Here is a 57,671-nt window from a genome sequence, read left to right on the forward strand (position 1 = left end):
TTAATCACAGTTAAGATAGTAGATCCTAGACAGTCTGAACCTGACATATTTACATTATATCTAAACTCGATTGACGATGGGGCTGACAACGATACACCTACAATTCCAATAGACCACCCAGACCTAGAAGTCCTAGTTCCATTAGGAATCTCTCAAGTAGGTGGGTTAAAAAATCAACTAGAACAATCACATCTTTTAGTAACAATTGAAGATAAGAATGGTCACATTTTAGCGGACACAGACCTACTTCAAGATGGTTTAGTAGCAACACTAAATGGCGTAAAGAAAGACATAATTCTTGAACTAGATTTTTCTGCCCCAACAACAGTACAACAATTGAAAGGATTTCCACCTGTTGCAGCTTCAACCGTAGTGGTAAAAGACCTAAATAACTTGGATGTTACTGGAGTAGAACAAATCCAAGGAGGATTCAAAATAATTATAAATGGGGTAATGTTTATTGCTAAAGTAACACCTACAACTGGAGGCGGAGACACAACTACTCCACCAACTACAGACCCAGTGATAACCGCTTTAGATGCAGTAAACAATGCTACTACAAACCTTGAGATGAAAACAGCAATTGAGGATATGGCTTTAGGGTTAAATTTAACTGGTTATGTCACTTTACTATCATCAAGAGATGTTGACACAGTACTTGAATTTATAATAAACCATAAAGGTGTAGGTTATGCTGACATTAATGCTGTTCAACAAGCATTAAACAATGCAATCGCTAGTTTAACTTTACCACCTACAGGCGGAGACACAACTACTCCACCAACTGATGGAGGAACAGGCAGTGACACTGGTGGAACTTTACCAACGACAACACCGAGTCCAACACCAGTGCCGAGTCCTGTTGACCCAACTCCGACTGAGCAGGTAAAGGAAGAACCAGTTAAAGAAGAACCAAAGCAAGAGACCAAGAAACCTGAACCAACAAAGAAAGAATTAGACTCCTTTATTGTTACTGTTAATAAAAAGCAAAGAGAGGAATTAAAAGGAACTCTTGATAAGCAAAAAACAGTTTCACAAGTAGCAACAATCTCTCTAAAAAATCAAGCAGATTTAAAAGATGGTATTGCAAAGCTAAAAGAAGGAGAGCAACTAGCTAAATCCAAGGTTATCTTAGTATTAGGTACTACTAGTGCTGTTGCAGAAAGATATTCTGATCTAAAATCGAATAAAAATGCTGTTAAAGTAACTAAAAAAGTTATGAATAAACTTTATGGTAAGACTGAGGATTCTTATTTGACGGAGTACCTTATTGATATTGCTAAAAAAGATAAGAAGTTTGCCAATGAAGTTTTAAAAGCACTCAAAGTTGATGTAGATAACAATAAAGTTAAAACAAAGTTATCTAAGTCTTATTACAATAAATTAAGTAAAGCAGTCAAGAAAGTAAAGTAGTTATTATTAAACCCTTCTCGTAAAGAGAGGGGTTATTTCATTAGGATTTAGTATAGTAGTTAAAATACAAAAAATACAGATTTAACAATCCACTTATAAAACAGCAATTTTATCAGGAGAGTTAAAAAATGGTGGATATGAATAGGAATAAACTATAGCTCCTTGTTCAATCTGTCCAAGAGAAGCACATCACTTATAAAACAATAAAAATGTTAATGTCTATTAAAGAAGATAGGCATTTTTTATATATAAAAAAGGAACGTTTGTTCTATAATTTATTTAGGAGGGATACATATGACTATTAGAGATCGTGGAAAAATGAAGTGGCAAGGAGCTTTCTTTATGCATGAACATGTAAAGATGCTAAATGATTTTAATGTAGACTACTACAGACATAAGAAACAGGTATTGGATGTTGATGAACTAGAGGATATTGAGAACAAGATACATGAAGCAATGGAGTTCACTCAGGTAATTATTTACAACTTGGGAAGATGGCTATGAGTGGGAATACAAGGGGTTATTAAATAGGTTAGATTCGCTTACTAGGATGGTGTATTTAGAAAAGGAAGATGGATACATTGTTAGAATAAAATTTGAGGATATTGTTGAAGTAGAGATAGTTTAGATGCAAAACAAGTATGGTTTTATTTTTGCTTAGTCTATATACAAATAAACTTGGCTGATGGGTGGTTAATATGACCACTCATTTTATATTTAGGTTACTTGAGTTAGACAAGTAGAGTTCCCTCTTTTTTTAAAAATCAGCTTGTAGCATACTCCATTACACACACGAAAAAACATTTACATAATATTCTAAAAAATGACACAAACTTCACAGTTACTTCCAAAATAATTTGATACTATAAATTTATCAAATTTGGAGGTGTTTAATATGTTTAGGTTAATGTTCGTTAATGCCTTCACCCAAGAGCCTTTAAGGCACACAGATAATTATAGTGAGGAACAAATATTAGATGTGATTGATGGATTTTCAGTAGCAAAAGGGGAAGAGTGCTTTATTTTTGATTATGACTTAAATACATTAAGTGCAGAGTATGTAACTCATAATAAATTTTTAGAAGATGAAACTACCGTATACAAGTTGTTCTTTAAGACTGAGTTAGCAGATATTCAGTTACCACTAATATAGATTCATTGAGAGTACGGAAATTCCCCTACTCTTTTTTACTTTTATGGACAAAATTACCTATTATTATGATAAGATTTTACTAAGGATAGAATATTGGGGGAGTTACATCTTCTAAAATAACAACAGATCAGATAAAAAAATTAACGCTGAGAATTACAGTAAATAGGACAGATAAGACTATTATTGATGTAATTTTTGCGGATTTTCAGTTCCCTGAAAAAAATAATCTGGGTAAGTAAAAAGAGTGTTAGAGGAAATAAAGTATCTTCATAAATTAATTAGTGTCTTAATAAGACAGAACGATAGAGAGAGAATCTCAAACTCGTCAACTGCCGATTAATTAAAGAAACTAGCAGAATTAAAAAATAGGAGAATGCTTTCGGAAGAAAAATTTAATCAGCAAAAACATAAGTTACTATAAAGTTAAATGGGTACTAGAAATTAGGAGATGGGATAAATTTATTAATAGTGTATATTTAGAAAATAAAATGGAATCCAGCATAGGAGACGGTATAAAGTATGGCAGATAAGAATTTGACGGGTGTGACAGGAGAATATTTTGTCTGTGCCGAACTGGGGAAACAAGGAATATTAGCATTACTTACACCGAAAAATAATCCACTGTTTGATATTGTGGCTACTAGTCCAGAAACAGGTAGAACAGTCTGGATTCAAGTCAAAACTATGGCTTTAGAGAATAAACAAGGGTTTCTTTTAAATAAATCTGTATGTGAAAAGAAGAAAAATGATAATTTGTATACAGTTCTAGTTAATTTAAAAGTTGATAAGAATGAGTATTTTATTTATAAGTATGATGAACTCGCAGAACTCGTTAGTAATAATTATAAAAGGTATTTGAGTATTCCTAAGCGTGATGGAGATCCAAGGAAAGATACTCAAAGAAGGTGGCATGATTTTAGAGATTTTACACAAGAAGATTGGAATAGAAAGAATAATTGGAGTTTATTAGGGTTTTAGAAATATACTATAAAAATTACTGTTTTTATCTCTTGAACATCTTATTTACCTACCGAAACAAAAGATTGAAATAAGTAATATAGGTAGTTCAGTAAGTTTAAAAGGGGTTAAGTCAGGCGTCTATACTTTAACTACCAATAATGGTGGGAAGATTGTTCAAGGGATATTATAGTAAAAAGTTTATGGAAATGAGGATAATTTTACAAACCACTTTACAATTTAGGGAAACCACTTTACAATGATACTGTAATCTGGTAAATAAGAAGTGGTCTATCGGAGAAAATAATAGAGCCACCAATTGATATAGCAATGTTTAAATTTCTCTTCCTTGACAGGGAAGGGGTCGGGGGTTCGAATCCCTCTCAGATCATACTTTACGATGAGGCTCAAACCTTTGTGTATCAAGGGTTTGAGCCTTTTCTGTTGTTTTTAGATTATTCCATTTAATTCTACTTAAATATTCTATCTTTACAAAGAGATAAAATTTGATAGAATATTTAGAAAGACGAAACATTTGCAAAAAGTATAATAATTGGGGGAAAGTATCATGAGTTTAGAGCAATTTTTACAAGAACAAAATGAAATGCTACAAAAGTTACATATTAATAGAGCAGAGTCTTCTTGGATGTCATCTACAACGGGGGATGCTGATTGGAACAAAAAGACGGCTCAAGCTCAAACAGAAATGAGTGTTTATTTTTCTAACAAAGAGCGTTTTGAGCAAGTTAAGAACTTTTTAGCAGGAGAGATTGAAAATCCGTTACATAAACGTCAACTAGAATCACTGTATGCTAGTATGGTAAGAAATCAGTTACCAGAAGCTGATTTAAAGGAAATGGTAGAATTATCTACTGAGTTAGTTGGTGTGTTTAACACTTACCGTGCAACACTTGATGGTGACCAGGTTTCAGAAAATGATGTTCGTCAAATTTTAATCAAAAGTAATGACCTTGAACTAAGAGAAAGAGCTTGGCACGCAAGTAAACAAATTGGTAAAGAAGTCGAAGAAAAACTACTAACACTAGTGCGTAAACGTAATGAAACAGCGCGTACATTAGGTTATGAAGATTACCACCAAATGAGCTTTGAATTACAAGAGTTAGATAGAGAATATGTATTTAATACATTTACAGAGTTGAAAGAACTTTCTGATGAACCGTTTCGTTTATTAAAGAAAGAGATGGATGAAGAGTTAGCAGAGCGCTTTAACCTTCAGGTGGAAGATTTACGTCCATGGCATTATGCAGACCCATTCTTCCAAGAGGCACCACCGTCAAAGGATTTAGATTTAGATCCTTTTTATGAAGGGAAAAATCTTGAGGAATTAACAATTGAAACGTTCAAGAGTATGGGCATGGAAATTACAGACATGCTTGAGAAGAGTGATTTATATCCTCGTGAGAAGAAGAATCAACATGCATTCTGTACGGACATTAATCGTGAAGGGGATGTACGTGTCCTTTGTAATAATGTGGAATCAGACTACTGGTCTACTACTATGTTACATGAATTTGGACATGCGGTTTACTTCAAATATATTGACCGTGAATTACCGTTTATTTTAAGAAGCCCTGCGCACACTTTGACAACGGAAGCGATTGCCATGTTATATGGTCGTTTCGGTAAGAATCCAGCTTGGATTCAGCAATTTTTAGGTTTGGATCAAGAACAAGTTGATGCATTAAAACCATTAATTAATCAATCTTTAAGAAAACAAATGCTAATTTCAGCTCGTTGGATTATGACTTTTGCTTTCTTCGAGCGTGAATTATACAGAAATCCAGATCAGGATTTAAATACTCTATGGTGGAAAATTGTGAAAGAGGTACAATTCGTTAACCCACCAGAAAATCAAGATTACCCACATTGGGCAGCAAAAATTCACTTTACTCTTGTTCCGGTTTATTACCAAAACTACTTACTAGGTGAGTTAACCACTTCTCAACTTCAAAGATATATAGAGAAGAATATCTCTGAAGATTTGTTTACAACAAAAGTTGGGGAGTTCTTAGTTAACGATTTCTTTGTACCTGGTGCAAAAGACCATTGGAATACAAAAATTGAAAAAGCAACAGGTGAAAAGCTAAATCCTAAACATTTTGTGGAGCAGTTTGTTAGTGTAGAATAGAGAAATTACTAAAGAGCGATCTAATTGTGATCGCTCTTTGCTATTTGAATAAAACCTTTTTTAAAATTATTGAAACTATTTTAGTGTATGTTTCGACTAATAAGAAAATAAAAAAAGGGTTGGCTCAGAGCGGTTTAACCAACAAACAGAAGGGAAGATATTATCATGAAAAGAAATAGCACTGGTGATACAAAAATAGATAAAAAGAGAAAAGACATAACTAACAAAACAAATAAAAGAACTATTATTCAAACTGTAGGTATCTTACTGTTTGTTCCAATTTTAATGTTTCTAATCTTTTCATATGTAGAGTGGAAGTATTCAGTAAATACTAAGGCAGTTGAAATGAAACAACAAGTTGAGTTTAATAGTCTAGAAGATTTATTATATGTTTCCACTTTTGATGAATTAATAGCTGTACTTCCAAAGCCATCAAAGGTGGAGAAAATTAATGGACAAAGAGCATTGCATTATCCTGTTCATAAGAACCCAGGTCCGGGGGTGCTTGTAAATGTAAAGAATGAAGCTACGATTTCATCAATCGATTTTATTTTACAAAATGTTACTACTAAACAGTTTCCTATGTTACCAACTAATTTTGTTGAGATGGAATCCTTACTTGGAAAAAATTACGATAGTACAGAAGTAAGCTGTTTTGATGTAGCTAGTTGTGACCGATATATTTATAAATATAATAATAAAGCCATATCATTTACATTCGAACCTAATAGCAATAACATCCATGTTATTCAATTCAGCATGGAGTAAGGAAAATTAGTAATTTTTAATAATCCTTAGATCACCTAGACCACCTAGACCACCTAGACCACCTGCCTAGGGGTCTTTTGGATAGCAAAGACACTCATTATAAACCTAATTCATCTTTTATTAGCACACTTTCAAATTCAGTAGAAAGGCAGTCCATAAAAATAGTATCCCAATACTTACCGCCTAAAAAATGTGCTTGGCGTCTACGTCCACACTCTTTAAAACCGGCTTTTTCATAAGCATGAATAGCACCCTTGTTATATTCAAGTACTCTTAAAAAGATATTATGTAACCCTAGTATTTGAAAAGAGTAGTCCAAAACCAATTTAGTTACCTCTGTTCCATAACCTTTTCCTCTGACAGAATGGTCTCCTATTACAATATTAAATTCTGCTTTCCGATTTTTAAAATCAATATCCGATAAGTATGTATTGCCAATGGGGGTTAATGTTTCTTTTTCATAGATGGTAAAAAACAAATATTCTTTAGCATTCATAATCTGATCAAAGGCAAGAATTTCTTCCTCCAGTATGACAGGTCTCATGGAGGCGAGGGTACGAGTAGTTTGAAGATCATTATTCCATAGGTTATATAAAGGTAATAGCTTCCTATCTAATGGTCCAAGGCAAACCCCATTTCCTACCATATTAATAACTGGTTCTCTACTTTCCATCCTATTAGGTTGTGGCATTTTAACACTCCGTTCCAAGATCCTTTTTGATTATTATCTTACCTTTTGAACCGAATCAAATACTAGTTGTACCATGTCATCATTATATAACGAAGAGATTATCCACGACGATAGTTCTTGTGCAGCTAGACAACCAGCTGCTGTTGCAACGTTACCTTGAAGTACAAAACTTTCTTTCACAACATCAACTCCAAGTTCTTTTAGTTGATGTACAACGGTCGGATAGGTTGTAGCTTTTTTATTTTTGAGTAATCCTAATCCAGCTAGAATTAAGGCACCTGAACACATAGAACCAATCAATTGTCTTGAAGGGTCCAAGGAAAATTGGGCTAAATAATGCTCATTTTGATATAAATCTTGTACACCTTTCCCACTCGCAAATAGAACAGCATCCGCTTCATTAGCTTCTTTAATTGTTCCACTCATGGGAATCTCTAGGCCAGCCATAGAAACATGACTACTTTTTGTACCAATAAGCTTCACCTCTAAATCTGTTTTTCCACCTACTAATTTAACACGGTTTAGAATATCCCAAGGGAAGAATACATCTAAATCGGTGAATTCATCAAACGTTACAATTACTATTTTCATTTTGTATCTCCTTTAGAGTTAATATAAGGATGTTTATTTGTTATTTTTACATTTTTAGGTATATAATTCCAATATAAGTATTGTGTAAAAGGTATAACAAAAATGTTATAGGTGGCATTCTATGAATATAAAAAACTTAGAAACATTTTTAGTTGTTGCAAAGACAGGAAATATATCGGAAGCGGCCAAAACTTTATTTATCAGCCAGCCTTCCTTATCCATGAAAATGAAAAGATTAGAAGAACAGTTAGGTGTCCCTCTATTATCAACACATTCTAAAGGGATTAAGTTAACAGATGCAGGTGAAGTCTTTTTTAATTACGCGGAAAAAATTACTTTCATGCAGGATCAATTAATGAGGGAATTATCACAATTCCGCGAAGGTAAAAAGGGACATATCATTATAGGGGCTCCATATGAAATATATAGTTATATACTTCCAGAGCTAATCGCTGAATTTATAAAAAAACATCCTGGTATCGAAATTGAAAATAGGTTAGTAGAGGAAACAGATACGGAGAGTTTTGTGAAAAATGGAGAAATTGATTTAGCTTTTACTATCAACGAAGAAATCGATCACTATGCTTCTAGAGTATTTTTGTATCAAAAGGATGAGTGGGTGGAGGTAAGCACAAATTCACGTGTTCCTGTAAATCAAATGTACTGTACAAATAGAACTCATTTAGTTTTAAATAAACAAAGTATAAACAACAAAACAATCATAGTTGAAAATATAGATATTGTTAAACGAAATGTACTAGCTGGGCTAGGTAGTGGGATTGTTTTACGAGGGGTTGTAGAAAAAGAAATAAATGAATCCTCACTAACAGTCACAAGATCAATCCGGGAAGTAAATATATCCGTTATTACAAGGCCAGCAGAAAAGCTACAATATAGTTTAAGAAGATTTATAGAATTCTTAGTAAAAAAATAGAGGGAGTCGGAAGGATGGATTTACCATTTTTATTTAACGAAAAAGTGATTGAAACAAAGGAATTAAGTCCCGGGTATGAGGATCATGCAAGTGATGTTTGGTTAGTAAAAACAGATAAGAGAGAGGTAGTTGTACGTTCTTCAAGAATGGTTGAAGAGCCAAATAATGATTTTTGGTGGGGCTGTAAACATTTATTTGGAATCGATCCGAGGAGGGTGTATTCACTAGAAGCTGTTAATAATATATTAAGTGAGAAAACATCTATTCCCATTCCACGAGTATTAATCAAAGAAATCCAAGCTGGAAGAGAGTATATAGCAGTTGAAAAATTAGAGGGACAACTTGTAAAAAGCTTTGTCGGCCAACCTTCATCGGTTATGAGGAGTTTAGGAGTAGGGTTAGCTCAAATTCATTTACACCGAGAAATGTATGTTGGAAATCCAATGGGGAGCTTTCGGATAGAACTTAAAGATTTTCATCAACATTTGATAGAGGGTATGAGTGAGCTAGTAAAGAAATTCTATTCTAATTCAGAGAAAATAACTAACAAACTTCCAGAAATTATTGATTGTTTAAAAGAGTTAGAGGAACCGGTATATTCCACCTTTATTTTAGTTGATATGGACCCTACTCAGTTTTTATCAAATGGGAAGGTCATAACTGGTTTAGTAGATACAGAAGCTTATGTGATTGCACCCCGAGAATTTGATTTTATCGGTTTAGAATACATTTTAGATGAAAAGGCTGCAGCAGATTTTAAAGAGGGGTATGAAAGTGTATTAGAGATACCTGATTTAACTAACTGTAGGCTGCCTTATCGTTACTTATACCGTTTATTATCTGTTCAAGGTGGAGTGGATCTAGATAATTGGTTAGGTACTAGAAAATTATTCTAATAAAAGCTTGATTGGGCATATTTGGTTGCAAGATAGATAGGAATCCCGATTCTTATTTGGGTCGAATTTTTAATGAGGGTGATAAAGGATGATTGAACCGTTGATTCACGGGTTTATTCTCGCACTAGGGTTAATACTGCCTTTAGGGGTACAAAATGTGTTTGTATTTAATCAAGGCGTATTACAACCAAGGCTGGTGAAAGCATTACCGGTTGTTATTACGGCCTCCATCTGTGATACGATCTTAATTTTAGTATCTGTTTTAGGAGTTTCATTAATCATGTTAGGGTCTTTCTGGTTTAAGACGATTTTAATGGGTGGAGGATTTGTGTTCTTAATGTACATGGGCTGGAGTACATGGAAGAGTAAGCCCAACGTTGGTGGATCAGAAGTTGCAGAGAAATTTACGTTTAAAAAACAAATCATATTTGCAGCATCTGTTTCGTTGCTCAATCCACATGCCATTATGGATACGGTAGGGGTTATCGGACCGAGTTCCTTAAAATACGATGGAGAAGAAAAAATCATTTTTGCTGCCTCTTGTATATTGGTTTCATGGCTTTGGTTTTTTTGTCTCTCTTTAGTTGGTAGGATGAGCGGAAAATTAGATAAGTCAGGGCGCTTTGTTTTGATATTAAATAAGATTTCAGCTATTGTCATGTGGATAGCTGCCCTTTACTTAGGTTGGTCATTTTTCAAATAACTCCGAGGTCCTAGCTGCTTTGCTAGGGCTTTTTCGTGTAAATAATAATTAGTTGTTCAGAATTTGGACTACTTTGAATATAAATAAAATGACTAGAGTATCCAAATTCATACATAAAGGTGGTATAAACAACATGAGAATAGAAGACTCGTTTTTATTACATGCATCAAAAGAAGACATTTGGAACTTGTTTATGAATGTTGAGAAGCTTGGGAGTTGCGTTCCAGGGTGTGAAAACGTTAAGGCACTTAGTCCAACAGAGTACACGGCAAAAATGGAAGTAAAAGTTCAATTTATGAAATTTAATTATGAAGCTAAAGGGAAAATGAAGAATATTGTTGAAAACGAGAGTATTGAGGTTGAAATGAATGGTAAGCCATTATCTTCTTTAGCGGGTCCTTTTCAAAATAACATTTTAATCAAACTAGAGGAAGTGGAACCGAGGAAAGTTAAAATCCATTATATTATGGATGCCCAAGCAGAAGGAAAACTTGCCTCCTTAGGGGATGTTCTAATGAAAGGCTCCATCCAAAAAACCGCCGACCAGTTTTCAGAGAATGTACAGAAGTTGTTTGTTGGGGAAAATGTTTAAGAGAATGAGTAGCCAGTTATCCTTATTGAAGGTAACTGGCTATTTGGTTACGAAAAAGGATTGTAAAATCGATCTCCATTTTGAAAAGTGACAAATAAGGAGAGGATGAGTAAAACTCCTACAAAAAATAAAGCGATATAATCTTTACGATTGAAAGGACGCTCGCTGTACCATGTTCGCTTTTTGTTTTTCCCAAAACCACGTAACTCCATGACATTACTTATCACTTCAATTCGATCTAAACTAGACAGAATTAGTGGCAGTATTATTGAAGAAGCATTTTTAATTCTCGTCGGTAACTTTTCTTTCTTAGACATGTCAAGTCCACGTGCCTGTTGGGCTAGAGCAATATTACGATAATCTCTTTGAATGTCAGGGATGTACCGTAATGCTAAAGAAACAGAAAAAGCAATTCGATAACTTACTCCAATTTTATTCAAAGATGCAGCAAACTCACTTGGATGTGTGGTAACTATAAAAAGAAGTGCGGCGGGAATAACCGTAAAGTATTTTAATGTCACATTCATTTGATAAAAGAGCTGCTCTAACGTAATGTTATACCTTTCTGTGAAGCTAAATAAAATATGCTCAGATCCATATATTTTAACTCCTTCTTGAGGAGAGAATAAATAGATAGCGATATTATTTATAAGTAGAAAGATTAATATAAATAATAGAACAAATGAAACATCTCTGAGCTTAATTTTTGATACGACAAATATAGTTACACTTAACATAAATAATAATAAGAGAATACGAGTGTCATAGGTTAACATTGCGGCAAATGACCACATGATGAAACAGAGTAGTTTAGTAGCTCCAGTTAAACTATGTATAGGGGATTTCTTATCGATATAAGATAACATTTCTACTCCCATTTACGTCCTACCCCCTTTTCGTAGGAAATAAAACGATGCACAAAATCTCTAGGGTTCTTCACTCCAGCGCGTATGGCTAATTCAAATAAGGAGGTTTCCTTTAAATTAGCTTGCTCAATGATTGTGTAATCCGTAAGTATGTCAGCTGACAGTGCGTCTGCTATTTTCTTCCCATCGGCAATGACAATGGCACGTGGAGTATATTCCAACATTAAGTGCATGTCATGAGTGATCATGATAATCGTCATACCTAAGTTGTTTAGCTTGACTAAAAACTCCATGATTTCTGTATAATGTCGGAAATCTTGACCTGCTGTTGGTTCATCCAGAATTAATACTTGCGGTTTTAATACTAGGATGGAAGCAATAGTTACTCGCTTCTTTTGACCAAAACTTAATGCTGAAATGGGCCAGTTGCGATAGGGTAGGAGCCCGCATATTCTCAATGCTTCTTCTACACGTTGTTTAATTTCTTCATCAGGTAACCCACGTACAACAAGCCCTAGAGCTACTTCGTCATAAATCATATGTTTAGATATCATATGATTTGGATTTTGCATAACCATCCCTATTGTTAAGGAGCGTTCCTTAATCGTATCATTCGTTAAATCACGACCTTCTAAAAGAATTCTCCCAGAGGTGGGCTGCTCAAACCCACATATTACTTTTGTTAGAGTGGATTTTCCTGCACCATTCTTTCCAACAATACTGACCATTTCTCCCTTTTCAATGGAAAAAGATATGTTATGTAAAATAGGACGATTCGGTTGATATCCAAAATCAATATTTTCTAATTGAAGAACAGGTGCAGAAATAGGTGCTTGGACTCTCTCATTTGTAGATTCATACCAATGTAATAGCTTGTCTTTATATAGATCAAGTTTCATTTTATTAATATGTTCAGGATTGGTATCAGGCGAAATTTTACAGCCAGCAAACTTTAAAGCGCGAATATAGAGCGGTTCACGGATGGAGCAATCTTCTAAAATACTAGATGCTAAAAGTTCATTCGGTATGCTGTCACCTACAATTAGTCCATCTCTAACCACAATAATTCGGTCTACATGGCGGTGTAACACATCTTCTAACCTATGCTCGATGATGACAATGGTCTTATTCCATTCTTGATGAATCTGATCAATGAGTTCAATAGCATGTTTGCCAGTGGCGGGGTCAAGGTTTGCTAGTGGTTCATCAAAGAGGAGGATATCAACGTCATCTACCATGACACCTCCAAGTGATACACGCTGTTTCTGTCCACCAGAAAGTTGATGAAGAGAGTGACTTAAATAATTATCCATATCAACCATTTTAGCTACTTCATCCACTCGAGCCCTCATATCAGGTTGTGAAACACAATCATTTTCTAATGTAAAAGCGATATCTTCCCCAACAGATAAGCCGATAAATTGACCATCTGGGTCTTGTAGGACCGTTCCCACCATTTTAGAAAGTGCAAAAATTCCTTCGTTTCTTGTGTCTTTGCCATTAATTTTTAAACTTCCTGATATGTCCCCACGATAGGAAAAGGGAACTAAACCATTAATACAATGACCAATGGTACTTTTACCAGAACCAGAGGCACCAACAATGAGAATTTTCTCACCTTCATAGATTGTTAGATTGATCTGGTTAAGAGTTGGTTTTGCTTGGCTTCTATATTTAAAAGTAAAATCAGTAAACTCAATGATTGGTTTTTTCATAAGTGACTCCTAAACGTTCATATGTTTCTATATTATACCAAATAAATCCATAAAGTAGAGAGGCCTAACTCCAATTTAGAGTTAGACCATAAGAGTGTTCCTTATAGAGTTTCTTCCTTCTCTAAACTTCCTGCTTTACTACGTGTTTTTGCGTAAGCTACTAATAAAATGGTACCTAGGACACCTACTGTTACAATGTTTGAGGCACCAGCAACTAAACCTTGTACGTATACTTTATTTGCTGGTTCTGCATAAATGAGTATGTCTAGTGATGGTGCAATCAGGAACCATCCTATTGCCTGAACAATTGCCTGTGAAAGGTTAAAAGTGAGGATTTGTTTTCCGCCAAACTCTCCATCTAATAGGTTAATTTTTCTAGTAGCTAGGCCAATGAATAATCCAACGAAACCTGAAACTAACACCCAGCTCCACCATGGTGAACCGTAGAAAATTAAATCTTTTAATCCGTGACCAATTAAGCCGATTAATCCACCAGCTAGAGGTCCAAATAACACGGACATTAATGCCAAGAAGGCATAAGAAGTTTCAATATTAGTATTTGGAATACCTGAAGGGATGGAGGCAAACCTTCCTAATATCACGAATACAGCTGTTCCTATTCCTATTGCTACGATTGTTTTTGTCGATAACTTACTTCCTTGCATGAGACTCGTCTCCTTGAATATATTTTTTTTGCTGCTTTTTTTATGGTTAATGTCCAATTGTTACCAGTACCTACTTTGTAAATACTCGCAAATGAACCTTGGTTAATGGCGATACCTAAATTATCTAATGAATTTACATAGACAATCGGCTCACCAATTCCACTGGCAGCAAAGGAACGACCGAATATCATGGTGTTTTTATATACTTGCTGAGTTCCTTTTTCAATGGTTACTTCCAACATGTCGCCATATTGAATATCTAATTTTTTTAGTAATTGACGATTAATATTAGTCCACAAATTCCCAAATCTAATATCTAAAATTTCAATGATACCAGTTAAACTTGAATCTTTAATATAGGCACTTGTCACTGGCAATTTAACAACTGTATCTACTTCTACAGAAGGTCCTACTTCCCCAAAGCTTATGACACCAGAAGCTAGTCGAGCCCCCGTATAGGCATAAATATCTCTCCCATGAAAGGTATAAGATTCGCCTGAATTCGGTAATCGATTAACATTTTCGTCAATGATCCTTGCTTCTACTATTCCGCTTAATTCAGCGATATGTGTTAGAGTACCGTTATCTGGAGTAATAATGAACTTACCATCAGATGTTTTGACAACAATACTTCTTCGCTCAGATCCTACTCCAGGATCGACAACGGAAACAAATACCGTTCCTTCTGGCCAGTATGATACGGTTTGTAAGAGACGAAAAGAGGCTTCCCATATGTTGAATGGGGGAATATCATGTGTTAAGTCAAATATTCGGATATGGGGATTGACTGAATTTGCCACCCCGTACATAGCACTTACTGCACCATCACTAATCCCAAAATCTGATTGTAAAACTAACAGGTTACTAATAATTCCCACCCTTTCATATGTAGATTGTTATTGTTTGCATCTTTCGCTTTTACGTAACTTACGGTTATTTAAAACCGTAGTTCTCCTTCTAAAATCACATTAAAAAAGAGAAAATGCCAAGTTCCTTTTCCACCTCCAAAATTCTATTTTTAAATATATGAATTGGCTCAATCTATTGATGTCTATTTTATTTACTAAGCCAATAAAAAACACCACGCCTTATCAAATGATAAGGACATGATGTTATACACTTGAACTTTTTAAAAAATATGAAAATATTTAGTGCAATAGTACAGTAAAGCGTTAGTATTTTCAATACATTTTTGTAAAAAAATTCATTTTTTGGATTAATTAAGAGTTATAGATTTTCGTTATTTCTGTTAACATTTCAGAAGTCAATTGTTTATTAAGCCTTTTTACATTTTCCTCCACCTGTTTTGGAGAGGAGGCACCCATAAGAGCACTAGCGATATTGTTTTTCCGTAAGACCCATGAAAGTGCCAATTCAGTAAGGGATAAATCAAATTCTCCAGCTAAATTTTCTAACTGTTGTGCTTTCCTAAGAGATTCCTTAGTAAAGAGACTTGTAAAAAACTTATTAATGTTCGGATTAGTTGCCCTACTTAGTTCAGGAATTTGTTTATTATACTTTCCTGTTAAAATCCCCTGAGCTAGCGGGCTAAAGACAATTTGTGATAAGCCCAGTTTTTCTGAGTCAGGGATAATAGTATCCTCAATATCCGGTTTAAGTAAGCTGTATTCACACTGATTTACGATTATTCGATTGAATAGGAACTTATCGGAAATCTGAATAGCCTCTTGTAATTGTTCTGAGTTCCAGTTGCTCACTCCTACGTACAAAATTTTACCCTGTTTTATTAAATCGTCTAACGTTCGCAACGTTTCTTCAACCGGAGTTTCATAATCATAGCTATGACAGTAAAAAATGTCTACATAATCTAGCTTCATCCTTTTTAAGCTTTGATGTACCTGTTCAACAAGATGTTTTCTAGATAGTCCTCTACTATTTGGACCTTTGCTTGTTGCCCAAAAAGCTTTTGTAGCTATAACATAGTCATCTCTAGCAAAAGATTTTAAAGCTTTAGCTAAAATTCTTTCTGCTTCACCTTGTTGATACACATTGGCCGTATCAAAGGAGTTGATACCTAAATCAAAAGCTTTATGTATGGTTCTTACCGAATCCGATTCATTGACTCTTTCTCCAAAAGTTAAATAGCTACCTAAACTTATTTCACTTACCTTTAACCCTGATTGCCCTAGTTTGTTATACTGCAAGAACTAAACCCCCTTAATACAAGCAATTAGCCAGCTACAAAAGCTGGCTTTAATCTTTACATTAATTTATTTAAATAAGGAATTTTTCTCCAGACAAAATGGCTAATGAAAAAGCTTAGAATAATCCCTAAGATAGCACTAAGTAAAAATTTTGCTAATACTGAGACACGTAAATCTGATAATGTGTACTGCAAAAAAACTACTACCGGTACATGGATAAAATAGACGACGAAAACATGTGAAGAAAGTATTTTAGCTAAACGATTCGTCTTGTTGAGTTTTTCTCTAAACAGTGTAATTAAACCAATAACAAGTGCAAAACAAAGAACTGTCTCAATCAATGACCGAGTAAATGAACCAAAATTCGCTCCTCCTTTTAAGAGGTATGGATATAATGAATTTCCTCCAAGATACAATGCCCCTGCAATGCCTACACCAATCGCTAGCCAAATATAGCCTGTTCGTTTATCTAATGTTAGAAGCCAATTTCTACGATAAGCCATAATCCCTAATACGAAGAAACTAATATACTGTGGCACATGAGCATACTCCGTTTGTATAAAGCCAAGAAAACCTGTCCATTCATCGATAGGATACCAGATTCTAACGATGTAAGTGGATAGTGTCACTACTAGTAAGAAGATAAAAATTTGAGTTCCCTTTATTGGATAATAGCTATCCCGACTGGATTCATGCTTTGAAAAATAAGTCCAGGCGGATAAAACAACTGCATACACAAGTAAATGCTGCAAAAACCATAAATGGCCAAATTGCATATCAGGCCAAGAAGGACCTGTCCAATTCGTCGGCTCATCACTTAAACCGAAAAAAATATTTGGATAATATGATAAAAAAGAGATAGGTTCATAAGGTCTAAAATTTATATAGTACAGATACATAAGGATTGGAATCATAACTAAAAAACCTAAAATTAATGGTACACCTATTCGAATGAAACGTTCCTTTAAGAATCTCCATTCGCCTTTGCGTTCAATAGACTTTGGAAGGAAATAAGCAGACAAAAAGAAAAATAAACTCATAAAAAAAGCTGCATTAACAGCAAAAAACCTTCTCAACCAATCAATCGATTCTCCCTCTTGAAAGTACCACCATCCCCCAGGACCATATGCCTGCCCCGCATGATGAGCAACTACTAACATAATGAGAGTAATTTTTAAGTGATCAAGGAAATATAAGTGGGTAGTTTGTTGTTGTTTCAAAAAATAAAACCTCTTCCTAGAAAATCGTTATTCTAGAGAAATATTAACATATTATTGGGTATTTTAGGAAGAAAATACAAAAGAGAATAAGTATTTACAGGAGTAAAGACTTAAAACTACTATTTTAAAATAATATGATTATATTGTTATTTGATTATCCAATCCTGGTAGTAATATAGTAGGCCATAATACAAAAATAGCCCTTTTTAGGAAGATTGGTGTCCTAAAAATACTCAGTGAATATATTAAAAACTGTATATAGGTAAAAATAATTATAGGCTGTCTGATAGTTTTTGTGTCTCTAAAGACAAACTTTTATCGGAATTAAAAAAAGAAGGCTTTTAGAACAGTAGAGCAAGTCATTTAGGTTACAGTGTTATAAAATCGTTCTCTATCAAGCTTAAATAAATGCTGTTAAAAGAACGAGTGGTGATGTCTCCTAGCCATTATCAAAGGGAGGTACTCGGTCATGCTGTGGGTTAAAAAACCTTAGACGCAAGTCGTCGGTAGTGTGATGTGAGGTAGGGTTAGATGCCCAATATTTTTAGTGTTTTTATGGGAGTGTTTTTTGCAAAGAACATTACCATAAATACATTAATGTTTCCGAGAATGTATTAACTAGTTAAGGAGGTAATTAGAGTTGAAATGACCTACCAACAAAGAATCTCTTTGTTAATCATATTAGATACTTTTATCATTCTAACTTCCATCTTCATTAGCAGTTTGATATTAAACAACGTAGTTCAATTTCCCATATTGATAAGTACTCTATCGGTAATAATCTTCCATCATCTATTCTCAATTGTTTTAAAACTATATAAGAAAGCTTGGGAATATGCAAGCATAGGAGAATTAGTTATTATTTTAAAGGCCATTACCTTCTCCATAATCTGCACAGCCTTTTTACAAATTATTTTACTACAAGACACATATATTCGATTCTTAATGATCACTTGGATGATCAATGTTTTATTCATTAGTGGCTCCAGGCTCGCTTGGAGATTACTCCGTGATTCATTAATAAAAAAATACAAAAATCGAAAAAGAACATTAATTATTGGGGCTGGAGCAGCAGGGACGATGATAGCCAGGCAACTTCTTTATAATATTAAATCAGAACTCCTCCCTGTGGCGTTCATTGATGACAATAGTACGAAACAAAAACTAGATATACTTGGTATCCCAGTTTACGGGGGAGTAAAAGATATCGAGAAAGCGGTAATGGATTTAAATATCGAAAACATAATTATAGCCATTCCATCTTTAAGCAAGAAAGATCTAAACACTATATTTGAAGAATGTGTTAAAACATCAGCTAAAACAAAGATAGTACCAATGTTAGAGGATATTGTTACTGGCAAGGTTTCTGTAAGTCAATTCAGAGATGTCCAGGTAGAAGATTTATTGGGGAGGGAGCCAAATGAGTTAGATATAGAGAGTATATCTGAATATATAACTAATAAGGTAGTTTTGGTAACTGGTGCTGGTGGATCAATTGGTTCTGAGATTTGCCGCCAAGTATCAAAATTTAATCCAAAAAAACTCGTTTTATTAGGTCATGGCGAAAACAGTATTTATAACATTGAGATGGAACTTAGAGAATCATTTAAAAACAGTAAAATTCAGTTTATAACTGAGATAGCTGACATACAGGATTTTAATAAATTAATGATTTTGATGAAAGCTTATCGTCCTAATGTGGTTTATCATGCCGCTGCTCACAAACATGTTCCACTCATGGAACATAATCCCGAAGAAGCGGTAAAGAACAATATTATAGGAACATTAAATATCGCAAAAGTGGCATGTGTGAATAGTGTAGAGCGGTTTGTCATGATTTCTACAGATAAAGCCGTTAATCCAACTAATGTCATGGGTGCGACTAAAAGACTAGCAGAGATGATGATCCAGCATATGGATAAGAACAGTAAAACTAAGTTTGTTGCTGTTCGTTTTGGAAATGTATTAGGCAGTCGCGGTAGTGTCTTACCACTATTTAAGAAACAAATTGAAAAAGGAGGGCCAGTAACGGTCACCCATCCAGATATGGTGAGATATTTTATGACCATTCCTGAAGCTTCGAGATTAGTTATTCAAGCAGGTGCACTAGCTAAAGGTGGGGAAATTTTTGTTTTGGATATGGGTGAGCCTGTAAAAATAGTTGATTTAGCAAAAAATTTGATTAGACTGTCAGGAAATTCATTAGATGAAATAGGGATCGAATTTACAGGGATAAGACCAGGTGAGAAACTTTATGAAGAATTACTAATGGAAGAGGAAGTACATGAAAAACAAGTATACCCGAAAATTTATATAGGAAAAACAACAGAATTATTTATCGAAGAAATTGATGAAATTATATCAAGCTTTCAAGACATGGATAGAGAGATGCTAAAGCAAAAACTGATAGCTTTAGCAAATAGAAAGTCCACGAAGTAAATAAATTTATCTTAATTTAAATAAGTCTTGGACAAGGGAAGTGATTTAATGATTCTAAAAAGAACTTTTGACTTTTTCATATCCACAATGGCAGTTGTATTATTGCTCCCTTTATTCCTCTTATTAGCTTGTCTAGTTAAATATAAATTAGGCTCTCCTATTTTTTTTAAACAACAACGTCCAGGGTTACATGGAAAGCCTTTTCATCTATATAAATTTCGTAGTATGAGCGATAAAAGAGATCGTGATGGTAAGTTATTACCAGATCTTCAGCGGTATACGCCATTTGGAAACTTCCTTAGAAGATACAGTTTAGATGAACTCCCCCAATTGTTCAATGTGATAAAGGGAGATTTAAGTTTAGTCGGACCCCGTCCATTATTAATGGAATATCTTCCTCTATATAATCAGGAACAAGCTAGGAGGCATTTAGTTAGGCCAGGAATAACTGGTTGGGCACAAGTGAATGGTCGGAACGCTATTTCTTGGAAAGAAAAGTTTAAATATGATGTTTGGTATGTTGATCACCAATCATTCATTTTAGATTTAAAGATTATATTAATGACTATAAATAAAGTCATTCATTCAGATGGAATTAATCAACCCGGCCATGACTCGATGCCGGATTTTAAAGGTAGCAAGGAGAATGATAGGTAACGTTAGTATAAAGAGTTGTCCTCAGTGAAAGAGAGGTGAAGATAATGTATGAGGTAATATCCATAAATGAGGAATTGAGATGGGACAACAAATTAAAGCTTCTCTCCAATTCAGACCCTTTTTATTTTAATAAATATTGTAAATTATATATGGAGTTTGGTGATGGAGATCCTTATTTATTCATCTATCATGCCAAAGATGGAAATAATATTTACTATGTGTTTTTCAAAAGATTGATTAATTCTTTAGAATTTATAGAGAACAATGATTATGAAAAATGGTATGACATTATTACTCCACCATATGGTTACGGTGGACCTCTATATGAAAAAACAAATGAAAAAACCATTGAGGGATTTAGAAAAGATTTTGAAACCTATTGTCAGGATGAAAACATAGTTACAGAGTTTGTTAGATTTCATCCATTATACAAGAATGCTAAGTATTTAGATAAATGTATGGATGTTTTCTACGATAGAGAAACCATTTATATTGATCTGCTAAAAACTGAAGAAGAAATCTTTAATAATTATCATAATAATCATAAAAGGAACGTGAGAAGAGGGTCTAATAATGGATTGGAATTTAGGGTTTTAAAAAGAGATGAGGCCTTACTCGAAGTTCATACTTTTTATCTTTTATATAAAGAAACGATGGATAAGTTAGGTGCTTTAAGTTATTCTTATTTTTCTGAATCATATATAAGGAACCTTCTTTCTGATTTGGATAACAATTCGGTTATAGGAGCTGTATTCTTCGAAGGAAAAATGGTTGCAGCAGCTATATGTTTGTATGAAAGTGGTTGTCTGCATTATCATCTTGGTTGTTCTAAACAAGAATTTTTACATTTAGGAATTAATATATTTCTTTTTCATCACTTGGCTTTATGGGCTAAGAAATTGGGATTTCAAAAATTTCATTTAGGTGGAGGACATGTAGGAAGAGATTCTCTTTTTCAATTTAAACAACGTTTTAATAAAGAAGGCGTTCTAAAGTTTTATATTGGTAAAAAGATTCATAATGAATCCATATATAAATCATTATTAAATCAATGGGAACGATACTATTCACAAAAGGTGGATGGGCACTATTTTCCACTCTATAGAAAGGCTTATTCAAATTAGGGTTTTAAATTTAATAAAAAGATTTTTAAAAATAAAATCTTTTGGAGAGTGAGATATGAACCACACTAGAATTCATCTTTCCATACCACATATGAGTGGGAAAGAACAAAAATATATTAAAGAGGCATTTGAAACAAATTGGATTGCTCCTTTAGGCCCTAATGTTGAAATGTTTGAAAAAGGTATTGCATCATATGTTGGAGTTGAAGATGCTGTAGCTGTAAGTTCTGGAACTGCTGCTATCCACTTAGCTCTAGAGTTACTGAATGTTAAAAGAGGAGATAAAGTATTTTGCTCAACACTTACCTTTGTAGCGAGTGCTAATCCAATTCTTTATCAAGGGGCAGAACCGGTGTTTATTGATTCAGAGTCTGATACTTGGAATATGTCTCCAATAGCTTTGGAACGAGCCTTGGAAAACGCAGTTAAAGAGGGGGTCCTACCTAAAGCAATCATAGTTGTACACTTGTATGGCCAAAGTGCAAAGATGGAAGAGATTATGGCGATATGTAATAAATATAAAATACCTATTATAGAAGATTCTGCAGAGTCGCTAGGTTCTTTATATAAAGGTAAGCCTAGTGGAACGTTAGGAGAGTTTGGAATCTATTCTTTTAACGGAAATAAAATAATCACTACTTCAGGTGGAGGAATGATTGTATCTAACAACAAAGATGCACTAAAAAAAGCACGTTTTCTTGCTACACAAGCAAGAGATTCCGCTCCCCATTATCAGCATAGCTCCATGGGTTACAACTATCGTTTGAGCAATATCCTAGCTGGTGTCGGGAGAGGTCAGCTAGAAGTATTAGATAAGAGAATAAGTGCAAGAAGAAAAATATTTAATATATATAAGGAAGAGTTATCAGGTTTACCCGGTGTATCTTTTATGAAGGAATTAGAAAATACATTTTCTAATCGTTGGTTAACAACATTTACTATTGACCCCGAATTCACTCCACTAACCAGCCAAGACTTAATCAAATCTTTAGACAATGAAAACATTGAAGCTAGACCGGTCTGGAAGCCACTACACTTACAACCACTTTTTCAACAATGTAATTACTTCCCTCATAACGATAAAGAAAGTATATCTGATAAGCTTTTTAATGCGGGAGTTTGCCTTCCATCTAGTTCAAATTTGGATTATGAAAGTCAAAAAAGAGTAATTCAGTGTATAAAAAATAAATTTAAGCTAAGGAAATGATACTGGAGGTCTATATGATGAACACAATCAGTATAAATGAAGTGTGTATTATCCTCCTGAAACGGTGGAAGTTAATAGCCCTATGTACTTTAATCTCGGCATTCATTAGCATCATTCTATCCAATTATGTCATTGCTCCAAAATATCAGGCTTCCACACAAATACTCGTTTATCAAAAAGATTCAAATAATCAATTTGATATTTCTCAAATTAGAAATAATGTTGAGTTAATTAATACTTATAGTGTAATAATCAAGAGCCCAGTTATTTTAGAGAAGGTCATTGAAGAGCTAGATCTTCCTGAAAGTATAAAACAACTTAACGAAAGCATAACTGTTAGTAGTCAAGAGAATTCTCAAATTATTACGATATCAGTTAGAGCAGAAAATGCTAAAAAGGCAATAGAAATAGTAAATGCCCTTTCTGAAACTTTTCAGAAAGAAGTTAAAGAGATTATGAAAATTGATAACGTAAGTATTCTTGCTAAAGCAAAATTAAATGAATCGGAAGTACCTGTTAGTCCCAAACCTACAATAAACTTAATTATTGCAATTTTTATCGGATTTATACTCGGGCTGCTTTTCGTTTTAATAATGGACTTTTTTGATAATACATTAAAAGAGAGTAAGGATATTGAGAGATATCTTGGTTTTCCTGTATTAGGGAGTGTTAAAAATATCATAAACGATACAGATAAAAATGCTGGAAAAAATAAAAATGATAAAGGTAGGTTCGTAGGAAGGATAAGTAAAATTAAGAATGAAGCACAGTTATATGCTCACAATAACCCCAAGGACGCTGCAACAGAACAATATCGTCTAATTAGAACCAATATTTTATTCTCTTCAGTGGATAATGATATTAAAACGATCATGGTTACATCACCAGAACCTTCTGATGGTAAATCAACTACTGCATCTAATTTAGCGATTGTTTTTGCACAGATGGGAAAGAAGGTATTACTCGTGGATACTGATTTACGGAGACCTTCCCAACATTACGGATATAAAAGAAACAATTTTCAAGGTTTAACAAGTGTTTTTACTAAAAAAGTTCCATTAAATGACGTTATTAAGAAAACCCACATCCCCAATTTAGAACTTCTAACTAGTGGTCGAACACCACCAAATCCTTCTGAACTTCTTAATTCAAAGGCAATGGAAAGAGTATTAGAACAATTAAAGTCAATGTTTGACTATATTATTTTTGATACCCCTCCTATCCTTGCAGTTACTGATTCTCAAATACTAGCAAATAAAACCGATGGTGTAATATTGGTCATCTCGAGTGGGAAGACAAAGAGAGAAATAGCGTTAAAATCAAAAGAATTACTAGAAAAAGCTAATCCAAGAATTCTCGGTGTTGTAATAAATGGAGGAGACTCAGATGTAGAGCAATATAACTATTACTATGAATGAGTAAATAGGTTGTTGAAGTGAAAATGAAGGAGAGGTTATATGATTGACATACACAGTCATGTTTTACCGTTCCTTGATGATGGGCCAGATAGTTACGAACATTTTAAAGAGTTGGCAAGGCAAGCTGTGAGTTCCGGAGTTACCCACTTAGTTGCAACCCCACATCATAACAGAAGATATGAAAATCCAAAAGATAAGATAATCAAACATATCTCCCACTGCAATCAATATTTAAAAATGAAAAATATCAATCTTACCATTTATCCAGGACAGGAATATAGGATTCATAGAGAAATATTAAATCCACAAAAAGAAAATGAAATACTCACGATAAATCAAGGTAACTACTTATTATTAGAGCTACCCCCACATGAAGTACCCGATTATACAAATGAAGTAATCTATGAATTATTGTTAAAAAGTATTACCCCCATTATCGTGCATCCAGAAAGAAATAAAGAGCTACAAAATAATCCAAGTATGATTTATGAATTTGTTCAGGAAGGGGCATTAATACAATTAACAGCAGGGAGTGTCATTGGAAAGTTTGGAGGAAATGTAAAAAAACTTGCTAGTAGACTGATTGATCATCAGCTTGTACATGTACTTGCGTCTGATGCTCATAATATTCATACAAGAGGGTTTTGTTTAGATGAAGCTTATAAAGAAATATCAAAATCATTTGGACATCAGTGTACAACATATTTTCAAAAAAATGCTAAAAATATATTAGAAAATAAAGAATTTCAAATTGAATCCCCTCGTCATATTAAAAAAAGGTTTTTTAAATTTTTCTAATTTAGTATTCATGCTTTATAGAAGGATAACTCACACGTAAAAAAGTTAGCCAATTGGCTAACTTTTTTTGTTTAAAAGAAGGGAGGGCCGATAAAAATGAAAATTGCACACGTGTGTACTAGTAGTTATAGTCACAAAATCTTAATGGATAAATTAAGCCTATTAGTTCAAAGTGGCTATGAGGTTCATATAGTTTCTTCAAATGATGGCTACGACCAACATCTATTAGAAAAGTTTAATATTAAACCTCACTTTATTAAAATGAACCGAAAAATTAACATAAAGGATGATATTATTTCGATTTTTGAAATGATTAAATTCTTTCGAAAAATGAGATTTGACGTTGTTCATACACATACAGCTAAAGCAGGTATCATCGGTAGAATTGCGGCTAAGCTCACTAAAACCCCGGTCATTATTCATACTTCCCATGGATTACCGTTTTTTAGAGATCAAAACCCGTTCACATATAGGATGTATAAGACTTTTGAAAAAATAGGAAGTTTCTTTTGCGATGCTATTTGTTCCCAAAACGAAGAAGATATGAAAGCTCTAAAAGAAATGGCTCCAAACAAACTGGTTTTTTATGAAGGCAACGGGGTTGATTTAAATAAATTAGATCGTAGGTTAACGAGTATTACTGCAGAAGATATTGAGCAGTTAAGAATGTCTCTTGAAATAGAACAGAGCAGAAAAATTATTTTAGTTGGTGCAAGGTTTGAGCCAGTAAAAGACCATGACTTTTTGCTAAAGGGATTAAATATTTTGAAAGAAAACTATCAAAATTTCACATGTATTCTTGCGGGTGATGGACCCTTAAAAAGTGAAATTATTGAAAAGGTCCAAACGTATAATCTTGAAAAACATATAAAGCTAGTAGGTTATCAAAAGGATATCTATCCTTTAATTAAGTTGGCGGATATTGTTTCTTTAACTTCAATAAAAGAAGGTATTCCTAGAATTCTTATGGAGTCAATGGCCTGCTCGAAGCCAATCGTAGCTACAAATGTTCTTGGTACAAGAGAATTAGTATTAGACCAGTATACAGGTTTATTAGTGAATAACAGAGATGAGAATGCTTTAGCAAATAGCCTGAAGTATTTATTAGAAACTCCTTTAATGGCAATAAACTTTGGAGAGAACGGGAGAAAAGTAATTGAAGAGAAGTATACAGAAGAGATGGTAGTAAACCGATTAATAAATATTTATAACGATTTAATGAAAATAAATACTAAAGTAAATGAGGGGGAAAATTAAAGCATTAGCTACTTTTAGAGATTTTTATTTTAAAAGTGTTATAAATAGGTGGGAGAAACCAATGATCAATATTCTTTTTCTAATTACCGGTTTAAATGTAGGTGGAGCTGAAATGCAGGTTTACCAATTAATTAAAAAGCTGAAAACAGATGAAAGATACAATCCGATAGTTGTTTCAATGCTTGAACCTGGACCTATCGGTGAAAAGTTACTGGAAGCTAATGTAAAAGTGTACACCTTAAACATGCAGAGAGGGAAGGTGAATATTTCCTCCATTATAAGGTTAATAAAATTCATTAAAAATGAACATATCCAAATCATACATTCCCACTTATTTCATGCAAATATATTAGCTAGAATGATAAAAATAATTAATCCTTCTCTGAAAGTAGTAACAACTATTCACAATATAAATATAGGAGGAAGGTTAAGGGAACTTTCCCTTAAATTCACCAACTTCTTTTCAGATATAAATACAGTCATAAGTGAGAAAGCAAGAAATTATTTTGTTAATGCTAGGATTTTCTCTGAAAAAAATTTAAAACATATTCCTAATGGTGTTAATTTAAATGAGTTCCATCTTAATAGCGATCTTAGAGCTGATACAAAAGAAAAACTTGGAATTAGAGATGATTTTACGTTTTTGGCAGTAGGAAGACTTGAACAACAGAAGAACTATCCTAGTCTTTTAAAAGCCTTTTCAATCGTCTTAGAAACTAACCCAAAAAGTAGATTACTAATAGCAGGTACTGGTCCTTTGGAATATGAGTTGAGGGGGATAGCGGATGAACTAGGAATTTCCAATCATATAACATTCCTTGGATTTAGACGTGATATTCAAGCCTTAATGAACGCATCCGATGCATATGTGATGTCATCAAGTTGGGAGGGGATGCCGATCGTATTACTGGAGGCTTCAGCGGTAGGCTTGCCCATTGTATGTACGGATGTTGGAGGGAATAGTGAGGTTGTTGTTAATGGCTATACAGGCTTTCTAGTAAAACCAGACTGTCCTATTTCTCTAGCAAACATGTTGAAAGAATTAATAAAGCTACCGGAGGAAGAGAGAAGGAAAATAGGGGAAAAAGCGAAAACACATATAAAAGACAACTATGAATTGGATGTAATAGTTGATAAGTGGAAAGCCGAATATAATAGAGTTTTGAAACAAGAGGTTAGTAATTAAATATACGTAATTTAAATCATAAGAAAATCGGGTGGATATAGTGTTTCAGTTAATCAAAAATAATGCCTTCATCAGAAACGTTACCATACTAATCTCGGGGACAACAATTGCTCAAGGGTTAATGATTTTAAGCGCTCCGCTCCTTTCTCGTTTATATGAACCTGAAGTATTTGGCGTTTTTGCGTTATATTCTTCAATCATTGGAATTTTATCGGTAATGATGTCGTGGCATTATGAACTCGTGATTGTTTTACCTAAACAAAACGAGGATAGTATAAATGTAGTTGCTTTATCTTTATTTTTAGTAGCTTTAATGACTGGAATGGTTTCAGTCATTATTTTTTTTGCAAAAGATTTAATTGTTAGTTTGTCAGGAACTCCTGACTTAAATTCACTGTTGTGGTGGATTCCAATTAGTATTTTTTCCCTCGGGATATACCAGATTTTTAACTACTGGAGTATTAGAATGAAAATGTTTAAACAGCTTTCACTTTCACAACTTTTTCGAGGGGGATCCGTTGCATCCACTCAAGTTAGTGCTGGGTTTTTAGGAATGGGGAGTGCAGGTTTAATAGGAGGTCAGGTTGTCGGTCAAGTGACAGCTAGCATGATTTTAGGTTACCAAGTATTTAGGAACTTTAGTAAAGAAATATTAAGTCATATCAATTTTACAACAATCAAGAAAGTAGCAATAGAATATAAAAGGTTTCCTATGTATAGTGCTCCCCAGTCCTTGACTAATGCCATTTCTAGAAATATCCCACCTATTTTGTTAGCTGTTTTTTATGGCCCTGCAATGGTAGGATTTTATGCCATGGCTTTGAAATTAATTCAAATGCCAGTAAATGTGATTGGTGAGTCTATTAGAAGTGTACTTTTTCAACGGGTCTCTGAAAATTACAATAACAATGGTAATGTATTTTCCTTACTTGTGAAATCAACTATAAATCTTGTGAAAATTGCAATAATACCTTCAGTCATATTGTTTTTATTTAGTCCAAAGCTCTTTTACTGGGTATTAGGGGCGGATTGGTATACTGCAGGAGTATATGCAAGATGGATGACTGTATGGTTATTCTTTGGATTTATTAATATTCCTGCCTTTGTAACTGCACAAACCGTTGGATTACAAAAATATTTGCTTATTTATGAAATTTTTTTATTAATTTTTAGAAGTGCAGCATTATATGTTGGACTAAAATTTTTCAGTGCTTTTATTGGGATTTTATTATTTTGCTTAATTGCTAGTCTATTTAATTTGCTGCTAATTTTAGGTGTTGCTCTCTTTACAATGAAAATGCAAAAACGAGAACTCAACCAAAGGGGTTAATGTTGTTATGAAGGATAAGTTAGTAAAGCTCCGGTTAAATACCTCAGGAAAAATACTTAAAAATTTATCAACACTCCAAGATACAGAATGGTTAAACAAGAATCAAGTCAAATCAATCCAACAAAGGCGTTTAACAGACCTCGTGAAGTATGCACACGAAAACGTTCCATATTATCGAGAAAATCTTCCTTTTCATTCAATTATCAATAATGATGGACTTATTGATTTTAGCCAATTATCCAAAATTCCGATACTAACAAAATCGATCATTAGAAACCATTTCGAGGAATTAAAGTCAGAAAAACTAGACGCAATGAATTGGTATCAAAATACATCAGGAGGTTCTACTGGTGAACCAATTTTATTTATACAGCATAAAGAAGTTAAAGAATGGGAACAGTCGGTTAAGTTACTATTTGATGAATGGTCTGGAAAATCAATTGGGGAAAAACAAATAAGATTATGGGGTTCACAAAGAGATTTACTTGTTGGTAACGAGAACTTAAGATCAAAGTTTGGAAAATGGATGAGAAATGAAGTCTGGTTAAATGCGTTCTCACTTTCAGATGAACGAATGTTAGATTATGTTGACCAGATTAATTCAATAAAACCAGTTCAAATATTAGCTTATGCTGAGAGCATTTATGAACTCTCAGTATTTATTGAGGAACATAAACTCAAAGTCCACTCACCAAAATCAATAATGACTTCAGCTGGAACACTTTATCCTCATATGAGAGAAGTGATTGAAAGAGTGTTTAAGACAAAGGTTTTTAACCGTTACGGTTCAAGAGAAGTTGGAGATATCGCGTGTGAATGTAATCACCATAACGGTCTGCATATTTCTTCTTTAACTCACTATGTAGAAATTTTAAAAAGTGATCATTCACCTGCTGATAAAGGTGAAATGGGAGAAATCATCGTTACACCTTTAATGAACTTTGGCATGCCTTTAATCCGATATAAAATCGGAGATATGGGTAAATGGGCCGAAGAAGAATGTTCTTGCGGGAGAGGCTTACCCTTACTTAAAGAAGTTTCTGGTAGGGTGACGGATACTTTTATTACTAAAGAGAAAAAGCCAATATACGGAGCTTATTTTGCCATGTTATTTTATCACAAGGATTGGATTAAGAAATTTCAAATTATTCAAGAAGACTATGAATTAATTAAACTCTCACTTGTGTTAAAGAATCAATACGTAATGAATCCATTTGAAGTATACAGTGAAGAAATAAGCAAAATTACAAAAGACATAAAGGACGTTATGGGGCCAAATTGTGATGTTAGCTTTGATTTTTTACAAAAAATCGAGAGTTCACCTTCTGGAAAACATCGTGCTTTAATTTCAAAGGTTAAAAGAGATTAACACATATTTTTACAAAAGGAGGCAGAAATGAGAAGGAAAATTATGTTTATTGTTCCCTCACTAAGAGGAGGTGGAGCGGAGAAGGTAATGGTCACTTTATTGAAACATATTAATAGACAGAAATTTGAGGTCTTACTTGTACTCTTAACAATAGAGGGAGAATACATGAATCAGGTGCCTCCTGATGTTAGAATAATAGATTTAGGTACAAATAGGGTAAGACATTCACTTTTTTCATTGTATAAAATCATTGGTAAAGAAAAGCCAGATATTGTTTTTTCAACACAAGGTCACTTAAACTTAGGCGTTATTGCATTAAAGCCCTTTATTGGAAAAGACATAAAAATCGTTGTAAGAGAGGCTAATACACTTTCAGAACTTATAAAATACAGTTCAAAAAGGTGGATGTGGATATTTATATATAAGAATCTTTACAAAAAGGCTGATTTAGTCATCTGCCAATCAAACTATATGCTACAGGATTTAATTAAACATTTTAAACTTCCCACTCAAAAACTTGTGCAGGTCTATAATCCAGTTGATTTTGAAAACATTTGTTACTTTGCCAACAGAGATGAAAATCCATTCAAAGGTAAAGAAACTTTAAATATTGTTTCAATTGGGAGATTATCACACCAAAAGGGATATGACCGACTAATTAGATCTTTCCCACAGTTGTTGGAACTAAAACCAGAAGCAACGTTGTGGATCATTGGTAAAGGTCCATTAAACGAGGAGTTAGTACAAATTCGGGATGAGCTTGGCTTAACAGATAAGGTGTATTTTAAAGACTTTCAAGAAAATCCTTATAAGTGGTTAAAACATGCTGATCTTTTTGTTCTTTCCTCGTATTATGAAGGTTTACCAAATATACTACTTGAAGCTATTGCTTGCAGCTGCCCAGTTATTGCTCTTCATCACCCTGGGGGTACTCATGAAATCATGGAGATAACAAACCAGTTAGAACGATATATTCCTGATTTTGACTGGAAGGAAAGTTGGTTTAATCGTCCCGATGTAGATTGTAAGGAATTACTGTTTGAAGAGTTTAATGTGGAAAGAGTAGTTAACAAATATGAAAAGATATTTGAGAATTTATAAAAAAATAAAGTTAAAATTTCTTATTTTAAAAGGTTACTAATCGAGGTCAGGCAAACTTAGATATATAGGAGGAGGTAAAGATGATGTTAACCTTTAACTATAAAAACCGTTTCCTAAATTTTCTTGAGGGGACCGGCTCCGTAAACATCAATTCTTATCATAATAGCCCCTTGGATGTGCTAACAAAATATGAGCTTAAACTTGAATCTGAAGAACCTATGGTTAAGAAAGGTGAATATAAGAACTCGATTGAATTAGTTATCCCAAATTTCTTAATAGATTTAAAACCTGAAGAAGAAATTATTTTCAGAAGGATTCAAAAAAGCACAAGAGCTGATATTAGAAAGGCTATTGATGTGGATAAATGTTGTTTCTACGAAATTGAGAATCCTAATAATGAGCAAATAAAAACTTTTTCTTCTCTTTATAATTCGTTTGCAAAAGAAAAAAAGATAGCAATCTGTAACATAGAAAAATTAATAGCAATTAGGGATAAAAATTCGCTGATTATGACATATGTTACTGATATCGATAAGAACATTCTTTGTACAAGTATGTTAGTAGTCGATCGAGATTCAAGTCAGTTGTATGGTCTATACGGTTTATCCACTCATTTTATGAAAAGTAATCCAGATGAAAAAAGAAAAATAGGAAGGGCTAATAAGTACCTTCAATGGAGAGAAATTCTTTTAGCTAAAAGCAAAGGACTAAATTGGTATAATTTCGGGGGAGAAGTTAACCAAGAAGGAAGTCTCGGTGTGAATGATTTTAAAAGGAGGTTTGGCACCATAAGAGGATATGATCATAGACTGTATATACCAGTAAGTTTTTTAGGTAAAATATATGTTTATTTAATCAATCTAAAATGGAAGCGGTGCTTACGAACAAAATAATGAAGTAATTCTACTTTTGCTGTTAAATCTAATATTTGTTAGTAGGGATTGTATGGGTTACTATTCGGTTGTTTTCTCATTAATTAGTGCATCTGGAGTATTAATATTTGAAATTTTTAGACCAAAAAATCGTATTATAGACTTTTTAACGGGTGTAAATTTTGTATATTGGATGACATTTGGTATTGTCCCACTATATATATTTCTTTTTTATGAATATACGACTTGGAGTACTATTAGAAAGTTGGAATTAACTTCAGTCTCTTATTTATTGGCCTCTATATATAGCCTAGTTGGTTATCTTTGTATCATTTTTTCTTATTATTACGCTAGTAGATTTTCTATAAATGTATCGATTACGACTTACTCGATGAAAAAATTCAATAACATTAGAAGCATTCACATATTTAAAGTAGCATTAATCCTTTTTGTCCTTGGATTTACCTCATTGGTGGCTTATATTAGGCTTTTGGGTGGTCTAGAAAGCTATTTAAATTCAGGGCTAATAATCAGAAGTGGATTTAACACCACTTTTACTTCCCCCTTTATGTTTTTGAAGAATCTCGTCCCTCTACTTTACATTTCATCTTACTATTTCTATTGCTTAATGATTGAAAAAAGAGAAAATCTAACGTTGAATGTCATCCTTTTCTTAACTGCATTCATAAGTTCTCTTATGCATTTGTATCATGGGGCAGGAAGAATGACTTTTTTTATTTATTTAATCTCCTTCCCTTTAGGGCATATCGTATTAAAGAACAGGATTAACTTTCGTTTTATCATTGTTTCGATTTGGTTATTTTTTGTTATGGTAGTTTTGGGAGATCATCTATTAAGTCCTTATTCGACCCAATCTATTTGGGAAGTATTTAAAAAGGCTCTGTTAAATTTAGGTGGAACAGTTGGGGGAATTATTGAAGAATTCTCATCTCCATTTGTTAATCTAGCAAATAATATTGAACAACTTTCCATTCATTATCATTTTAGATACGGATTTAAAGATTTTATTATTGGGCTAAATGGTATTTTACCAAGCAGATTTCTTCCCTTTGAATATATGAAACAACCTAATATAGATGAATTAAATACATTATACTTTCAATCAGCCGGATCCATACCGGTAGACCTCATAACGTTTGGTTATATTACATTCGGTTTAGCTGGTGTAATAATAATCACTTTAATATTTGGAGTTCTTATTAGGTTCATAGAAGGTTTGCTATCTAATACAAATAACATCATGATGTCTATAACTTATTCTTCATGGATGATATTCATTGCTTTTAGAGTCATGTATGCAGAACCAGGTTTAGTTTATAATACAGTTTTTAAGCTTGTATTAGCACTATTCTTATTACTCTATTTCATAAGAAATAATGAGAATGAAAGAAATTAAGTTAATCAAAAAAATGATAATTAGTAATATATAAACTAATTGACACCTCTCATTTTTATACTATATTTATTTTTTTTTTGTCTTTTTTTTGATTGAAAAAAAGGTGGAGAAAAACATGTATCAAATCATTCCTTTGGAAAATAAGCATGAATGGGATTCAATAATCGATAATCTTGAGAGTAAAGATATTTATTTTTATCAAGCTTATAGTTCACTTTATAGCAAGCTTGAAAGTGGGCAGCCCTTCCTATTCGTGTTTCACAATAAGTCTGGAAATACCATTTGTTATCCATTCATTAAAAGATCGCTTAACACACTTGACTTTTTAAAAGCAGATTCTTCTTTTGAACAAGTTTACGATATAACGACCCCATACGGATACGGAGGACCACTCTATGATGTAATGGACGAGGAATCTATAAATAAATTTAGGGGAGAATTTCAAGAGTATTGTAGGGAAGAGAACATTGTAAGCGAGTTTATTAGATTCCATCCTATGTTGAAAAATCATGAACACTTATCTAACTCGCTTGAAGTATTAGCAGTTAATCAAACTATTTTTATTGATTTAACTCAAAATGAAGAGGATATATTCAATCATTATCATAAAAATCACCAAAGAAATATTAGGAAGGCTTTTGGAAATAAGCTTGAATTTAAGATATTTAAAAATAATGCGATAGACTACCTTGAGGATTTTTACCAATTATATATAAAAACGATGGATAAAGTAAATGCCCGCTCCTATTATTATTTTTCGAGGGACTATGTTAGACAATTAATCACAGGACTAAAAAACAACGTGATTATTGCGGCGGTTTTCTTTGAGGGCAAAATGATAGCCGCAGCATTATGTATGTTTAATGACAATTATTTACATTATCATCTAGGTTGCTCTAAACAAGAGACTTTAAGATTGGGAACAAATCCGTTTTTGTTCCATCACATTGCAATGTGGGGAAAAAAGAACGGCTTCCAACGATTTCATTTAGGTGGTGGGCATTCAGGAAAGGATACATTATATACTTTTAAAAATAGATTTAATCCTAAAGGTGTCTTAGATTTTTATATAGGAAAAAAAGTGCACAATGAAGATTTATATAACGAACTTGTTAGAAAATGGGGAAACTACTATGAACAACATGCTGACCATAGTTATTTTCCTGCCTATAGATATCCAATGCTTTAGGATATTTAGATTTTTACTGAATCCGTATAAAAACTAGTCTCTAATAGGAAAGAGACTAGTTTTTTCTAAATCATTTTTACTACTACTTGCACAACCAAACTAAAAATAATAAACACTAACAACTTCTTGGCCAACTCTAAAGGGATCCTCTCCGCATACTTCATCCCTAGCTGTGACCCAATAATGGAACCAGTAGCCAAGCTTAGTGCATAAAACCAATTGATGTACCCCGTACTTAAGAATACAACAAATGCCCCAAAACAACTTCCAAAAATAAGAACTCTCGTATAATGAACCGATTTTATGTATTCAACTTTCTGTGTCAGATAATAGATAATGGAGAATGTTGAAGAACCAGGACCGAATCCTCCGTCGTAAACTCCAATAAATAAAGGAATAACCTTAAATCCCTTTGAATTCAGAGCATCCTTTTTCTGATTAAAATATTGAATCCAGCTTTTGCTTTTGACGGTGACTGCTAGTGCAAAAAGTAATAGGATTAGTGCGACCATATTTATGCTTGCTTCGCTTATGTGAGAAGTGATTAACGCCCCAAGCATTCCTCCAAGAATGGTCAACATTAAGCTAGAGTTTAATATTTTAATTGAGATTTCTTTTCTTCTTAAAAGAAAAAAGATGTTGACTAATGCCGAGATTCCTGTTGAAAATTTATTTGTAGCAATTCCCATTTGAATGGGTATACCGGTTAATGCCATGATTGGTAGGGAAATGAGCCCTCCTCCACCTGCTAGTGTCCCAACAAAGGCTGAAAAAACTCCTATTATGAATAATGTTCCTAGTTCCAATGAATTCACTTCCTAATTTTATCTATCATTTATCATAAATGTTATATAATGATAAATAAAATATATATAAATTATAGATACATAAATAATATTTATAGATAGGGGATTAGTAGTGAACCTATATGCACTAAAAGTATTTGTAACGGTTGTCAAACAAGGGAGTGTTTCTGGAGCGGCGCAACGTCTCCATATTAGTCAGCCCGCTGTTACGATCCAAATTAGAAACTTGGAACGAGAACTAGGTTTTTCAGTATTTAAGAAAAAAGGTAGAGGAATTGAATTAAATGAACCAGGAACTTATGTGTACAATGAGGCTGTAAGATTATTTGCTTTAGAAAATGAGATTGAAAATAAAATTAAGTTGTACATGGAGGGACAAAATGGGTCACTAACTATCTTTTCTACTAATTTTCCTGCCACCCATTTCATGCCTCATTGGATATCACAATTTAAAAAGATTTATCCTGACATTAAAATACATATCCAATCAGGAAATACGACGACTGCCCTTGAAAAATTAAGCAACGGGGAAGTTGATTTAGCTATTATTGCTAGTTTTCATATCCCGAACGAACATGAACATTTAGAAATTATAAAGATTTTAGAGGACGAGCAATGTTTTATCGTCCCGAAAGGTCATCCTTTTGGGTCGAGGACGGTAAATCTTCAGCAAATTGTAGAAGAAGGATTTGTGTTAAGAGAAAAGGGAAGCTCAACAAGAGAGCTGATTTTCTCCCTTTTTCAAATACATCAGCTGCCTACGCCTATTATTCATGTAGAGGTAAATCGGATTGAAGAAGCGATTATGACGGTAGCTGGAGGATATGGAATGACCCTAGCGCCTAAAAAGGCAGTCATACCTTATATCGAAATGGATCTTGTTGAAGTGGTCGATGTGAGAGGAGTAAATTTAAAAAGACATATCAACTTATGTACTTTAAAAAGTAGTTCGCCTTCTCCTAGTGCAAAAAACTTTATGAGTTTGTTGTGTAATCAAAGATAACGATGAGAGGAAGGGATTAATTTGGAAGTTATAAAAGGGTTTAAAGATAATGAGAAATTAAGAAAAAGTTTTAACGAACTATCAACTACTACTTTCGGAATTAATTTTGAAAGTTGGTATCAGAAAGGATATTGGACGGAGAAGTACGAGCCTTTTTCTATTGTTGACGGAAATCAGGTTGTTGCCAATGTATCGGTCAATCACATTGACTTAATCATTGCTGGTGAGATATTACGAGGGTTACAAATAGGAACTGTCATGACTCATCCTGATTTTAGAAATAAAGGACTCTCTAGAAAACTAATGAATCATGTGTTAGAGGAATTTGAGGGGCAGTATGATGTCATGTATTTATTTGCCAATCAAACGGTGTTAGACTTTTACCCGAAATTTGGGTTTAAAGCTTTACCTGAATATCAGTATTCTATGGATTTACCTTTGGATAGTCTAGTTTATTCGAATGTAAGAAAGCTGGATGATTTGAATAAAATCTATGATTTTAGTAAAAATAGGATTCCTGTTTCGAAGGTTTTGGGGACGGAAAATACTCAAGAACTACTGATGTTTTATTGTATGTATGTTTTTACTGAAGATATTTATTACATAGAAGAGTTAGATACAATCGTGATATATAGAGCTAATGATGAGGAGCTTCATTTATTTGATGTTATGAGTCAGAGCAAGGCTGAAATCACAGAAGTATTAAAAAGAATTGTGAACGAGGAAACTAGGAGAGTAGTGTTTCATTATACACCTGACAAGGAGAATATTAATCTTAAACGTGAACAGGTAGTAGACGGTGATGTATTGTTTGTAAAAACTAAAGATGGAATTAGTTTTCCGGAATTTTTTAAGCATCCAATTACTGCGCAAGCTTAGTAGATGGTTTTGTAACTAACTTGGGTTCGCGGATAAAAGAAAAATAACGCGGATAAATTAAGTTTTTCGCGGATAAAACAAAAATAACGCGGATAAATTAAGTTTCGCGGATAAAAGAAAAATAACGCGGATAAATTAAGTTTTTCGCGGATAAAACAAAAATAACGCGGATATATATTTTTTTCCGCGGATAAAACAAAATAAACGTCGATATAACTATTTTTCAGCGAGTAAAACAACCAAACTTCTAAAAAGTTAATCAAGATAGTTAGTCTAACTTAGTAGGTTTCGCTCTTACATAACAAAAAAATAGCTGTCACTCAAAAGTGACAGCTATTTCTCTAAATAGGCATTAAAACTATCCACTAACTCCTCCATCCCAAGCGGACGATAGACGAAGGCTTCACTACAGCATTCACTTGTATGATAGGCACTTATTAATCCGGCTGTGCGGAGTAACATAATGTGATGGTGAACGGTACTTTTAGAAATATTAAAGTGCTGCAAAATCTCCGTGAATGTTTTCGGACCCTCTTTCACGAGCTTCAAAATACGAAGGCGGTTGTCGTCTCCTAGTGCTTTGGATAATCGCAGTAGTTTTTTTGAAGGTTGATCCGCCGCTGTTTCTGGTGCATCTACAGGATATTGTATATGCACAATATTTTTAAATTTCCTTGTCGTTATTAGCGGACTTGTGTGATAGGTTGGCGTCATAATTATTTGTTGCAAACCTTCGTAAGGCTCCACTTTTAATCCACCTGATACTTTTTCTACAAATACTACAGGGTCTTCCTCGTGTTCTCTTTTGTCATCCCATTCCATAACGGATTCTCTTAAAATATCCAAAATGTCTAAATCAAATGCTGAAAAATATACTTCTTCCCAAACCTTTAGTAGCTTCACATACTGATTACGTATTTTTTCTAAATCAGCAGGTAATGGATCAGAAACATAGGAAAATAATTTTTCATACAGGTTTCCTGGTTGAAGGGTTTGGAGCCAATGTAAAAATTTATTTATATCCTCTTTTTCTGGTGATTGCCAAATCAATAAATATAGATAATTGAAGCAAGGTATTGCCTTTGCATCTCCTAGCTCAACGCTGGCTGCATCTAGGTTTTCTTGCACTTTCTTTACCCAATCTACACCTAAATCAACATTTTTAATTCCTCGCTTATGAACAAACAGTTCAAGACTATTTACTAGCTCATAAATTGGTGAAAACTCAAACTCTACTTGATAACTCATCTGCACGAACCTCACGAAATACATTTTATAATCATTCTAACATGATAGAAAAAAATAATAAATGTGGAAAAATGTTGCATTTATTTTATGGTGTAATATAATGAACTTATAAATTTGTTCTATTTTTATAGAACAAAATAAAATCGGAAATGAGGCAACCAAAATGAACGTATTAATTGTTTTTTCTCATCCTTCACCCACATCGTATAACGCAGCTTTAAAAGATGCAGCTGTTGAGTCTCTAATAAGTCGGGGGGCATCTGTTAAAATTTCTGATTTATATGATATGAAGTTTAATCCTGTAGCAAGTCTTACTGATGTATCCGTCCCGAAAAATAAAGAAGACGTCCCAGAGGATCTAATACTTGAACGTGAAAAAGTGGCTTGGGCAGACTATATTATATTCCAATTTCCAATGTGGTGGACATCCATGCCTGCTATTTTAAAAGGTTGGTTTGATCGAGTATTTGCAGCTGGTTTTGCTTATGGTCCTGGTGTCTATAATCATGGTAATCTAACTGGTAAAAAAGGAATGCTGTCTTTTACAACAGGAGGTAAAGATTTTTCAAGTTATGGACTGGATCGAATCAAAGGGTCCATGGATGAAAGAATTTTTAATATCCAGCATGAAATTTTATATTTTTCAGGTTTGACGGTCTTAGAGCCTTTTATGGTTCCTTCTGGTGCAAGTGGAGAGGAAAGAAAGAGCTACATTGAAGAATTGAAAAATCGAATGGAAAGGCTTGAGGAACTTCCTGTAATCTCTTACCGTACGATTGAAGATTATAAGAAAGTACTAGTATAGAGTGGAGGTTTTATTCATGATGAAAGCAATAACAATAAACCGTTATGGCCCTTTATCTGAAATGCATGTTCACAAGCTACCCATTCCAGACGTAGGAGAAAATGATGTACTAATTGAAGTACATGCAGCTGCAGTAAATCCAGTTGACATTGCCATACGAAATGGCTGGCTTCAACAGAGGATTCCTCACCAATTTCCACTTGTATTAGGATGGGATGTCGCGGGAGTAGTAAAAGCTGTTGGTTCATCCGTTTCATCTCTTCAAGTAGGGGATGAAGTATACAGTTATCCTGACTTAGCCAGGAACGGGACTTACGCTGACTACATAGCTGTTAATCATAGATTCGTTTCGCATAAACCGAAAAATATAACTTTTGAAGAGGCTGCTTCTATCCCGCTCGTTGGAACTTGTGCTTTTCGTTCATTAGTGGAAGTAGGAAACATTCAAGAAGGGCAACGTGTTCTAATTCTGGGAGGTTCTGGCGGAGTGGGAAGCTTTGCTATACAACTAGCGAAAAGCTATGGTACTCATGTTGTTACAACTACTAGTACAAAAAATATTGAGTTTGTTAAACAACTAGGGGCAGATGAGGTCATTGATTACACTAATACCGAGCTTTCATCCTATGGAGGTTTATTTGATATCGTATTTGATGCCGCTGATAGAAAGCCCTTTGAACAAAGCTTTGATTTAGTAAAGAAAGGTGGCAAAATCATTTCTGTTGCCACTTTTCCTAATGAAGAGGACCTGAGAAGAGCAGCTGAAAAAGAGATATCGGTCCAATTTTTAATTAGTAATCCTAGTACGGATATACTACCTAAAATTAGCAGTCTGATAGAATCTAACAAAATAAAACCAGTTATCGGGTCTGTATTTTCAATGGATGAAGCTCAAAAAGCACATGAACTAAGTGAGACCAATCACGCTAGAGGAAAGATTGTTTTAAAAATGAAATAGGGTAAAAATAGAGCCGGCTTAAAGGGACCTGCTCTATTTTTACCTATTAAAATCAAGGCTTATGTTTTTACAATGTGTTAGGCAGCATATGCTTCCTTTTTAACAGACCTTTGAGTTGTCTTCAAGGCAATTTCATTTTTATAATAACTAATCACTTTTGCGGTAACAAAAATGGATAAAATAGAGCAAAGTCCTCTTATTAAACCTACAGAGTAAATACTTGAAACCACAACAATTAAGTCAAATATAAAATTAATTTGCCCAGGGTTAACGTTATATCTCTTTTGAAGGAATAGAGCAAGTATGTTAGCTCCGCCAAGGGAAGAACCATTTATAAATACAATGGAAAGCCCAATTCCTATCAATAATCCTCCTAAAACTGCACCCACTAGCATCGGTATAGAAAAGTTAGGCAACCATTGGTCCACTGCAGTCATTAAAGACAGAATGGAAACAGCCCCTATTGTTGATATTGTAAAATTCCAGCCCATTCTTAAAACGGAAAATACATAAAAGGGAAGGTTAATTAGAAAGAAAATAAGGGCAAATGGTAGGTGAGTTAAGTATGTAATACTTAAGGATAGTCCAGCGGTTCCACCAGTTACAATATTCGAATGCTTTAAAATAATCACTCCAATGGTGGTTATTAAACAACCTAGCAAGATTAACGATATTTTTTTCATGTTGCATTCACCTTCTTTAAATCTAGTAACTTTTTTTGACTTATTTAAATATAAAAGATAAAACTAGCGATTTACATATCTTAATGAAGGTATTAATATGTATTTAGTTTCATTTTGAACTATTTTTTCAAGATTTCATTACATAATGAAAGGAAACGTTTACATGGATAAAATAGACATCCAACTATTGGAACTTTTGCAAAAGAATTCTCGCATCTCAATCAGCGATTTATCAAATGAATTAGCCCTAAGTCGACCAAGTATATCTGAGCGCCTTCATCGTTTACAAGAGAAAGGAATTATTGAAGAATTTACAACGAGAGTCTCCTTAGCAGCGGTGGGTAGGGAGATACTATTAATTATTCAAGTTGGTGCTTTAAAAGTTTCCGTCACAGAGTTTGAGGAAATGATTAAAAAGGAAGAAGAGGTAATCGAGTGTCATCGTGTGACAGGGGAGGTAAGCTATATTATTAAGGCAGCTGTTTCAAATATGAATAATATGAGGATCCTCATTGATAGATTAATTCCTTACGGGCAAATAAACACCTCAACCGTACTAGCCTCTCCTGTTTCAAAGCGCTATATCCTACCGATTACAGAAAAAGAGTGAGATGGCAATCCAACTCACTCTTAATTAGACGATATAAAAGGATTTCAGGTGCTATTCATCCAACTAAGAAAAACAATTTTTCTGGAGGTAAGTACACATTAAGTTTTTTTGCCAATATCCTACTGATATCATTGTTTGAAACAGCTGTATGTAACAGTATTGAACCTACTCGAATCGTTACCGAAGACTGTTTTAACCCTGTTACTGTATGTATCACTTCAAATGGAAAGGTATTAGGTTCATTTTCTTCGTTTACAAACCTGATATCCTCATCATGGATTCCAATATGGGTGACCAGCCTACCTTTAAGTGACTGTGGATTCAACCAAATCCTCGTATTTTGAACAAGGCACTCAATCCCGTTGTCCCATTCCTTTAACGAATCAATCTTTAGAATATTTTTACACCCGATAATTTTAGCTGCTGCTACATTTTCAGGGCGTCTAAAAACAGCATTCTTCTGTCCAAATTGAACAACTTGTCCTTCATGTAAAAGAAGGAGGTCGTCACATAACCGGTAAGCCTCCTCCATATTGTGAGTGACTAATAAAACGACACCCGTAAAATTCTCCTTAATGATGTGGAGCAATTCTTGTTCAAGTAAATCTTTCACATGATAATCTAACGCGGAAAAAGGTTCATCTAGTAAAAGTAAATCTGGTTCTGTAATAAGTGTTCTGGCTAGTGCAACACGCTGTTGCTGGCCGCCAGATAACTCATATGGATAACGTTTTTCATAACCTTTTAGTAAAACTTTTTCGAGCATTTGTGAGACTTTATCTTTGATATCTTGTTTGTCCATTCCCTTTAGACCGAAAGCGATGTTTTGTTCAACATTTAAATGAGGGAATAGAGCATAATGTTGAAAAACATAGCCTATGTTTCGATGTCTCGTTTTGATATTCGTTTTGCTATTAGAATCATAAAACACTTTTTCCTCTATCATAATCTTCCCTTTATCGGGTGTGACAAGGCCAGCGATACATTGTAAGGTCAAACTCTTCCCACAGCCAGAAGGTCCAATGATACCCGTGATCCCATTTCTAGCTGTAAAAGAGGTATGTAGTTCGAAATCGTGTAATTTCTTTTCAATCTTTACTGACAACATCATGGTTTGTTCACCTGCTCTTTAAAGACGTTTTCTTGTCTAAGCGATTGATCATATAGAGAATTATGAGGGATACGGTTGTCATAATGATAACAAGTAGATTGGCGAGTTCCCTGTTTCCTGCTAGTAAAGCATCATATATGGCAATAGGCATCGTCATTGTTTGGTTAGGTATACTCCCAGCTACCATTAGAGTAGCACCAAAGTCCCCAAGTGCTCTCGCAAAAGCAAGTGTAATACCAGAAGCAATCCCTCTCCAGGCTAAGGGAATCATAATCGTAAAAAAAATGTTCCATTCCGAACGCCCTAATATCCTTGCCGCCTGAATAACGGAAGGGTCAATGGTTGAAAAGGCAGACCTAGCTGATTTAATTAAAAAGGGAATTGAGACGACTAAAGCCGCAATAACCGCACCCTTTGGAGTAAAAACAATCGTTATATGAAAGTGCTTTTCAAGTAGTACTCCTATCGAGCTTTGCCGACCTAATAATACTAATAAATAATAGCCAAGTACCGTCGGAGGTAAAACAACTGGTAAGGTGATGATGGTATCAATCATATCAGATGTTCTTCCATTTGAACGATTTAAGTAATAAGCAATCGGTAAACCAATGAGAATGGCAAAAAGAGTTGCTGTGAATGCAACCCTTAAAGAAAGAAATAGTGGAAATAAGTTTAAATCTGCCATTATTCATTCTCCTTAGGAAGGGAAAAACCGTACCTTTCCATAACTGGTTGACCGGTTGGACCTAAGATAAACTTAATAAATTCTTTCGCAGTTCTTTCCTGTTCCGTCCCATTTATAACTGCAATGGACTGTTTAATCGGCTCATGTAACTGGCTTTCAATTAAACTAAAATGAACATCTTCTTCTTTTACTAGTGACAAGGCGATAATACCTGCCTCAACATTGCCTGTTTCAATAAAGGTAAGGGTATCTGAAATATTTCTTCCATATACTAATTTAGTCTCTATTTCATCCCATATTCCTACGGCTTGAAAAGCTTGCTTTGCCGCTAGACCATAGGGTGCATGGTCAGGATTAGCAATCGCTATTTTTTTAACTTCTGGTTTTAATAAATCTTCAAGATTTGTAACTTTCAGAGAAGAATCCTTTACGGTTGCAATACCGATTCTTCCTAATGCGTACATTTTTTGTGAATCCGGCATCACATGTCCTTTAGCTTTTAAATCATCAACAAACTTTACATTGGCAGCAGCAAAAACATCAAATGGTGCACCATTTGCAATTTGATCTGCTAATTGTCCTGTAGAGCCAAATGAAAAAGTCACTTTTGTTCCTGTTTCCTCTTCAAACATTTTCCCTAGTTCGGTAAAAGCCAAAGTTAAATCGGAAGCAGCAGCTATTTGCAATTCAGCTGAGTTCGAATTTTGTTCATGATTGTTATTACAACCTACGATAAACAAAAATACGAATATGATAGGGAGTAAAATTATGAATGTTTTTCTATTATGCATGTTCTTGCTCCTTACTTTCACTCATCTTTATCATTATATACTTCTATATGTCTGCATACAATGAAGGAGCAAAGTTACAGTACAAACAAAAATACACTTAAGAAGTGAGCTAAGCTCCCCAGCAAGATAAAGATATGGAAGATTTCGTGAAATCCCATATGTTTGAACTCAAGGAATTTAGGTTTTGCCCCATAAATAACACCACCAATAGTATAGAACACTCCACCTAAAACTAGTAAAAATAAGCCAGCTGAACTCAGGATTTCAGAAAGAGGAGAGGCAACGAATATAACCATCCAACCCATTCCAATATAAATAGCCGTTGAAAGCCACCGTGGACAATTAAACCAAAGCATTTTAAAAATAATCCCTAAAATAGCCATTCCACTAATGATGGAAAATAGTATCCAGCCAGTCACACCATTTAGACTAATTAGACAAAAAGGTGTGTAAGTTCCGGCAATTAAAACAAATATCATAGAATGATCCAGTCTTCTTAGAAAAGCAATAATTTTATCTCTAGCGATAACCATGTGATAAGTAGCAGATGCAGAATAAAGAAGCATCATGCTTATACCGAAAATGACAACCGCTGTAATGGCAAGGGCAGATTGTGTAGTAATAGAAGCTTTTATAACCATAGCAAGAAGTCCAATGAAAGATAGGATTGCTCCGGCAAGATGTGTTAAACCATTAATCGGTTCGCGAATATAGGTACCCATATTAAATTACCTCCATATTTCTTTACGTAGTTTTAATAACTATATGTAATTATATTTTAACTACCTAAAGTAGTCAAGGTTTTACTTGTCCATTATTTTAGGGTAGAATAGGCATATGATAACTAGAGTCGAGGTTTATAAATGGAAAAATTAATTGAAATGATTGAAAAGCTAGAATTAGAAAATCAGCTTTCATTAGAAGAAATGCCTGAAATAGACTTATACATGGATCAAGTCATACAACTATTTGAAAATAAATTTGCTGCATCAAAAAGAAATGAAGATGAAAAAGTACTTACTAAGACGATGATTAACAACTATGCAAAAGGGAAATTATTTATTCCTATTAAAAATAAAAAATATACGAAGGAACACCTTATATTAATTAGCTTGATTTATCAGTTAAAAGGGGCATTGTCCATTAATGATATAAAAGTCACCTTAGAAGAAATGAACAAGCTTGTATTAGAAGGGGATGTAGATATCAAGAATTTCTATCAGACATTCCTACAGTTATCTAGTGAGAATGTAGAGAAGTTCCAGGATGATATAAAAATTGGAGCTGATCATGTTGAAGAGAAGCTTGCAAATCTTGAAGGTAATTCAGATTATCTACAAAAAATGTTACTTATCACGTCATTTGTACATATGAGTAATTTGTATAGAAGAGTAGCAGAAAAATTAGTAGATGAAATAATAGAGGAAAAATAATAAAAGCTGACAAGTACGAACATTATAGATGTCCATACTTGTCAGCTTTTTTAAAAATTATTTGTTTCCTTGTCCAGGAGGTGTTCTCTTTCCACCTTCCATGTTATACCCAGCTAACTGGGCAATCATTTTAGACAAATTAGTATTGTCTAAAACCCCTTCAAAATTATCAGCGCCAACTCCATATCCGAAAATGGGGACCATATTAGCGGAGTGACCGCCAGTTGGGCTTAATGAACGGATTTCCGTATTGAGAGCACCAGCATGGTAAGTTTCAGCGATAATAGTCCCTATTTCCCATCCTAATATATGTGGAGGTACTTGTTTTCCTTGGCTATCTAAAACTCTTCTGTTAAACTGTGTAATTTGCTCTTCATTCAGATTAATATTAGCAAATCGACTAAATACATCTTTTACGCTCTCAGCTGTAAAAACATTTTTATCTTTATCCCACTTTAATTGGCTTCCCATATATTCTGGAGAAACAGCAACATTTTTTAGTTGAGCTATTTGCATAGGTTCCGTTGCTGTAATTCCCATGGTTTCATGATCTGCAAGTGCAAGTACTAGAGTATTTCCATCCTTCTTTGCCCATTCAACTGCGTATCTAACAGCATCATCAAATTCTACTGTTTCTTTCCAGATGCTAGTAAAATCGGCAGCATGGGCTGCATGATCAATTCTTGCCCCTTCAATCATAGCAAAGAAACCATTTTTCGCTGCATCCTTAGATAAAAATTCAATCGTCTTAGCTGTCATTTCGGTTAAAGTGGGCTCCGTACTATTCAATTCATCTCGGTCAATTTTATAATTCATAAACGAATCATGAAACAGACCAATTAATTTTGTTCCTTCTGCCGCATTGAGCTCACCACGATTCGTGACGTACGTATACCCTTTTTCCTTAAATCCTTGAATTAGATCAACACCATTCTGTCTTTTCGGTGTGAAATAATCCCGGCCTCCGCCTAGTACCACATCAAGGTCTTTTTGAAAAAGCTGTCTAGCGATTTCATCTTGTCCCGCACGAGTTTTTACACTTGCATAAAAAGCAGCTGGAGTAGCATCCGTTACGGTGTTTGTTGAGACAACACCAATCTTTTTCCCTGCCGCTTTAGAGGCATCTAATATAGTACTCAAATCTGTCCCATCTGGTGTAATTCCAATCATCGTGTTATTAGTTTTATTCCCAGTAGCTATTGCTGTACCGGCTGCCGCTGAATCAGTAACGGTATTATCTGCAGAGTACGTTTGGGATAGGGCAACATGTGGAAGCCCTTGCATAAATAATCTGCCTTCTTTTCCATGTTCGAATAATCTGGCAACCTCCATCTGACCCATTCCCATACCATCACCGATTAAAACAATGATATTGCGAGGTTTCTTACCTGGCGCTACATTTCTAATACTCGCTTGATTATTATAGTCATTCCCTAGACTAAAATTAGAATCCTTGTTATTTTGACTATTTCGGCTTTGCTTAGGATTTTGATAGGCTTGCGTTTTCCCCGAACCTTGTTCATTAGTTAGGTTAAGTCTACTACCTTGATCGTGTGAGAATATCTCATCTTTAGTATCGTTAATAAAATTAGGTGAGTTAGGATTATGTCTAGGTTCTGGAGTTAGACCTATTTTTTTGCCCTTCTGGTTACTAGTAGTTTGAGCTGTTTTCTCGTCTTTCTTTTTGTCTTTGTTTTTCGCTTCATCCTTATTATTACAAGCAGTCAAACTAAACATAAGAGTGAAAATAATTAGTGCTTTAAAAATGCGTGCTGTCATGATTTCCCTCCTTTTGTTGTTACTTATACTTTTTGCAGTTACAGGAAAAAACTATATGGGAATTTTTGCTTTTACCTGTCCGGGGGGAATGAGAGAACTCAATTGATATTAATTAATTGACATTTATGTAAGATAATCTAACGTAGTATTTCAGAATATTAACAAAAGTCTATTGAATTTAACCAAAATTCAAGTTAAATTAAATTTAAATATTAATATATGTAACATTTCCTTACATTAAGGAGTAATTTAAACTAACAGCAAAACTAAATTAAAAGGAGGAAGTCAAAATGGATATTAATTATTTGATGAATAGCTTGTGGGTGATGGTGAGTGCGGTTTTAGTCATCTTTATGTTAGGTGGATTTATTTTGTTGGAAGCAGGTTCGACTCGGATGAAAAATGCTGGTCATATTGCAGGTAAAACCATCTTTACTTTTGGTCTCGCATCGATAGTGTTCTGGGCTGTAGGTTTTGGGTTTATTTTTGGAGAACAAGCTAATTTTCTAGTCGGTCTTTCTAACTTCTTTTATTCAGGCGCCGAACTTGCTGACCTGGGTCTTTCATCTCCTGTATTCTTCCTCTTTCAACTAGCTTTCGCCGGGATAAGCATCACCATTGCATTAGGGGGCTTTGCAGAAAGAGCAAAGTTATCCGTCTACTTAGTTTTCACCATTTTATTTTCTGCCATCGTTTATCCAGTCGTTGCTCACTGGATTTGGGGAGGCGGATGGTTAGCTGAACATGGTAAGCAAGATTTTGCCGGTTCCACAGTGGTTCATTTAACAGGAGCCATGGCAGCCCTAGCTGCAACCATTCTACTGAAACCTCGTATTGGAAAATACAATAAAGACGGTTCCTCCAATAATATTTATGGACACAATCAAGTTTTTACAGCTTTAGGAGTATTGATTTTATGGGTTGGTTGGTTTGGATTTAACGCTGGAAGTACAGTCTCTGTTGATGAAGGATTTTTCGGATTTGTCGCACTTAACACCAATTTAGCCGCTGGAGCAGGTGCCGTTGCTGCTTTATTAATTTCTTGGGTGGTTTTAGGAAAATCGGATGTTCCAACGATGTTAAATGGAGGCTTAGCTGGACTTGTTGCAATAACTGCATCTTGTGCATTTGTTGATACTTGGGCGGCTGTTGTCATTGGATTTGTTGCTGGTTTACTAGTTTTCTATAGTGTAAGATTTTTTGAAAAGCGAAAAATCGATGATCCAATTTATGCTCTTTCTGTTCACGGAGCAGCAGGAATTTGGGGGACCTTATCAACTGGCTTCTTTGCCACTCCTGAGCTGGCGACAGTTGGGTTGCCTGGGCTATTCTATGGTGGAGGACTTACACAATTAGGAGTTCAAGCTATGGGCGTTGCCGTATCTGGCATGTATGCATTCGTTGTTTCCTTTGTGATCTTAGTGATTACGAAAAAGGTATTGAGTGGTCTACGTGTTTCGGAAGAAGAAGAAACTATGGGCTTAGACATTAGTGAACACGGTAGCTATGGCTATCCTGAAGTATTTACTGTCATTGAAAGTAAGAGTGTTCATTCATAAGACCTTGGAAAAGGTATACTGAAAAAATACAAAAATGCAATTGTCACGATTTTATTAGATGTCTATTTTCAAATTGCTAAATTATAAATTAATGTCATTTTTCGCTGAAGGTTAAAATATAGTATTTATCAGACAATCTAAGGTAAGTTGGGCAAAAATAGGGGCTAGTCTAAAATAGCTAATTTCTCATTCAAAATAAAAATTTTCAAAAAAAGACTTTACAAGTAAAAAATCCCTGTGCTATATTTATCCATAATTAATAAACAATTGATTTGGTAACGCGTTAATACAATAAAGATTTCTTATCCAGAGAGGCGGAGGGACTGGCCCGATGAAGCCCGGCAACCGATTTTCATTCAATGAAAACACGGTGCCAATTCCTGCAGAACAAATTGTTCTGTCAGATAAGAAGAGTGTGTCTATTCTACCCTCTTCTTATGAAGAGGGTTTTTTGATGTAATAAAAAAATCTTTAGTAACGATAAATTCCAAAACACAAGGAGGTATATATGAGTTCACTAAAAGTAGCACTGTTAGGTCTTGGTACCGTTGGAAAAGGGGTATACGAATCCATTATCCAAACACATGAGAAAAAACTAACAGAAGCAGTAGGTAAAAAAGTTGAAATCGTTGGCGTACTAGTGAAGGATCACCAAAAGGAGAGAGGAATTAAGAAGGATATCCTAGTTACTACAGATGTAAACCAAATATTAAAATTACCTCATGTAGATATTGTTTTTGAAGCCATTGTTGGGATTGAACCAGCCAATACTTATATTCGTCAATTTTTAGAAAAAGGTAGCCATGTAATTAGTGCGAATAAGCAATTACTTGCCTATAAAGGTAAAGAACTAGCTGAAGTGGCAAATAAATATAATCGATTTTTAACTTTTGAAGCTGCAGTAGCCGGTGGAATCCCATTACTAAGAACGATTATTCAGTTATTGCAAGTAAATGGAATTACCAAACTTGAAGGAATACTAAACGGAACTAGCAACTATATTTTATCTAAAATGAGAACGGAACAATCAAATTTCAATGAAGTGCTAAAAGAAGCCCAAGATTTAGGCTATGCTGAGGCAGATCCTTCAAGTGATGTTTTAGGAACAGATGCTTTCTACAAATTAATGATTCTTAGTAACTTAATTTATCAAAAACAACCAAATTGGGAAAATGTCAATAAGGTGGGAGTAAATGAAGTTTCTCAAGCTGACATTTTGATTGGTGAAAGATTAGGGTTTAGATTGAAGTTGGTGGCTACACTGCAGAAAAAGGAACAAGATGTGCTAGCTGAAGTTAGACCTGTTTTTGTTAGTAACGAGCATCCTCTTTACAATGTCGAAGGAGTAGATAATGGTATCGTATTAAACACCGATCTGGTAGGAACCTTGCTACTACAAGGACCGGGGGCTGGATCTTTAGCGACAGCAAGTGCGATGATTGAAGATTTAGTTTACATTAGCCAGAAAGGGACACCAAACATACAAACACCGAGATTTAGCTATAATAGCCTAGTGGAAGGAAAGGAAGAACCCTCGATTTGGTTAACGATAGTTGAACTGCCAACAGATGAGTTGGTGAAAGAATACAAGCAATATTCTTCTATAAACTTTGCTAATAAAGATTTGACAGCCGTTCATCAAGAAGAAATTAAACATAATGATGGCTACATTATAGGAGAAATACTTGTTGGAAAAAGTGAAAATGTAGAAAGATTCATAGAAGAGTTACCACAAAAAATAAGAATCTATCCGATTTCACCAAAGGGAATTAATATAGCAACTAAAAATGTAGAGTTAACGAGATTACAAACGACAACTTCATAGGCTTCTTATCAAGAGAGGTGGAGGGACTGGCCCGATGAAACCCAGCAACCATTTGAACATTAAGTTCAGACAGGTGCTAATTCCAGCAGAGTTTTCTGAGAGATAAGAAGGGGTAACCACACCTCTTCTTGTCGGGGTGTTTTTTTATGGGAAAAAATCAAAAAAAAGGAGATTAATACAATGGCAAACCATTCATACGATTTAGAAACATTATTATTACATGGAGGGCATGCTCCAGATCCAACAACCGGCTCTCGAGCTGTACCCATCTATCAGTCTTCTTCCTATGTTTTTCATAGTACAGAGCATGCACAACGATTATTCTCACTGGACGAACCAGGAAATATTTATTCTCGAATCGGAAACCCAACAGTAGATGTACTAGAAAAAAGAATCGCTCTTTTAGAAGAAGGAGTAGCTGCAGTAGCAACATCTTCAGGGCAAGCAGCGATTTCATTAGCGATTATGAACCTAGCACATGCTGGTGACGAAATTGTCGCATCTACTAGTTTATACGGAGGTACATATAACTTATTTGTAAATACTCTTCCAAACTATGGAATTAAGGTTAATTTTGTTGATTCAACTGATCCTGAGAACTTCCGAAAGGCAATTACACCAAATACAAAGGCTGTTTTTGCTGAAATCATCGGAAATCCAAGTTTACAAGTTTTAGATGTTGAAGCTGTTGCAGATATCGCACATGAAGCGGGAATACCATTGATTGTGGATAGCACTTTTGCATCACCAGCACTTTGTAAACCGATTAAGTGGGGAGCAGATATCGTCGTTCATTCTGCTACGAAATGGATTGGAGGCCATGGAACTTCCATCGGTGGTTTAGTGGTAGATGGAGGACGCTTCAATTGGAACAGCGAAAAGTTCCCAATGTTCACTAAACCTGATCCAAGCTATAACGGAATTCGTTACGCTAATGATTTTGGTACATTAGCTTTCATTACTAAATTAAGAGTTCACTTATTGCGAGATTTTGGATCATCCTTAAGTCCATTTAACGCCTTCTTAATACTACAAGGTTTAGAGACATTGCAATTAAGAATGGAAAAACATACACAAAATGCAAAAGAGGTTGCTGAGTACTTAGTTAATCATCCAGCCGTAGAATGGGTTACATATCCTGGCCTTGAATCACATCAAACCCACCATTTAGCGAAAAAGTATTTGAAAAATGGAGACGGGGCGGTTGTTGTTTTTGGAATTAAAGGAGGAAGAGAAGCAGGAAAGAAATTCATTGACTCGCTTTCACTCTGGTCACATCTCGCAAATGTTGGGGATGCTCGTTCATTAGTCATCCATCCTGCCTCGACAACCCATCAACAATTAACAGCTGAGCAATTAAAACAAACAGGAGTGTCTGAGGAACTTGTTCGTTTGTCAGTCGGGTTAGAATCGGTACGTGACTTAACGAATGATTTAAATCAAGCACTTATCAAAGCAAGTGGTGTTTCTAACGAAGGAAAAAAAGAGATTGTCATTAATGATGAAGGAGTCATCCGGTGGGCTTTAAATTCTGCAACAGAAAAAGTCACTGTTGATGGTGTCGAACAAACGAGGAAAAAGAATTTAGCCATTGTTGGTTTAAGTAGCAACCCATCAAGACCTAGTCATAGATTAGCATTTAAAATGCAGCGTTTAGGGTATCGAATTATCCCAGTTAATCCTAGGGAAACGGAAGTTTTAGGTGAAAAAGCTTACCCAGATTTACGCTCCATTCCAGAACCAATTGATGTGGTACAGGTGTTTAGAAGTCCGGAAGCGGCAGTCGAGCTTGCTAAAGAGGCAACGGAAGTAAAACCAAAAGTGTTCTGGCTTCAAGAAGGAGTCATTTCAGAAGAGGCAGCATCCATTGTAAAAGAAGCTGGAATTGAAGTAGTTCACAATCGCTGCACCTATAAAGAAGCACAACGTTTAAGAGGAACCATCTCTACATTTGCTTGTGAAATATAGATTGTTGTCATAAAAATTAGACATCTAAAGGGGAGTTATAATACTATGAAAAACCTTAAACTTAAACATCTTCTAACTTTAATTCTGAGTATAACCATCTTAATACTAGGAGCTTGCAGCAGTAGCTCTTCATCAGATGGTTCAAATGAAGATAAACCGAAAAAAATCCGATTAGATTACGCTTTTTATTCCCCTACTAGTCTAGTGTTAAAGGATCAAGGCTTGCTTGAAGAAGCCTTAAAAGAAGACGGAGTCGAAGTAGAGTGGGTTCAAAGTTTAGGAAGTAATAAAGCACTTGAGTTCTTAAACAGTAACAGCATCGATTTTGGTTCAACAGCAGGGGCGGCGGCATTGATTGCTAAATCTAAAGGGGCACCAATCGAAAGTGCCTATATCTATTCAAAGCCAGAGTGGACCGCATTAGTGTCAAAAGGTGGTTCTAGTCTAAAATCGGTAGTTGATTTAAAAGGGAAGAAGGTAGCTGCAACATTAGGAACAGATCCTTATATTTTCTTACTCCGTGCTTTAGATGAAGCCGGTTTAAAAACCACTGATGTAGAAATTGTAAACCTTCAACATGGGGACGGGGCAAATGCATTAATTGCTGGTCAAGTGGATGCTTGGGCTGGACTTGATCCACATATGGCAAAGTTAGAAGTAACGGAAGGAACAAGTTATATATATCGTAATCCAGATTTCAACACGTACGGTACGTTAAATGTTCGCTCAGAGTTTGCTGAGAAGTATCCAGAGTATGTTGAAAAGGTCATTGCTGCATATGAAAAGGCTAGAACTTGGACCGTTGAAAACCCAGATAAAGCAGCTGAATTGCTGGCAAAGGAAGCTCAATTAGATTTAGAAGTTGCTACACTACAAATTTCTAGAAATGATTTTTCAAACCCAATACCTGGCCAAACTCAAGTAGATGCATTAATATCAGCAGGTAAGGTTCTTCAAGAAGGTGGAGTAGTAGAAGGAAATGTTGACATAGAAAAACTAGCAAAAGATTTAATTCAATCTTCTATTGCAGAAAAAGTAATCAAGTAGCAGAGTCAATTTAAGTTAGGGAGGAATACAACAAATGTCACAGCAAACGGAAAGAAGTATTCTTAAACCAGTCCGAGTGCCCTTTAGATTATCTACACCCTTTAAGGCTTTAACGGGTTCTCTTAAGCCGGTGTTATTAGGGAGTATTATCCCTGTGATCCTTATTGCTTTATGGGAGTTATTTGGAAGGTTAGGAGTTCTCCCTCCTAATCTCCTTCCAGCCCCGTCCATTATTATTCAAAAAATCATATCAATGATTCAAGATGGTAGCTTATGGGGACATGTAGGAATTACTGCCTACCGCGTGTTTGCTGGATTTTTACTAGGAACATTGGTTGCCGTTTTATTCGGCTCAGTTGTAGGCTTCTTCCGTTTAGCAGAACATTTAGTGGATCCCCTACTTCAAGCTTTCAGATCCATTCCTTCTCTAGCATGGGTACCGTTATTTATTTTATGGCTTAGCATTGGAGAAACATCAAAGGTTGTATTGATTGCTGTAGGAGTGTTCTTCCCTGTGTATCTTAACATCGTAAGTGGAGTGAAGGGAGTAGATCGTAAATTAATTGAGGTCGGAAAAATATACGGATTTACTACTTTTCAATTAATTAAGAGAATAATTCTCCCTGCTTCTCTCCCTTCCTTCTTAGTAGGTTTACGAAGCGGGCTAGGACTTGGCTGGATGTTCGTGGTGGCAGCAGAACTAATGGGTGCAAGTAAAGGACTAGGTTTTTTATTAGTCTTTGGTCAAAATATGAGTTCTCCAGATATCATCATTGCGAGTATTATTCTTTTTGCTTTACTCGGTAAGTTTACAGATTCAGTACTAAAAAGTGTCGAGAAAAAAGCACTACATTGGCAAGATACTCTTTCAAATCAATAGGGGGGATTCACTTTGGTACTAGTAGTAGATCAAGCAACAAGAGAATTTGATAATGGAAACACTGCTTTCCGTAACATAAGTTTTTCGGCTGAACATGGCGAAATTATTGGCCTTCTTGGAACAAGTGGCTGTGGGAAAAGTACTTTATTAAGAACTATTTCTGGTTTAGACACCCTTTATGCAGGGAGCATCCTTTTAAACGGATGTGAGGCTAGAGACTGCGATGTAAACATTGGGTACATGTTTCAAGAGCCGAGATTAATGCCATGGTTAAATGTCCTTGAAAATGTATTGTTCGGTGAAAAGAATCAAAAGAATCAGCGAAAAGACACCGCCTTGAATTTATTAGAGCTGGTAGGCCTAAAAGGATTTGAAAAGAATTACCCAAAGGAATTATCAGGTGGAATGGCTCAAAGGGTAGCAATTGCCCGAGCATTGTTCACTTCACCGGATTTTTTACTTCTAGATGAACCATTTAGTGCTCTAGATGCTTTTACAAAAATGCAGCTTCAAGATCTTTTGCTCTCTGTATGGGAGAAAAGTAAAGCTACCTTGTTATTAGTGACACATGATATAGATGAAGCCCTTTATTTATGTGACCGTTTATTGATATTTAGAGGACAGCCGGGTGAACTTTGTAAGGAAATTAAAATTAACCATCCAAGGCCAAGGTCAAGAGGGGACGAGGAGTTAGCAAAGGAGAAGAAACACATCTTGTCTTTATTAGACTTAGAAAAATAGTTTAAAAGAGGGAGTTCAACATGACAAATAAATTCATACATTTGCCACCAACAGAAGGTGAATATCAATTAAGTCATTATGAAGGAACAAGAGATGTTTTTTCATGGGAGTCGGTGCATGCTCAGTTTAGCTGGAACAAAACGGGTAAAGTGAACATGGCATACGAATGTATTGACCGACATGTGGATGACGGATATGGAGATAAAACAGCATTAATATATATAGAAGGAACAAAACGTGAAGAACTTACTTTTCATGAACTAAAAAAGAGAACAGATCAATTGGCTGCATTATTAAAGTCTAGAGGAGTTAAAAAAGGGGACCGGGTTTTTGTCTTTTTAACGAAGCATCCGGATTGTTATGTAGCGGTACTTGCTAGTATTAAAATTGGAGCCATTGTTGGTCCATTATTCGAAGCGTTTATGGAAGAAGCCATCTATGACAGAATGTATGATTGCGAAGCCTCCGTTTTAATTACAAATAGTGAACTTTTAGAAAGAGTTCCAGTGAATAAACTACCACATTTAAAATCTATTTACATAACGGATGAGAGTGAGGATGAGTCTTTACTTTCCATCCCGAAACTTACCAGCAATGATACGGAAATAGCAGATGTTATTGAGTGGGTTGACTTGAATGATGGGATGATTATTCACTATACTTCTGGGTCAACAGGTAAGCCAAAAGGGGTATTACATGCACACCGAGTGATGGTTCAACAGTATCAAACTGGAAAATGGGTGTTAGATTTAAGGGACGATGATATTTACTGGTGTACAGCCCATCCAGGTTGGGTCACAGGAAGTTCATACGGAATTTTTGCTCCTTGGTTAAATCGTGCAACGATCGTTGTCCACGGAGGTCGGTTTGCAGCAGAAGAATGGTTTGATGTGATTGAGCAAGCTGGTGTAACGGTATGGTATAGTGCACCGACTGCTTTTCGTTTATTAATGGATAAAACAGAATTGGTAAAGAATTATAATCTTTCGAGTCTTCGTCATATTTTATCTGTCGGTGAACCGCTTAATCCTGAAGTAATTACATGGGGTGTGGAGACATTAAATCTACGCATACATGATACATGGTGGATGACGGAAACAGGCGGGCAATTAATCGTTAATTTACCTTCCCAAACGATTAAACCAGGTTCAATGGGTAGACCACTACCAGGGATTCAAGCAGCCATTATTGATCATCAAGGGAATGAGCTAAAAAGAGGTGAGCTTGGGTTATTAGCGATAAAAAAGGGCTGGCCTTCCATGATGAAAGAAATTTGGAAAAACGAAGAAAAGTACCATTCCTATTTTATTCATGATTGGTATTTATCGGGTGATTTAGCTTATATGGATGAAGAGGGATATGTGTTTTTCCAAGGTAGGGACGACGATATGATTAACTCTTCGGGAGAAAGAATAGGACCGTTTGAAGTGGAAAGTAAACTCATAGAACATCCAGCTGTATTAGAAGCAGCCGTCATTGGGAAGCCAGATCCCGTTCGAGGTGAGATTGTGAAAGCTTTTATCGTACTAGTGGGAGGCTACACGGACAATCCAAAACTGAAAAAAGAGATTCAAACCTTTGTTCGATATAAGCTGTCTGCTCATTCTATGCCAAGAGAAATTGAAGTATTAGACGAGCTTCCGAAAACGCAAATAAGCGGAAAAATACTAAGAAGAGAATTAAAACGAAAAGAAATAGAAAAATTGGTAGTTAACTAATATATAAAAAGCCTGGATGTTCCAAACTTATATAATAGAAGAAACTCGGTCATTCTTCCTTATATGTTGGAAATCCAGGCTCATTTAATTAGAAGAGGCGAATTTTTTTCCCGACCTTATGAGTCTCTCCACCATCTCTTGTTGTGAATTCAACTTCATCAAAAACTAAATATAATTCTTTTGGATAGTTAAAGTAAAAGCTTTCAAACTGTGGCCTTGTGTTACCTAAGTCTGTTAGTATTTCGTCTTCTATATGGTTGTAAATTTTACCGTTTTCATCTTCAAGGTGATAAGTATACA

At 34.7% G+C, this 57,671-nt stretch carries 54 protein-coding genes and 2 riboswitches (2 of these 56 only partly in view); of the genes, 37 read left to right on the top strand and 17 right to left on the bottom strand.

All coding sequences use genetic code 11. The features are described 5' to 3' along the window. From SM124_RS01510 to SM124_RS01535, 6 genes are all read left to right on the top strand, one after another. On the top strand, positions 1 to 1,413 hold the 3' end of the coding sequence (locus tag SM124_RS01510; RefSeq protein WP_322444716.1) for a hypothetical protein. Its footprint begins 1,815 nt before the window's first position; the window shows 1,413 of its 3,228 coding nt (coding positions 1,816-3,228); its start codon lies off the left edge, out of view; the stop codon is at positions 1,411 to 1,413. A gap of 294 nt (positions 1,414 to 1,707) precedes the next feature. After that, positions 1,708 to 1,917 carry a YolD-like family protein gene (locus SM124_RS01515; protein ID WP_322444717.1) on the top strand — a complete coding sequence of 70 codons (210 nt, stop codon included), beginning with the start codon at positions 1,708 to 1,710 and terminating at the stop codon, positions 1,915 to 1,917. Between the two features lie 391 nt (positions 1,918 to 2,308). Beyond that, complete coding sequence (locus SM124_RS01520; RefSeq protein ID WP_322444718.1) at positions 2,309 to 2,566, top strand: hypothetical protein; 258 nt, start codon at positions 2,309 to 2,311, stop codon at positions 2,564 to 2,566. 519 nt (positions 2,567 to 3,085) lie between these two features. Further along, a complete protein-coding gene (locus SM124_RS01525; RefSeq protein WP_322444719.1) occupies positions 3,086 to 3,544 on the top strand; it encodes an aspartate-ammonia lyase in 459 nt (152 codons plus the stop codon). Between the two features lie 547 nt (positions 3,545 to 4,091). Then, positions 4,092 to 5,672 carry a M2 family metallopeptidase gene (locus tag SM124_RS01530; protein ID WP_322444720.1) on the top strand — a complete coding sequence of 527 codons (1,581 nt, stop codon included), beginning with the start codon at positions 4,092 to 4,094 and terminating at the stop codon, positions 5,670 to 5,672. A 165-nt stretch (positions 5,673 to 5,837) separates the two neighbouring features. Beyond that, entirely contained in the window at positions 5,838 to 6,440 is a 603-nt protein-coding gene (locus tag SM124_RS01535) for a hypothetical protein (RefSeq protein WP_322444721.1), read from the top strand. A 97-nt stretch (positions 6,441 to 6,537) separates the two neighbouring features. Here the strand turns inward: SM124_RS01535 and SM124_RS01540 are convergent, their stop codons facing one another. After that, entirely contained in the window at positions 6,538 to 7,131 is a 594-nt protein-coding gene (locus SM124_RS01540; protein ID WP_322444722.1) for a GNAT family N-acetyltransferase, read from the bottom strand. 33 nt (positions 7,132 to 7,164) lie between these two features. Further along, positions 7,165 to 7,722: a DJ-1/PfpI family protein gene (locus tag SM124_RS01545; RefSeq protein WP_322444723.1), complete on the bottom strand. Its 558-nt coding sequence runs from the start codon at positions 7,720 to 7,722 to the stop codon at positions 7,165 to 7,167. Positions 7,723 to 7,843: 121 nt separating this feature from the next. Between SM124_RS01545 and SM124_RS01550 the strand changes: the two genes are divergently transcribed. From SM124_RS01550 to SM124_RS01565, 4 genes are all read left to right on the top strand, one after another. Beyond that, positions 7,844 to 8,656 (top strand): LysR family transcriptional regulator, encoded by an 813-nt coding sequence (locus SM124_RS01550; RefSeq protein WP_322444724.1) that lies wholly within the window; start codon positions 7,844 to 7,846, stop codon positions 8,654 to 8,656. 14 nt (positions 8,657 to 8,670) lie between these two features. Further along, on the top strand, positions 8,671 to 9,552 hold the full coding sequence (locus SM124_RS01555) for an aminoglycoside phosphotransferase family protein (RefSeq protein ID WP_322444725.1): 882 nt from the start codon (positions 8,671 to 8,673) through the stop codon (positions 9,550 to 9,552). Between the two features lie 88 nt (positions 9,553 to 9,640). Further along, positions 9,641 to 10,255, top strand: a complete 615-nt coding sequence (locus SM124_RS01560) for a LysE/ArgO family amino acid transporter (RefSeq protein ID WP_322444726.1) — start codon at positions 9,641 to 9,643, stop codon at positions 10,253 to 10,255. 133 nt (positions 10,256 to 10,388) lie between these two features. After that, positions 10,389 to 10,847 carry an SRPBCC family protein gene (locus SM124_RS01565; protein WP_322444727.1) on the top strand — a complete coding sequence of 153 codons (459 nt, stop codon included), beginning with the start codon at positions 10,389 to 10,391 and terminating at the stop codon, positions 10,845 to 10,847. Between the two features lie 47 nt (positions 10,848 to 10,894). On the opposite strand, the gene SM124_RS01570 is transcribed toward SM124_RS01565, so the two are convergent. The 6 genes from SM124_RS01570 to SM124_RS01595 form a co-directional block, all read right to left on the bottom strand. Next, a complete protein-coding gene (locus SM124_RS01570; protein ID WP_322444728.1) occupies positions 10,895 to 11,725 on the bottom strand; it encodes an energy-coupling factor transporter transmembrane component T family protein in 831 nt (276 codons plus the stop codon). Then, positions 11,716 to 13,428, bottom strand: a complete 1,713-nt coding sequence (locus tag SM124_RS01575) for an ABC transporter ATP-binding protein (protein WP_322444729.1) — start codon at positions 13,426 to 13,428, stop codon at positions 11,716 to 11,718. The genes SM124_RS01570 and SM124_RS01575 overlap by 10 nt, the downstream gene beginning before the upstream one ends. 101 nt (positions 13,429 to 13,529) lie before the next feature. Further along, positions 13,530 to 14,093, bottom strand: a complete 564-nt coding sequence (locus tag SM124_RS01580) for an ECF-type riboflavin transporter substrate-binding protein (RefSeq protein WP_322444730.1) — start codon at positions 14,091 to 14,093, stop codon at positions 13,530 to 13,532. Then, positions 14,057 to 14,965, bottom strand: coding sequence for an SAM hydrolase/SAM-dependent halogenase family protein (locus SM124_RS01585; protein ID WP_322445036.1), 909 nt, complete (start codon positions 14,963 to 14,965; stop codon positions 14,057 to 14,059). Before SM124_RS01585 ends, SM124_RS01580 begins: the two co-directional genes overlap by 37 nt. A gap of 348 nt (positions 14,966 to 15,313) precedes the next feature. Beyond that, the gene (locus SM124_RS01590; RefSeq protein ID WP_322444731.1) at positions 15,314 to 16,258 is read right to left on the bottom strand and encodes an aldo/keto reductase family protein; all 945 of its coding nucleotides are present in this window, start codon (positions 16,256 to 16,258) and stop codon (positions 15,314 to 15,316) included. 56 nt (positions 16,259 to 16,314) lie between these two features. Then, complete coding sequence (locus SM124_RS01595) at positions 16,315 to 17,478, bottom strand: acyltransferase family protein (protein WP_322444732.1); 1,164 nt, start codon at positions 17,476 to 17,478, stop codon at positions 16,315 to 16,317. A gap of 645 nt (positions 17,479 to 18,123) precedes the next feature. Here SM124_RS01595 and SM124_RS01600 point away from each other — a divergent pair. The 14 genes from SM124_RS01600 to SM124_RS01665 all read left to right on the top strand — a co-directional run bounded on the left by SM124_RS01600 (position 18,124) and on the right by SM124_RS01665 (position 34,842). After that, positions 18,124 to 19,917 carry a polysaccharide biosynthesis protein gene (locus tag SM124_RS01600; protein WP_322444733.1) on the top strand — a complete coding sequence of 598 codons (1,794 nt, stop codon included), beginning with the start codon at positions 18,124 to 18,126 and terminating at the stop codon, positions 19,915 to 19,917. A gap of 48 nt (positions 19,918 to 19,965) precedes the next feature. Beyond that, a complete protein-coding gene (locus SM124_RS01605) occupies positions 19,966 to 20,574 on the top strand; it encodes a sugar transferase (protein WP_322444734.1) in 609 nt (202 codons plus the stop codon). Between the two features lie 149 nt (positions 20,575 to 20,723). Continuing rightward, complete coding sequence (locus tag SM124_RS01610; protein WP_322444735.1) at positions 20,724 to 21,698, top strand: lipid II:glycine glycyltransferase FemX; 975 nt, start codon at positions 20,724 to 20,726, stop codon at positions 21,696 to 21,698. A gap of 55 nt (positions 21,699 to 21,753) precedes the next feature. Beyond that, a complete protein-coding gene (locus tag SM124_RS01615) occupies positions 21,754 to 22,905 on the top strand; it encodes an aminotransferase class I/II-fold pyridoxal phosphate-dependent enzyme (protein WP_322444736.1) in 1,152 nt (383 codons plus the stop codon). Between the two features lie 14 nt (positions 22,906 to 22,919). Beyond that, positions 22,920 to 24,323, top strand: coding sequence for a tyrosine-protein kinase domain-containing protein (locus tag SM124_RS01620; RefSeq protein WP_322444737.1), 1,404 nt, complete (start codon positions 22,920 to 22,922; stop codon positions 24,321 to 24,323). A 39-nt stretch (positions 24,324 to 24,362) separates the two neighbouring features. Continuing rightward, positions 24,363 to 25,121, top strand: a complete 759-nt coding sequence (locus SM124_RS01625) for a tyrosine-protein phosphatase (protein WP_322444738.1) — start codon at positions 24,363 to 24,365, stop codon at positions 25,119 to 25,121. A gap of 96 nt (positions 25,122 to 25,217) precedes the next feature. Further along, the gene (locus SM124_RS01630) at positions 25,218 to 26,378 is read left to right on the top strand and encodes a glycosyltransferase family 4 protein (protein WP_322444739.1); all 1,161 of its coding nucleotides are present in this window, start codon (positions 25,218 to 25,220) and stop codon (positions 26,376 to 26,378) included. A 61-nt stretch (positions 26,379 to 26,439) separates the two neighbouring features. Further along, positions 26,440 to 27,564 (top strand): glycosyltransferase, encoded by a 1,125-nt coding sequence (locus SM124_RS01635; RefSeq protein ID WP_322444740.1) that lies wholly within the window; start codon positions 26,440 to 26,442, stop codon positions 27,562 to 27,564. A 40-nt stretch (positions 27,565 to 27,604) separates the two neighbouring features. Next, positions 27,605 to 28,894, top strand: a complete 1,290-nt coding sequence (locus SM124_RS01640; protein WP_322444741.1) for an oligosaccharide flippase family protein — start codon at positions 27,605 to 27,607, stop codon at positions 28,892 to 28,894. 7 nt (positions 28,895 to 28,901) lie between these two features. Beyond that, on the top strand, positions 28,902 to 30,263 hold the full coding sequence (locus SM124_RS01645; protein WP_322444742.1) for a phenylacetate--CoA ligase family protein: 1,362 nt from the start codon (positions 28,902 to 28,904) through the stop codon (positions 30,261 to 30,263). 27 nt (positions 30,264 to 30,290) lie between these two features. Continuing rightward, positions 30,291 to 31,364 (top strand): glycosyltransferase, encoded by a 1,074-nt coding sequence (locus SM124_RS01650; protein ID WP_322444743.1) that lies wholly within the window; start codon positions 30,291 to 30,293, stop codon positions 31,362 to 31,364. 80 nt (positions 31,365 to 31,444) lie between these two features. Next, positions 31,445 to 32,257: a GNAT family N-acetyltransferase gene (locus SM124_RS01655; RefSeq protein ID WP_322444744.1), complete on the top strand. Its 813-nt coding sequence runs from the start codon at positions 31,445 to 31,447 to the stop codon at positions 32,255 to 32,257. Positions 32,258 to 32,309: 52 nt separating this feature from the next. Further along, on the top strand, positions 32,310 to 33,653 hold the full coding sequence (locus tag SM124_RS01660) for an O-antigen polymerase (RefSeq protein ID WP_322444745.1): 1,344 nt from the start codon (positions 32,310 to 32,312) through the stop codon (positions 33,651 to 33,653). A gap of 115 nt (positions 33,654 to 33,768) precedes the next feature. Next, positions 33,769 to 34,842, top strand: coding sequence for a GNAT family N-acetyltransferase (locus SM124_RS01665; protein ID WP_322444746.1), 1,074 nt, complete (start codon positions 33,769 to 33,771; stop codon positions 34,840 to 34,842). A 65-nt stretch (positions 34,843 to 34,907) separates the two neighbouring features. Here the strand turns inward: SM124_RS01665 and SM124_RS01670 are convergent, their stop codons facing one another. Next, positions 34,908 to 35,648, bottom strand: a complete 741-nt coding sequence (locus SM124_RS01670; protein ID WP_322444747.1) for a sulfite exporter TauE/SafE family protein — start codon at positions 35,646 to 35,648, stop codon at positions 34,908 to 34,910. A 112-nt stretch (positions 35,649 to 35,760) separates the two neighbouring features. Here SM124_RS01670 and SM124_RS01675 point away from each other — a divergent pair, with 112 nt between their 5' ends. Further along, on the top strand, positions 35,761 to 36,651 hold the full coding sequence (locus SM124_RS01675) for a LysR family transcriptional regulator (protein ID WP_322444748.1): 891 nt from the start codon (positions 35,761 to 35,763) through the stop codon (positions 36,649 to 36,651). 21 nt (positions 36,652 to 36,672) lie between these two features. Further along, on the top strand, positions 36,673 to 37,530 hold the full coding sequence (locus tag SM124_RS01680) for a GNAT family N-acetyltransferase (RefSeq protein ID WP_322444749.1): 858 nt from the start codon (positions 36,673 to 36,675) through the stop codon (positions 37,528 to 37,530). 333 nt (positions 37,531 to 37,863) lie between these two features. Here SM124_RS01680 and SM124_RS01685 read toward each other — a convergent pair whose 3' ends face one another. After that, positions 37,864 to 38,778 (bottom strand): ArsR/SmtB family transcription factor, encoded by a 915-nt coding sequence (locus SM124_RS01685; protein WP_322444750.1) that lies wholly within the window; start codon positions 38,776 to 38,778, stop codon positions 37,864 to 37,866. A 163-nt stretch (positions 38,779 to 38,941) separates the two neighbouring features. Here SM124_RS01685 and SM124_RS01690 point away from each other — a divergent pair, with 163 nt between their 5' ends. Further along, entirely contained in the window at positions 38,942 to 39,583 is a 642-nt protein-coding gene (locus SM124_RS01690; protein ID WP_322444751.1) for an NAD(P)H-dependent oxidoreductase, read from the top strand. Between the two features lie 16 nt (positions 39,584 to 39,599). Next, entirely contained in the window at positions 39,600 to 40,541 is a 942-nt protein-coding gene (locus SM124_RS01695; RefSeq protein WP_322444752.1) for an NADP-dependent oxidoreductase, read from the top strand. A 77-nt stretch (positions 40,542 to 40,618) separates the two neighbouring features. On the opposite strand, the gene SM124_RS01700 is transcribed toward SM124_RS01695, so the two are convergent. Continuing rightward, entirely contained in the window at positions 40,619 to 41,224 is a 606-nt protein-coding gene (locus tag SM124_RS01700; RefSeq protein WP_322444753.1) for a YitT family protein, read from the bottom strand. 163 nt (positions 41,225 to 41,387) lie between these two features. On the opposite strand from SM124_RS01700, the gene SM124_RS01705 reads away from it, so the two are divergent. Beyond that, positions 41,388 to 41,834, top strand: a complete 447-nt coding sequence (locus SM124_RS01705) for an Lrp/AsnC family transcriptional regulator (RefSeq protein WP_322444754.1) — start codon at positions 41,388 to 41,390, stop codon at positions 41,832 to 41,834. Between the two features lie 55 nt (positions 41,835 to 41,889). Here SM124_RS01705 and SM124_RS01710 read toward each other — a convergent pair whose 3' ends face one another. The 4 genes from SM124_RS01710 to trhA all read right to left on the bottom strand — a co-directional run bounded on the left by SM124_RS01710 (position 41,890) and on the right by trhA (position 45,143). Then, positions 41,890 to 42,945, bottom strand: a complete 1,056-nt coding sequence (locus SM124_RS01710) for a sulfate/molybdate ABC transporter ATP-binding protein (RefSeq protein WP_322444755.1) — start codon at positions 42,943 to 42,945, stop codon at positions 41,890 to 41,892. A gap of 7 nt (positions 42,946 to 42,952) precedes the next feature. After that, a complete protein-coding gene (modB, locus tag SM124_RS01715; RefSeq protein WP_322444756.1) occupies positions 42,953 to 43,630 on the bottom strand; it encodes a molybdate ABC transporter permease subunit in 678 nt (225 codons plus the stop codon). Continuing rightward, positions 43,630 to 44,421, bottom strand: a complete 792-nt coding sequence (modA, locus tag SM124_RS01720) for a molybdate ABC transporter substrate-binding protein (protein ID WP_322444757.1) — start codon at positions 44,419 to 44,421, stop codon at positions 43,630 to 43,632. Before modA ends, modB begins: the two co-directional genes overlap by 1 nt. A gap of 74 nt (positions 44,422 to 44,495) precedes the next feature. Next, on the bottom strand, positions 44,496 to 45,143 hold the full coding sequence (gene trhA / locus SM124_RS01725) for a PAQR family membrane homeostasis protein TrhA (RefSeq protein WP_322444758.1): 648 nt from the start codon (positions 45,141 to 45,143) through the stop codon (positions 44,496 to 44,498). A 141-nt stretch (positions 45,144 to 45,284) separates the two neighbouring features. Between trhA and SM124_RS01730 the strand changes: the two genes are divergently transcribed. After that, a complete protein-coding gene (locus SM124_RS01730) occupies positions 45,285 to 45,854 on the top strand; it encodes a DUF1836 domain-containing protein (RefSeq protein ID WP_322444759.1) in 570 nt (189 codons plus the stop codon). Positions 45,855 to 45,911: 57 nt separating this feature from the next. On the opposite strand, the gene SM124_RS01735 is transcribed toward SM124_RS01730, so the two are convergent. Beyond that, on the bottom strand, positions 45,912 to 47,633 hold the full coding sequence (locus SM124_RS01735; protein WP_322444760.1) for an alkaline phosphatase: 1,722 nt from the start codon (positions 47,631 to 47,633) through the stop codon (positions 45,912 to 45,914). Positions 47,634 to 47,923: 290 nt separating this feature from the next. On the opposite strand from SM124_RS01735, the gene SM124_RS01740 reads away from it, so the two are divergent. From SM124_RS01740 to acsA, 7 genes are all read left to right on the top strand, one after another. Next, positions 47,924 to 49,192 carry an ammonium transporter gene (locus tag SM124_RS01740; protein ID WP_322444761.1) on the top strand — a complete coding sequence of 423 codons (1,269 nt, stop codon included), beginning with the start codon at positions 47,924 to 47,926 and terminating at the stop codon, positions 49,190 to 49,192. A gap of 299 nt (positions 49,193 to 49,491) precedes the next feature. After that, a riboswitch (SAM riboswitch) is annotated at positions 49,492 to 49,603 on the top strand. Between the two features lie 97 nt (positions 49,604 to 49,700). After that, complete coding sequence (locus SM124_RS01745) at positions 49,701 to 51,017, top strand: homoserine dehydrogenase (RefSeq protein ID WP_322444762.1); 1,317 nt, start codon at positions 49,701 to 49,703, stop codon at positions 51,015 to 51,017. Between the two features lie 2 nt (positions 51,018 to 51,019). Then, a riboswitch (SAM riboswitch) is annotated at positions 51,020 to 51,126 on the top strand. A 71-nt stretch (positions 51,127 to 51,197) separates the two neighbouring features. Next, positions 51,198 to 52,985 (top strand): PLP-dependent aspartate aminotransferase family protein, encoded by a 1,788-nt coding sequence (locus tag SM124_RS01750; protein WP_322444763.1) that lies wholly within the window; start codon positions 51,198 to 51,200, stop codon positions 52,983 to 52,985. Positions 52,986 to 53,030: 45 nt separating this feature from the next. After that, a complete protein-coding gene (locus SM124_RS01755; protein ID WP_322444764.1) occupies positions 53,031 to 54,032 on the top strand; it encodes an aliphatic sulfonate ABC transporter substrate-binding protein in 1,002 nt (333 codons plus the stop codon). A gap of 34 nt (positions 54,033 to 54,066) precedes the next feature. After that, complete coding sequence (locus SM124_RS01760) at positions 54,067 to 54,912, top strand: ABC transporter permease (RefSeq protein ID WP_322444765.1); 846 nt, start codon at positions 54,067 to 54,069, stop codon at positions 54,910 to 54,912. Positions 54,913 to 54,924: 12 nt separating this feature from the next. After that, positions 54,925 to 55,653, top strand: a complete 729-nt coding sequence (locus SM124_RS01765) for an ABC transporter ATP-binding protein (protein ID WP_322444766.1) — start codon at positions 54,925 to 54,927, stop codon at positions 55,651 to 55,653. A gap of 20 nt (positions 55,654 to 55,673) precedes the next feature. After that, the gene (acsA, locus tag SM124_RS01770; protein WP_322444767.1) at positions 55,674 to 57,371 is read left to right on the top strand and encodes an acetate--CoA ligase; all 1,698 of its coding nucleotides are present in this window, start codon (positions 55,674 to 55,676) and stop codon (positions 57,369 to 57,371) included. Positions 57,372 to 57,459: 88 nt separating this feature from the next. Here acsA and SM124_RS01775 read toward each other — a convergent pair whose 3' ends face one another. Next, on the bottom strand, positions 57,460 to 57,671 hold the final stretch of the coding sequence (locus SM124_RS01775) for a DUF4179 domain-containing protein (protein ID WP_322444768.1). 946 nt of this gene lie beyond the right edge of the window; only the last 212 of its 1,158 coding nucleotides appear in the window; its start codon lies off the right edge, out of view; its stop codon occupies positions 57,460 to 57,462.

Origin of the sequence: Robertmurraya mangrovi (assembly GCF_034427655.1) — a bacterium.
Taxonomy (GTDB): domain Bacteria; phylum Bacillota; class Bacilli; order Bacillales; family Cytobacillaceae; genus Robertmurraya_A; species Robertmurraya_A mangrovi.

Excerpts from the sequence above, each read along its gene's own strand:
- SM124_RS01730 (WP_322444759.1), top strand. The coding sequence starts at position 45,285 with ATGGAAAAATTAATTGAAATGATTGAAAAGCTAGAATTAGAAAATCAG.
- SM124_RS01660 (WP_322444745.1), top strand. The coding sequence starts at position 32,310 with ATGGGTTACTATTCGGTTGTTTTCTCATTAATTAGTGCATCTGGAGTA.
- SM124_RS01735 (WP_322444760.1), bottom strand. The coding sequence starts at position 47,633 with ATGACAGCACGCATTTTTAAAGCACTAATTATTTTCACTCTTATGTTT.
- SM124_RS01710 (WP_322444755.1), bottom strand. The coding sequence starts at position 42,945 with ATGATGTTGTCAGTAAAGATTGAAAAGAAATTACACGATTTCGAACTA.
- SM124_RS01655 (WP_322444744.1), top strand. The coding sequence starts at position 31,445 with ATGATGTTAACCTTTAACTATAAAAACCGTTTCCTAAATTTTCTTGAG.
- SM124_RS01745 (WP_322444762.1), top strand. The coding sequence starts at position 49,701 with ATGAGTTCACTAAAAGTAGCACTGTTAGGTCTTGGTACCGTTGGAAAA.
- SM124_RS01555 (WP_322444725.1), top strand. The coding sequence starts at position 8,671 with ATGGATTTACCATTTTTATTTAACGAAAAAGTGATTGAAACAAAGGAA.
- SM124_RS01645 (WP_322444742.1), top strand. The coding sequence starts at position 28,902 with ATGAAGGATAAGTTAGTAAAGCTCCGGTTAAATACCTCAGGAAAAATA.
- SM124_RS01560 (WP_322444726.1), top strand. The coding sequence starts at position 9,641 with ATGATTGAACCGTTGATTCACGGGTTTATTCTCGCACTAGGGTTAATA.
- SM124_RS01565 (WP_322444727.1), top strand. The coding sequence starts at position 10,389 with ATGAGAATAGAAGACTCGTTTTTATTACATGCATCAAAAGAAGACATT.
- SM124_RS01750 (WP_322444763.1), top strand. The coding sequence starts at position 51,198 with ATGGCAAACCATTCATACGATTTAGAAACATTATTATTACATGGAGGG.
- SM124_RS01580 (WP_322444730.1), bottom strand. The coding sequence starts at position 14,093 with ATGCAAGGAAGTAAGTTATCGACAAAAACAATCGTAGCAATAGGAATA.
- SM124_RS01600 (WP_322444733.1), top strand. The coding sequence starts at position 18,124 with ATGACCTACCAACAAAGAATCTCTTTGTTAATCATATTAGATACTTTT.
- SM124_RS01755 (WP_322444764.1), top strand. The coding sequence starts at position 53,031 with ATGAAAAACCTTAAACTTAAACATCTTCTAACTTTAATTCTGAGTATA.
- SM124_RS01605 (WP_322444734.1), top strand. The coding sequence starts at position 19,966 with ATGATTCTAAAAAGAACTTTTGACTTTTTCATATCCACAATGGCAGTT.
- SM124_RS01540 (WP_322444722.1), bottom strand. The coding sequence starts at position 7,131 with ATGCCACAACCTAATAGGATGGAAAGTAGAGAACCAGTTATTAATATG.
- SM124_RS01625 (WP_322444738.1), top strand. The coding sequence starts at position 24,363 with ATGATTGACATACACAGTCATGTTTTACCGTTCCTTGATGATGGGCCA.
- SM124_RS01615 (WP_322444736.1), top strand. The coding sequence starts at position 21,754 with ATGAACCACACTAGAATTCATCTTTCCATACCACATATGAGTGGGAAA.
- trhA (WP_322444758.1), bottom strand. The coding sequence starts at position 45,143 with ATGGGTACCTATATTCGCGAACCGATTAATGGTTTAACACATCTTGCC.
- SM124_RS01635 (WP_322444740.1), top strand. The coding sequence starts at position 26,440 with ATGATCAATATTCTTTTTCTAATTACCGGTTTAAATGTAGGTGGAGCT.
- SM124_RS01665 (WP_322444746.1), top strand. The coding sequence starts at position 33,769 with ATGTATCAAATCATTCCTTTGGAAAATAAGCATGAATGGGATTCAATA.
- acsA (WP_322444767.1), top strand. The coding sequence starts at position 55,674 with ATGACAAATAAATTCATACATTTGCCACCAACAGAAGGTGAATATCAA.
- SM124_RS01520 (WP_322444718.1), top strand. The coding sequence starts at position 2,309 with ATGTTTAGGTTAATGTTCGTTAATGCCTTCACCCAAGAGCCTTTAAGG.
- SM124_RS01705 (WP_322444754.1), top strand. The coding sequence starts at position 41,388 with ATGGATAAAATAGACATCCAACTATTGGAACTTTTGCAAAAGAATTCT.
- SM124_RS01550 (WP_322444724.1), top strand. The coding sequence starts at position 7,844 with ATGAATATAAAAAACTTAGAAACATTTTTAGTTGTTGCAAAGACAGGA.
- SM124_RS01545 (WP_322444723.1), bottom strand. The coding sequence starts at position 7,722 with ATGAAAATAGTAATTGTAACGTTTGATGAATTCACCGATTTAGATGTA.
- SM124_RS01525 (WP_322444719.1), top strand. The coding sequence starts at position 3,086 with ATGGCAGATAAGAATTTGACGGGTGTGACAGGAGAATATTTTGTCTGT.
- modB (WP_322444756.1), bottom strand. The coding sequence starts at position 43,630 with ATGGCAGATTTAAACTTATTTCCACTATTTCTTTCTTTAAGGGTTGCA.
- SM124_RS01620 (WP_322444737.1), top strand. The coding sequence starts at position 22,920 with ATGATGAACACAATCAGTATAAATGAAGTGTGTATTATCCTCCTGAAA.
- SM124_RS01690 (WP_322444751.1), top strand. The coding sequence starts at position 38,942 with ATGAACGTATTAATTGTTTTTTCTCATCCTTCACCCACATCGTATAAC.
- SM124_RS01570 (WP_322444728.1), bottom strand. The coding sequence starts at position 11,725 with ATGGGAGTAGAAATGTTATCTTATATCGATAAGAAATCCCCTATACAT.
- SM124_RS01700 (WP_322444753.1), bottom strand. The coding sequence starts at position 41,224 with ATGAAAAAAATATCGTTAATCTTGCTAGGTTGTTTAATAACCACCATT.
- SM124_RS01740 (WP_322444761.1), top strand. The coding sequence starts at position 47,924 with ATGGATATTAATTATTTGATGAATAGCTTGTGGGTGATGGTGAGTGCG.
- SM124_RS01760 (WP_322444765.1), top strand. The coding sequence starts at position 54,067 with ATGTCACAGCAAACGGAAAGAAGTATTCTTAAACCAGTCCGAGTGCCC.
- SM124_RS01685 (WP_322444750.1), bottom strand. The coding sequence starts at position 38,778 with ATGAGTTATCAAGTAGAGTTTGAGTTTTCACCAATTTATGAGCTAGTA.
- SM124_RS01630 (WP_322444739.1), top strand. The coding sequence starts at position 25,218 with ATGAAAATTGCACACGTGTGTACTAGTAGTTATAGTCACAAAATCTTA.
- SM124_RS01610 (WP_322444735.1), top strand. The coding sequence starts at position 20,724 with ATGGAGTTTGGTGATGGAGATCCTTATTTATTCATCTATCATGCCAAA.
- modA (WP_322444757.1), bottom strand. The coding sequence starts at position 44,421 with ATGCATAATAGAAAAACATTCATAATTTTACTCCCTATCATATTCGTA.
- SM124_RS01515 (WP_322444717.1), top strand. The coding sequence starts at position 1,708 with ATGACTATTAGAGATCGTGGAAAAATGAAGTGGCAAGGAGCTTTCTTT.
- SM124_RS01535 (WP_322444721.1), top strand. The coding sequence starts at position 5,838 with ATGAAAAGAAATAGCACTGGTGATACAAAAATAGATAAAAAGAGAAAA.
- SM124_RS01530 (WP_322444720.1), top strand. The coding sequence starts at position 4,092 with ATGAGTTTAGAGCAATTTTTACAAGAACAAAATGAAATGCTACAAAAG.
- SM124_RS01575 (WP_322444729.1), bottom strand. The coding sequence starts at position 13,428 with ATGAAAAAACCAATCATTGAGTTTACTGATTTTACTTTTAAATATAGA.
- SM124_RS01650 (WP_322444743.1), top strand. The coding sequence starts at position 30,291 with ATGAGAAGGAAAATTATGTTTATTGTTCCCTCACTAAGAGGAGGTGGA.
- SM124_RS01695 (WP_322444752.1), top strand. The coding sequence starts at position 39,600 with ATGATGAAAGCAATAACAATAAACCGTTATGGCCCTTTATCTGAAATG.